Here is a 57,671-nt window from a genome sequence, read left to right on the forward strand (position 1 = left end):
GCCGCCAAGGCCACCTTGGCCTTGAACGCCGCCCCAAACACCCGCCGCTTCCGCGTCATGCCGGCACACTCCTGATTCGGTCGTTCCCGCTCCCGGAAACCACACCTTATCAGCGCGCCCAGTTTTTGGGGTCCACCTCAGGAAGTCGTACTCAGACGCGCTAACGATTCGGACTCGGCGTAGTTAATGTCAATAATCTTTGTACCGTTTTGGGATAGGATGACATTTCCGCAGTGCAAATCGCCATGAGCAACACCTTGGGCATGGATTGCCTCTAAACCGTTGAGAAGTTCATTGCACAGCTTTAGTGCTTCCGCAAACGAAAATCTTGCACCAGCTAAGCGAACGTCGAGGCGATCACCGTCGAGCCATTCCATAACGACGCAGTCGGCCAGTGCGCCAGTGTCGGGGTCCGTGAGTTGCGTGACGTAATGGACTGTGACCACATTCGGGTGACTGATTTTGGCGAGCGATTTGGCGTGCGCGATCGCATCCCTCGCGCCAAGCATCGATGGCTTGATGAACTTGATTGCGACGTCGCGATCGAGTTTTGATTGTCTTCCTCGCCACACCACACCGTATAAACCAGACTGTTCGCGCTTCAGAACTTCAATTTCGGGCGTAGATGCTTGGTCAGCCACAAATCACCCCTGGCTCAAATGGGCACAGTTTCGTGCCCCTCTTTTGGGAATGTATTTGTTTGCAGAATTGTCCGCAACTACGAACAATACGGGACAGTCTTACGCGCGGAGAGAACTTTCGATGTTCGCGCATCACGGCGCGCAGCATTTGCTCGCAAGTGACTCGATGAATTTGAGCCAACAAGAGCGCCGAGCAGATGATAGCGATTACTGACGATCAGCCGCCCGCTACGCCTGCGGCTTGGGCGTGGCCGCTTCTTCGTCGGTCACGGTCGGCACGACCCACACCTTGAGTTCGGTTTCGATCTCGTGACCGATGTGGACGTTCACCGTGTACAGGCCCAATTCCTTGAGCGGGCCCTTGAGGCGGATCTGATCGGCGGTGACGGTGAAGTCGTTCCGCTTGAGAGCGCCCACGATGTCGCTCGCGCCGACCGAGCCGTACAGGTGGCCTTCGTCGTTCGCGTTGGCCTCGATCGTGATGCTCTGCTGAGCCAGCAGATCGGCCAGTTGCCGCAGACCGGCCAGCCGGGCGTTCTGAATCTCTTGCAGGCGGGCCCGATGCTTCTCGACCATCCGCTTGTGGTGGTCGGTGGCGATCGTCGCCAGTCCCTGCGGCAGGAGATAGTTCTTGGCATAGCCCGGCTTCACCTCGACCACGTCGCCTTGCTTGCCGAGATGGTCCACAGCCTGAATCAACAGTAGCTCGATGCCGCCGTGCTGCCCGCGCGGCAAGCGGCCGCGTGTCTTCGGCTTCTTGGGCTTCGGGGCAGACTTGGCGTTGGGTGCGGCAGGAGCGGAAGCTTTAGCGGCCATTGGTCGATCTCACTCGCGAGTAAACGCTGTCAGGAAGCCATCAGGACTAGGGGCGAAAGGGACTCATCGTAGCTGATTTCGGGTCGTCAGGCCAGCGGGACAGGGGGCGAAAATCGCTGCACAACGGCGATTTTCTACCGATCTCGACCTTCGGTCCGCGCTTCGTCGCTTGGCCGTCCGGGGAGCTCATCCGGCCGCAGAACCAGCGTTACCGGCGGGCGTGGATCTGGCCAGCCGGTCGGCCGGTTTGGTTGGCCGGAATCGCGACGATTTCCGCTTCCGAACAGATCGCCGGGAATCCCGATGAGAAGCTCGATCAAGGCGGCCATATTCTCAAGTAGCGACATCGGCCATTCCTCTCGGAACGCACAACGATCGCAGCGGCAGCCTAGAACGGAATATCGTCGTTCTGCTTCGAGCCACCGCCGCCGCGCCCTTCGGACCCGCCGTAGACGTCGGCCGGGGGCCCGTATTCCGATTCATCGTATTGCGGGCCACCCCCGCCCCCGCCGCCACTGCGACCGGCGCTAGTTCCGCCGCGGCGTCCGCCACCGCCGCCACCTTCGCCACTACCGCGGCCGCCGAGCATTTGCATCCGTTCGCCGACCACGCGCAGCTTCGATCGCTTCTGCCCGTCGGTTTCCCAGGTATCGAGCTTCAGCCGGCCTTCGATCAGCACCGGCGAGCCCTTGGTCAGATATTCGCTGGCCACCTCCGCGGTGCGGGCCCACAAGGTGACGTCGACGAACGTGGTTTCTTCGATCCACTCGCCGTTGGCATTCTTGCGGCGATCGTTCACGGCCAGGCCGATTTCGGTGACGGGCGTATTCGTGGGCGTGTAGCGCAGCTCGGGATCGCGCGTCAGGTTCCCGACCAGGATCACACGGTTGAAGCTCGCCATCGGATCAAACCTCCGTATTGCAATCGTCGCGATCGCCTCTGGTCGGCGATCCTGCCACGCGAGTCATCCCGCGCTCGCGCGGATTACTCGGCGTTGCCCAAATCGGGCACTTCCAAATCATCGGTCTTGGCGGCCGCCGCAGGAGCGGGAGCGGGGCGACGGGCCTTGGCCGCGTCGGTCGCCGCTTGCGTGTGGGCCACCAGGGCATCGATGATGCGCGGATCGACCTTCAGCATCAGCTCGCGCAGGATGGTCTCGTTGATCTGGCAATCACGCCGCAGCGACTCGAGATGCTTACTGTCGAGACGGAAATACGTGAGCCAGTAGGTTCCCTTGCGCTGACCGTTGATGGGATAAGCCAGGCGGCGTTCTTCCCACAAACGGTTCGCCAGGATCGTGCCGTCGTATTTTTCCACCATGGCGGCGATCTGACCCGAGACGCCGGCCGGATCGCGGGCGTAACGGTTCGAGTCGAAGATGAAGAGCCCTTCGTATGCGTTCTCGGCCAAGGATATTCTCCTGAAACTTAAGGCAGTTTTTCGCGTTAAGCTGGCGCGCCAGCGGCACCCGCTTTTGTGTTTCGTGGTCGGTTATCGTCAAATCGCGCCGCGCCGGCCGGTAAGAACCCGCTTCGGTTTAATTGTACTGGTTCATGCACTCCTGGATGCCGCGGCGCACCCAAGTTTCGACCCCTTCGGCACCTCGCACGATCGCCTCGTCGATCACCGACTGATCCTGCTTGCTGAAACGGGCCAGGACATAGTCCGCGGCGTTCCATCCGGGAGGGGCCTCGTCGATGCCGATCCGCAGCCGCGGCACGTCTTCGGTGCCCAGCACGCGAATCACGTCGGCCAGCCCCTTCTGTCCTCCGGCCGACCCCTGCGGACGAAATCGCAATTTGCCCAGCGGCAAATGGAGATCATCGCACACGATCAACACGTCGTCATTGTTCAGTTTATAAAAATCGCGGGCGGCCAGCACGCTCATGCCGCTGCGGTTCATGTACGTATGCGGCCACAACAGCAAGGTGCGCTCGACACTGATCGCGATGTCGGCCAGTTCCCCTTGGAATGCGGCTTTCGTCCCCTGGCTGCCGGCGCGGCGGGCCAGTTCCGCCAGCACCATGTAGCCCACGTTGTGCCGGGTACCTTCGTACTTGCGCCCCGGATTTCCCAGCCCAACGACCAATTTCATGCTCAGTACATATGCGTCGAATCGCGACAGCCGGCCGACGACGCGGCAAGTTACTCTTCGGTCGCGCTTTCCTCTTCTTCCGCCTTCCGTCCGATGATTTCCGGCTCGGCTGCTTCGCCGGCTTCGCCCTCTTCGGTCTCTTCCTTGGCCAGCGCACAATGGACGATGACCGTCTCGGGGTCGGTCAGCAGCTTGACCCCCTGCGGCAATTCGATGTTGCTGGCGTGCAGCGATTCGTCGAGTTTCAGCTCGCCGACACGCAGTTCCAGCTTCTCGGGAATGGCGATGGCCAGACACTCGATCTCGACCGTGTGGTGCGATTGCTCGAGGTGGCCCCCCTCTTTCACGCCCGGCGCTTCGCCGCGGAGGATGACCGGCACCTCGATCTGCAAACGCTCGTCCGCCGAGACGCGGGTCAGGTCGATGTGCAGGATATGCGTCCCGAACGGGTCCCATTGCAACTCGCGAATGAACGCCTTTTCCTTCACCGCGCCTTCCAGGTCGACGACGCGGGCACCATGCCGCAGCGCCGCGCTGAGCTGATCGGCGGCCACCTTCAGGCTGAGCGTCTGTTCGCCGTGCCCGTAGAGTACGGCCGGCACGCTGCCGGCGTTGCGCAGGCGGCGATTATTGCGTTTGCCGTGCGATTCACGCTTTTCAACCTTCAATGCTTCGGACATCGATCCATTCCCTCGTGGCCCATCCGTCGTGGCGACGGCCTGCAATCCGCTGTGTTTCGTGGTCGCGACCGATCCTGGCCGCCTTCGTCTGCCCGCCTGGCAGAGGCCGTACGTGAACGGGCGGCCCAACAGAGCCCTCCCGGGACGGCGCGAATCTCGCCATTTTGGCGGAAATTGGCCGGAATGCAACCCCGCCTTGCGGCTTTGATGCCGCATCGACGACGGGCCAGGTGACTGAGGGGGGATCCGTCGGACCACGACCGCTGGCGTATCCCGGTTTTGGCCAAGATCCCAGGCTCGAGCCGACATTCAGTCGTTGATGAGCTCTCCCTTTTTGGCGATCGACGCCTCGATCACCTGGATGGCGGACTCGGCCACCGACTTGATTTGGTATTCGAGCGATTCATCCGCGTTGTTCAGAGGGGGTTCGAGAGGGGATGAAGCAAAGGTTTTGAGAATCGGCAGAGTCGCCGCGGCTCGGGCGTCGAAGAACTGCAGGTAAAAGGCCGCCTCGCGTCTGGCCCGAAGATCATTTCCTTCAAGCACTTCGATCATTGTTCGCACGGTGGTCTCGGCATCGCCGTCAATCGCCCAAAGGGCCCAGGCGGCCACGGCGCGTACTTCGCCCACCGGATCGTCCAGGAGAGTTCGCAATCGCGGGACAGCGTCGGCCAGCTTCCGCTCGCCGACGCATCCAACGGCCCATTTACGGAACTGGCTATCGCGCTCGTCGAGGCCCGCGAGAAAGATTCTCTCGGCCGCCGGGTGCCGCTGGTTCGACTTGCGGACGATTTCCTGAAGTGCAATCAACACGGCGTAGCGTATGCCAGTGTCAGAATCGTTTGACTGCTCGGCAATCGCATCGATGGATGGGACCGCGTCGGCCCCCATTCGTCCCAGGGCGCCCAGGGCAGAGATTCGTTCCGTCCGCTGCACCTCGGGAACAATGTGACTAATAAGCGCCGTCCGCGACTGCTCCGTGACAGGTCGGAATCGGGCCAAGGCTTCGGCCGACTTGTGCCGCCACCCTCTAGGTGAGCGGCGATCCTTCAGGATTCGGATCAACTCAGCTTCCGCTTCGGCACGGTCGGGCAAACGTGCAAGATTCGCATAGATCACGTCGCTCCATGACCAGGTGACAATCACGCGCGATCGCGGCATTTCGGAATCGAGAAGATACTGCACCGCTGCCACGGGGTTTGATGGCGGAACAATGACATTTTGGATGTGTACCTCGACTTCGGCCCCTGCCAACGCGACGCGATGCTTCAGCAGCAGCGGAGGTTTTTCTTCGCGCTCCTGCCGCGCGTTAGGACGGTCGACGCTTTCGACGCGGATCAGGCAAGGACCCTCGGGCACTGGACCAGCGGTGAAATTTCCCTCGCCATCGACGATGGCGGCATCGTAGGTGCGATATTCGAACTCGTCGCCCGTCTCGGCTCCCACTTCGATCGTGGCGATAAGAAGATCCGCATCGCGCGGATCGAGCGCCTTAGCATCTCGCTCCATGTGGCCGACAATGCGGGTTCCCACGGGGCTGCCGATCCGCACCCTTTGGATTTCGCCGTCGGCGGCCGAGACGCTGAATTCCGCGAGCGTGACGTGCGCGCTATACGAAAGCAGCCCGTTTTGCAGTTGCTTTACAGCGTTGACGAGGAATCGGCCCGGCGGAAACCGTCCTTGTGCTCGGCGCGACTCGTCGAGGTTTATCTCGATCGTGGATCGCAAGTGCAGTTGATGATCGATCTCGCCAACGGGCGAGACGTAGAGCCGCGACCCGACAAGATCGATGTCGCGCGCCAGTTCGAAGTTCACCACCTGGCGCTCGGGCAACCGTAACATCAATTCCGTACGGTTCGCGGGAAGTTCGATGCCCCACGTTTCGCCGCCGACGGCGAACATGAGCCGGGACGCCAGCGGGTCGCCGCGCAAGCGAAAGCGCCCTTCACGGTCGCTGACCGCCAGATTGCTGAGATACAGGTCCTCGACGTAACGATCGGATCGCGAGAGCAGCAGATGCGAATCAGCCAGCGGCATTCCCTGGTGGTCGGCCAGGCGACCAGTGATCGTCTTCGTCGCCCAGCTCTCGGGCGCTTCACGCGAGAGGACGTGATTTGTGCCCCAAGGGGTCAGGAGCGGCTCGAAGGGTTTGAGGTCAACGGGGCCCGCATCAACATCACCGCGGGCCAAGGGCGCCGCCGAGGTAGCAGTGATGAGGAGGAACGCGACGATCGCTATTCGCCGTTGCATGGCCGTCTCCACGTCCGCAGGCAACCGCACGACCCTTCACGCGTCACACAAACAGCCGGCTCACCGATTCGTTACGGTGGATGCGCTTGATCGCCTCACCCAAGAGGGGCGCCACCGTCAGCACGTTGATCTTCGCGGGTCCTTTCTCGGGCGGCGGCGCCGCCAGGGGAATCGTATCGGTGATGATCAGGCTTTCGATCGGCGACGCTTGCAGCCGCTCGATCGCCCCGCCGCACAGCACGCCGTGCGTGGCCGCTACGAAGATTTTCTTGGCCCCGGCGTCGTGCAGCTTCTGGGCGGCGCCGCAAATGCTGCCGGCGGTACTGATCATGTCGTCGAACATCAGGGCCACTTTGCCGGCCACCGGCCCGCCGATGATGTTTTCCTGGCGTGTTTTTTCGGCGCTGCTGCGCCGCTTGTCGACGATGGCCAGCCGGCCTCCCAGGCGCTTGGCATGGCCCAGGGCCCGCTTGATGCTCCCTTCGTCGGGGCTGACGACGACCATGTCGTCTTCGTCGATCCCCATCTTCAAGAAGTAATCGTTCAGCACCGGCGCCGCGTACAAGTGATCGACCGGAACGTCGAAGAACCCTTGAATCTGCGCGGCGTGCAGATCCATCGTCAGCACGCGATCGGCCCCGGCCCGCGTGATCAGGTTGGCCACCAGCTTGGCCGTGATCGGCACGCGCCCCTCGTCCTTGCGGTCCTGCCGGGCATAGCCGTAATAGGGCATGACGGCCGTCACGCGCTCGGCACTGGCGCGCTTGCAACTCTCGATCATGATCAAGAGTTCCATCAGGTTGTCGTTCACCGGCGGGCAGGTGGGCTGCACCAGAAAGACGTCTCGGCCGCGGACGTCTTCGTCGATTTTGCAGGAAATCTCGCCGTCCGGGAAATTCCCCATCGAAATCGCCCCGATCGGCAGGCCCAAGTACTCGCAAATACGTCGGGCGAGCGCTGGATTCGCGCGACCGCTGAAGATCTTCAAGCCGTTCATGGTATCGCCACCTTCCCGCGCGCTCTCGCCCTGTGACTGAAAAGCAGGCGAGACGCCTGCACCACAACCCGCGGCAGAAATCCGCCCCGCTCGGCAGAACTCTGCCCACCCTCACCCTTAAAGTATACGGCCCCGACGGTTCGCCAAGTGGTTTACTGCTTCTCTTGTTACTGCTTATCCAGCCCGTCGCGAATCGACTGTTCGACGATGTGCAGTTCATCCATCGTGTTCACGCCCAGGGCCTCGATCGGCTTCAAGACCGGGAGGGCCAGCACCAGCTTGCCGTCCCGCTTCATCAGGCCCGGGCAATCCGTGATGTAATACTCCCCCTGGGCATTATCGGGACGCAGCTCTTCGAGGGCCGCCAGCAGGGCGCGGCTGTCAAAGACGTAGCAGCTCATGTTCACTTCGGTCAGCTGACGCTGCTCGGGAGTGGCGTCTTTTTCTTCGACAATGGCGAGAAATTCGCCGGCGGCGTCGCGCACGATGCGTCCCAGCCCGTGCGGATTTTGCTTGTGAATCGTGCCGATGATGCACGCCGGCCTGCGCCGCTCGTATTCGGCCAGCAGCTTGCCGAGCGATTCGGCCTGCAATAGCGGCGCATCGCCGGTGACCACGGCCACCGGACCATCATGCTGCGCCAGCAGCGCGCGGCACATCATCACGGCGTGGCCGGTGCCGTTTTGTTGTTCTTGCAAGACGAAGGTCAGGTTCGGCCGACCGCTGAGGGCCTTTTTCACATCCTCGGCGCGGTAGCCGACGACGACAGCCACCTGGTCGAAACCCACCTGCGCCAGGGAATCGAGTACGTATTCGATCATGGGCCGGCCAAGGATTTCGATCAGCACCTTGGGAAGCTCGCTTTTCATGCGAGTTCCCTTGCCGGCAGCCAGCACGACGGCAATTTTGCGGGTCATAGGCTTCCTGGAATACGATGCTGACAGGGAGGGAATACGTTGCGACCGTCCAATCTTGGCATGAAACGCGCGGGGCCGCCAGTCATCGCTCCGGTAGCCGTTGGCGCATCGCACCTGTGGCGCGACAGCTGGTTCACAAAGGGCCAGTGTCCGGTGCGTTTGACAGCCGAGCCGGCACTTCTAAAATAGGACTTTTCTAAATTGGGGGGAGTGTTTCTCGTGAGCAGGACGGTCGCCGCAAATGGCATGTCCGGCAGCAAACCCTTAGACCGCGCGATCGAAAAGGCCGACGTCCTGATCGAGGCCTTGGAGTGGATTCGCAAGTTCCGCGGTAAGGTCGTCGTCATCAAGGTCGGCGGCAGCGTGATGGAAGACCCCAACGCGCTGCGACATCTGTTGCTCGACATCGTCTTCATGTCCACGGTCGATGTGCGCCCCGTGGTGGTCCACGGTGGCGGCGCCGCAATCAGCCGCGCCATGGACGCGGCCGGTCTGGAGACACGGTTCATTCAGGGCCGCCGCTATACCGACGAAAAAGCTCGCGACATCGTCGAACAAGTGCTGGCCTACGAAACCAACGAGCACGTCGTCAAACGGATCGAAGAACTCGGCGGCCGCGCGGCGCCCTTGAATTTTCGGACCACGAACGTCCTGTTTGGAGAAAAGTTGACCCTCGACGGGCCAGCGGGCGAAGAGATCGATCTGGGCTTTGTCGGGCACGTGACGCGCGTCGATCACGCCACGATCGCCAACCTCTGTTATGCGGGCACCGTGCCTGTGATTCCGTCAATGTGCCTGGACGCCGACGGCGAAAAACTGAATGTGAACGCCGATACCGCGGCCACGGCCGTCGCTCAGGCCTTGGGGGCGGAGAAGCTCGTCTTTCTGAGCGACGTCAACGGCGTCCGCCGCGACAAGAATGATCCCAAGAGTCTGATTGTCTCGCTCACGGCCGAAGAGGCGCAAAAGCTGATCGACTCCGGAGCGATCGAATCAGGCATGATCCCCAAGGTGCAGGCCTGCCTGGAAACGCTCGACCGTGGCGTCCGCAAGATTCACATAATCGATGGCCGCCTGCGTCACTCCCTATTGATGGAAGTTTACACCAGCCGCGGCGTGGGCACGGAAATCGTCAAGTCGCGATAGCCGCTTCGGCCCTCGCGCCAAGCCAGCCATTCGCCGGTCGAAAAAAATCGCGAACCAGTGACGTCGCTTTTGGTGTCTGTTCATTTTTGCCCGCAAAATCATTCATTTCGAAACGCCCGCCCTCTGTCGACTTAGAGGAGACGAAACGTGGCCACAGCCAGCGCGACTTCGGCCGAGATCATCGAGCTGTTCAAACGCTACGTGGTGCCCAACTACACCCGCTACCCGATCTGCCTGGTGCGCGGCGAAGGGAGTTACGTGTGGGACGCCGAGGGGACGCGTTACCTCGATTTCTTTCCCGGCTGGGGCTGCAACTTGCTGGGGCATTGCCCCGAGCCTGTCGTCAAGGCCGTGCAGGAACAAGTCGCCACGCTGATCCACGTGCCCAACACCTGGTACACCGAAGCGCAGGGTCAATGGGCCAAGGCCCTTTCGGAACGCAGCTTTGGCGGGCAGGCCTTCTTCTGTAATTCCGGCGCCGAGGCGAACGAGGCCGCCATCAAGCTGGCACGGCTGCACACGCCGCGCGAGCGATACAAGATCATCACGTTCGAAGGGAGCTTCCACGGCCGCACGTTGGGCGCCACGGCCGCCACGGCGCAGCCGAAGTATCACGAAGGACTCGGTCCGCTGATGGCCGGCTTCAACTACGTTCCTTTCGGCGATCTGGATGCCGTGGCCCGCAAGATCGATGGCGAAACGGCCGCCATCATGGTCGAGCCGGTGCAAGGCGAAGGAGGGATCAACCTGCCGCCGGCCGGATTCTTGCAAGGCCTTCGCAAACTGTGCGACGAGCATGGCCTGCTCTTGATCTTCGACGAAGTGCAGGCGGGCTTCGGACGCACCGGCAAGTGGTTCGCTTATCAGAACTTTGGGGTCACGCCCGACATCATGACCTTGGCCAAAGCCTTGTGCGGCGGGATCGCGGGCGCGGCGCTATTGACCACGCCCGAGATCGCCCCCAGCCTTCGGCCGGGCATGCACGCCGCGACGTTTGGCGGCAACCCGATCGCGGCGCGGGCCGGCATCGCGGCCATCGAAATGATCGAGCAGGAGAATCTGCTCGAGCACGGCCTGGCGATCAGCAAGATCTTTCGCGAGCGGCTCGAGGCGTTGCGCGGCGCATGCGACATCGTGCGCGACGTGCGCGTGCTGGGCATGATGATCGGCGTGGAACTATCGATCGATGGCACGGCTGTCGTCAAAGCCTGCCTGGAAAAAAATCTGTTGATCAATTGCACCCATGGCACGGTGATCCGGCTGCTGCCGGCCCTGAACCTTTCGGCCGAGCAGGCGCAGCAAGGCTGCGAAATCCTGGCCGAGGCGATCAAGGCCCAAGCCCGATAACGATCGACGAGCAGCAAGGGGAAGTGCGGCACAGATGAGACATTTGCTTACGCTGGCGGATCTGAAAAGTGGCGAGATCGAGCGGATCTTCGCCATCACCGAAGACCTGAAGACCAAGTATCAGAACGGTCTGCGCGAGGCACTATTGCCGGGGCGCGTCATGGCGCTCTTGTTCGAGAAGCCCTCGCTGCGCACGCGCGTCAGCTTCGAGGCGGGCATCATCAACCTGGGCGGACACAGTCTGTTCCTGGGGGACGACGTCGGCTGGGGCTCGCGCGAATCGATTTCTGATTTCGGCCGCGTCCTCTCGGAATATGCCGATGTGGTCGTGGTTCGCACCAAAAGCCATGACAAGCTGGTCGAATTGGCCAAGTTCTGCAAATGTTCGGTGATCAACGGTCTCACGGATCTCGACCATCCCTGCCAGGCGTTGGCCGATTTGTACACACTGCGAGAACTTGTGGGCTCGTTGGCCGGAGAAACGCTGGCCTTCATTGGCGACTGCAACAACGTGGCCCGCAGCCTGGCGATGGGGTGCGGCAAGACGGGCATGCGGTTCGCCATTGCGGCGCCGAAGGAATACCAGTTCGACGCGGCATTTCTCAAGTCGCTCAAGCACGAGGTTCCGGACCTCGACTTGCTCATCACCACCGACCCGCATGAGGCGGTCAAAGACGCCGCCGCGGTGTACACCGACGTGTGGACCAGCATGGGGCAGGAAGCAGAGTCGGCCGTCCGCCGGAAAGCTTTCGCCAGCTACCAGGTGAACGCGGCCTTGATGAAGCGCGCCCCGAGCGACGCGTACTTCATGCACTGCCTGCCCGCGCATCGCGGCGAAGAAGTCACCGACGAAGTGATCGACGGCCCGGCAAGCATCGTGGTGGCGCAAGCGGCCAATCGGCTGCACGCGCAAAAGGGCATCCTGGCCTGGCTACTAGGTGCACAAGGCCAGCCGCGCGAGTAGCGACGTGGTTCGAGGAATACTAAAGCGCATCGCCTTGCATTTCAGTTCGTTGAGCTGACCATCGAATTTCCTCGAAAGCAAGCCCCTTTGCCAAACTAACGGGGAAAGCCGAAATGATGAGCCCGCGCCCAGTTCATCCTTGGCAACCGCCGAGGAGCGAATATGCAGTGCTGTGGCATGGATGCACCGAAACAGATAAGGACAACATCGAAGCAAACGGCATTCAACTGCAGTCCTGCCGCGGCTGGACCGACTTCGGACAAGGCTTCTACACGATGACGCGAAAGTCTCAGGCAATAAAGTGGGCCTGGATCGTCTACTATCGTTGGCGGAGCAAAAACAACCCCCAGCAACAGAATCGGCCCGTCATCCTCAGGTTCCGCCTTCGCCGCTATTCGACTGCGAAGCCACGCTCCCCTTTCGATCGTGGATTGGATGGTTTGCGTTCATTGCATTTCGTGCGCGGCGACTTCGATAACGAAGACTATTGGAGTTTCGTGCAGCATTGCCGACAAAGTCCCCGAGGCGGACCGCCACGAAACCATCTTTGTCCGCACGACTGGTACGAAATGGTCGCAGGACCAGTCGCAGCACGATGGGACGATCGTGCAGTTCTTCCTGATGCAGATCAGTTCAGCTTCCATCCGGGAGGGATAGACTTGCTAAACGCTCGCATTAAGCACGGTATGGGTGCTGGCAAAACGCGCGGGAATCAGGCATCCTATAGTTGGGAGCCCTTGGTGTAACGGGTGGAGGATGCACATGTTACCGCACGCCGGGATCGTAGCGTTCTGGCAGTCCGTCGAAAAGGCACTGGTCGAGAGACATAAACTCGACAACGATCGCGCACGTGCGGCGATTCACGATTTCGTTGTTGCGCTCGAAGGCCACGACGCAGAGGAGATGATCTACCACGAAGACCCCGACGAAGTCGCCGACATCGTCGCGGGAGGCTACGTCGCTGGATTTCGCGATCCGAAGGGAAGTTCGCCGGCGGCGTAAGCAAAAGCTGCTCCTGCCGATTTGCGGCCTCCTCGCGATTCGCAGCAGTGAATTGTTGTTGTAATGCGACTTATTGCGTCCGGCGTTTCAAATGGGCTTTGATGAATCTGCCGAAGGCCCCGGAAAACTCGCAACTTTGCGGAATCGGTGACGGCCCATTGTTCATCCCGGACTCAATAACTCAACCGTGTATTTTCTTCAACACGTTTCAGGGTCGGTATAACATGCCCAACGATCATGCCGTTTCGCGCCGCAGTTTTCTGGCCGCTACTGGTACCGCCACCGCCGCCGTGGCCTGGACCGCGCAGAGCTACGCCAAGGTGATCGGCGCGAACGATCGCATTCGCATCGGATTCATCGGCGCGGGCGGCATGGGCGGAGCCCACCTCGGCGCGATCAATCATCTGAAAGGGCCCGACAATGTCGAGGCCGTGGCCGTGGCCGATTGCTGGCTATCGCGTGCCCAGAAGGGTGCCTCGACGGTCGGCGCGCCGCAGTCGATGCAGGACTATCGCAAGCTGCTGGATATCAAGGAAATCGATTACGTCACGATCGCCACGCCCGAGCATTGGCACAGCCGGATGACGGTCGACGCCTTGGACGCCGGCAAGGCCGTGTACTGCGAAAAGCCGATGACGCACTCGATTCCCGAGGCGCAGGAGGTGCTCAAGAAGCAAAAAGCCACGGGCCTGGCCGTACAAGTCGGCGTGCAGGCCATGGCCGACGACAGCTACTCCTCGGCCGCCAAGGCCATTGAGGAAGGCGTACTCGGTCAGGTCGTGCAGGCCCAGATCGAGTACGTGCGCCGCTACGACAAGCAAGGTCCGTGGCGCGATCCCGATATCAACGATGGCACGCCGCAGCCGAATGATCTGGATTGGAACGCCTGGCTCGGCAAAGCGCCCAAGTGTTCTTGGAACCCGCATCATTATTTCGAGTGGCGCTGCTACTCGGCCTACTCCGGCGGTATCTGCACCGACCTGTTCATCCACCGCATCACGCGAATCATGAAGGCGTGCAACCTCACCTATCCGCGCCGCGTGGTCGGCATGGGCGGAATCTGGCAATGGCCCGACGGCCGCGACCTGCCCGACAATTTCGAAATGATCTGCGAATACCCGCGCGGCATGACCGTGTACGTGCTGGGAACGATGAGCAACCGGGTGCCGGTCGATCATTTGATCCGCGGCTATCGCGCGACGATGTTCTTTACGCCCACCGGTTGGGTCGTGAAGGACAAGGACGGCAAGGTCCTGGCGACCCACACCAAGACGGGCGGCGAAGACATCGTGCCGCACCACTCGAACCTGCACCGCCATTTGCGCACCGGCGAGCCTTTGAACTGCCCTGTCGAGCTGGGCATGGCCGGCGTCGTGGCCGTGAACATGGCCAACGAATCGTGGCGCACGAGCCGGGTGATGGGCTGGGATACCGTGAACGAAAAGATGGTGCCGGCCGACACGCTCCCACTGAGCCACTCGCCTGATCCAGGCGCCACGGCGGGCTGAAAAAGCCATGCGGCGGCGCGCGGGTTGCGCTTTCGCCTAATGCGGAGTCATTTGGTTGCAGACGGCGAAATAGATCACGCCGGCCAAGATGATCGCGCCGCCGAGCGCGGCCCCTATCGCGATCACGAACCAGGTCGAACCCATCCATTTTTCGAACGCACCGCCGCCGCGGCGCTTCTTCGGCACCGCCAGCGGCGTGCCTTGATCGAGCGGCGCCAGCTCTCCGGCCGGCCCTTTCAGCGTGGCGCCGGCCAATAGATCGTCGAGCGTGTCCCCCGCGCTCGTCGAAGGGGGCGCACCGAGCACCTCATCCAGAATCGACGATGGTCGCCCGGCGACGGCGGTCGCCGCGGCCGGTTGTGCAGGCCGCGCGCCCGGCGCGCTTGCCGGCTTCTTGGCCGTGGCCGCGATCGGCTGCTGCGGCGCCGGCGTACGGGTGCCGTGATGCGAAGGAGCTTTGCTCGGCGCCGCCGGCTTGCTCCCCGGAGACGACGTCTTTTGCGGTGCGTGCTCGCCGGGCTTTGCGGCGCCGGGGAGCGGCGCGAGCTTGGGACTCGAGCCGGGCTTGGCCGTAGCGGGCTGACTCGGGGGCTGCGCGGCCTTTACCGGCGCCGTGGCGTCAGCAGGCTTGTCCGTACCGGTGGCCGCGGCAGGCGCCGGCGACTTCGTGGGGGCTTTCTTGGTGTCGTCCTCGAGCGGAGCGAGTGTCAGTTCGTCCTCGTCGATGACTGTCGGTGCCGGCGGCGTTTGCCCGACGGCCCGCCGTGCTAGATCTCCCAACCGCGCCCACGAACCGCTCGACGTCGGCCCCTTCGGCGGAGTATCGGTCGCCGCTAGCCCGCCGTGACCGCCGTGACCTGCCAGCCAGCGCGTGAGTGCTTCGACCACTTCGTCGGCCCGCTGATAGCGCTGCTCGCGCCGCTTGGAGGTCATCTTGTAAAAGATGTTGACCAGATCCTCGGGCACGTCGGGGCGCTGTTTGCGGATACTCTCGGGCTGCTGCGTCTGGTGCATCAAGAGCCGCTGCGTACACGTCCCTTCGGGGAAGGGAGGATGCCCGGTGAGCGCGAAGTACAGCGTGCAGCCCAGGCTGTAGATATCCGCGCGGCCGTCGACGGTGTGGCTGTCGATGGCCTGCTCGGGCGCCAAATAGTCGACCGTGCCCAACACCTTCTCGTCGTGCGCGATGGTGAGCGAGGCCTGGTCGTCGTTCGAGATCTGGGCCAGCCCCATGTCGAGAATCTTGGCGATTCCTTTGACTTCGATGAGAATGTTGGCCGGCTTGATATCGCGGTGAATCAATCCCACCTGATGCGCATGTGCCAGGCCGGACGCAGCCTGCCGGATATACTCGGCGGCAAGTGTAGGCGACAGCGGTCCATCGGCCGCGACGAGCACCTGCAGGTCACGCCCTTCGACGTATTCCATCACCAGATAGTGGGTGCCCTCGTGTTGATCGACGTCGTAGGCGCGAACGATGTTAGGATCGTCAAGCGCGGCGGCGGCGCGCGCTTCGCGATGGAAGCGTGCCAGATACGACGTGTCGTTGACTTTGGCGGCGGGCAGCACCTTGATCGCGCGGCGCACGCGCATCACGACATGCTCGGCGAGATACACGCTGCTCATCCCACCGGTACCCAGGTGGCCCAACAGCTTGTAGTTGCCGAGGAAGAAACCCTTATGGCGGCCTTCGAGCAGCTTGTCGCTTTGCCACTTGGTGAGTAATCCGCGGTCGACCAGGAAGGCGCAGAGCGCGTGCGCATCAGCGGCCGATCGATCCGCCGCTTGCCGTTCGAACTCTGCCAGCGCGGCCTCGAGCTGACTTTGCTCGATCAATCCGCTACGGCGCACCAGGTCAACAAACGTATCGGTACTCATGCTCCAGTCAGTCGTTAACCCTAACTGGACTCAACCGTCGACAGCCCCGCGCCGTCGATCGATCGAACCACGCAATATCCGGGAATGGCCGCACATTGATCGTCGGCCGTGCGCAGTGGTCAGCACATTGCCGGAATGTTAGCGAATCGCGCCAAATCAAAACAGTCTTTGGACGCCAAAAAACAGCCGAAATCAATCATTCGAGATGAGAAGCCGCCTCCCTATCATCTTAAGCAATCATCGTGCCAGTACCAAGAAAAAACCCGGCCACATGACGTTACAGAGGGAGCATTCTGAACGCCACTTCAGGCGCGGGCAAAGACGCACGCCGCCCTGTTTCGCGCGCTAAGCACTGCCCCCTTCGCCTCCCTCGGCACAGTCATTTGAACAGCCAGAGTGAAACATCTCGCGAGCCGCGCGGCCCCACCGACTCAGCGACCAAACGTCCGTCGGTGCGAGCCTACTCTCCCCTCGAATTGGCGGATCAGGCATAATCGCGACGGTCCCAAGAGCCAGCGGTCGGATGACCGCGCTCGGGCCGCCGGCAGCGACCAAAAATTTGTTGCCGTAACTGTTTGAGGCGATCGTTAGCGCTATTATCATCGTGGGAAGGAGTAGGGCGACGGTGCGAATGGGCGACATCGTGAAAACTCCCCACATTTCCTTTCGGCAGTTCTGCCTGTGGCAAGCGTAACGAAACTCCGCGATGACCTGGCTGCATTGCGGATTGACCGGTCGAACCGCTCGCGATCCTCGAGCATTGGGCCGTGGCTTGTTCTAACGGTAGTCCTGCTTTTAGTGGCGACGACCGGCGCGGCCTACTTCCTGCTCAACCAGCGGCTGGCGGGCGTCATCGCTGTGAAGGTCGACACCGTGCGGCTCGTGTCGCCGGCGCAGATGAACACGGTGCTGACCGCCACAGGTTATTTGGAATCCCGACAGCAGGCCGCCGTGGGTGCGAAATCGGCCGGCCGCGTCGCCCGCGTCCTCGTCGAAGAAGGCGACAAGGTCCGCGCGGGCGATCTGCTCGCGGAGCTCGAACATTCGGACCTCGATGCCATCCTGGCTTCGAAGCAAGCGCAGGTGAAATACGCGGAAGCCGTGGCAGCCGAAGGTCAGCGCACCGCATCGCAAAAAGAGCGAGACTTCGCTCGCGAGCGCGCACTCTTCGATCGCAAGGCCGGCACCCAGGCGGCGCTAGAAGGCGCCGAGACCGATTTCCATACGGCGTCAGCTCGCGCGGCGGCCATGGCAGCCAATGTCGCCGTGGCTGAAGCGCAAGTGCGCGAAGCCCAGGAGGCGATCGCCAACCTGAAGGTCTACGCCCCCTTTGCCGGCACCGTCGTGACGAAGGATGCCGAGGTGGGCGAAACGATCATGCCCGGCGGTATGGGGCTGGCCTCGGGGCGCGGCTCGGTGGCGACACTCGCCAATCTTGAGCAACTGGAAGTCGACACCGACGTAAAGGAAGACTACCTCGGACAATTGGAAAAGGGTCAGCCGGCCGAGGTGTCGGTCGATGCCGTGCCCAACCGTCGCTACCAGGGGCGCCTGCGCGAGATCATTCCCATGGGCGACCGCACGCGCGGCATCGTGAAGGTGAAGGTCGCGATCGTCGACCCTGACGAGCATCTGTTTCCTGACCTGAGCGCCACGGTACACTTTCAGCCGGCCCGGTCCGAGCGCGCGGCCGACGCCGATCAGAAGCGCATGTACTTGCCAATTTCGGCCGTAGTCACCAAGGACAGCCGCGACTTCGTCTGGCGGCTGGAAAAAGATCACGTGGTGCAGGCCCATGTCACCACCAGTGGCGAACCCAAGGACGATCTGATCCGCGTCGAAGGCAGCGTCAAGGGAGGAGATCGCATCGTCGTCGATCCGCCCGCCGAGCTAATCAATGGCGCGCGGGTGCGAATACTCGAATAGTTTCTGTTGCGAGCGGGAGAGGCGTCGCAGGTCTCGACGGGGAGCGAGCGGCGGCGCTATGCAAAACATCAGGCTCCTCACCGACGTCTCTGTTTCGGAGGCGGCGCCGATTCTCTCGGAGGTTACTCATGACCCCTGGCGCTGAGCGGGCAGTGGTCGAGCTGCGCGGTATCTCGAAGGAATACATGCGCGACAAGATTCACGTCCCCGTGCTTACCAATACGAACCTCGATATCCCCAAGGGCGAATTCGTCGCGGTGATGGGCCCCTCGGGATCGGGCAAGTCGACGCTTCTTAACCTGTGCGCGGGGCTCGATCGTCCCACGACAGGCACGATCACCGTGGCCGGCACCGAGCTGAACCAACTCTCGGAAAGCAAGCTCACGCGCTGGCGCTCGCAGCACCTGGGCTTCATCTTCCAGCTTTACAATCTGATGCCCGTACTTACTGCGTTTGAGAATGTCGAGCTGCCGCTGTTGCTGACGTCCCTCTCGCGCCGGCAGCGCGCCGAGCACGTGCAAACGGCCCTGCGCATCGTCGGACTGTCGGAACGTATGGACCATTATCCGCGGCAGCTTTCCGGCGGGCAGGAGCAGCGCGTGGCCATTGCCCGAGCGCTGGTCAACGATCCGGTGCTGCTGTTGGCGGACGAACCGACGGGCAACCTCGATGCCGCGGCGGCGCAGGAGATTCTCGACCTGCTGCAACAACTGAACGAAGAGTTCGAGAAGACGATCGTCATGGTCACGCACGACCCGAGGGCGGCGCGCCGCGCCCACCGCATGCTGCACCTGGAAAAGGGAACGTTCGTCGAAACCGAGCTCGACGCGCTGGAGGCCGCCGGATGAAGTTCCTCCCTTACATCTTGCGGAACGTGATGCGCAACAAGCTGCGCAGCGTATTCACGGGCCTGTCGATCGCCGTCAGCCTGTTCCTGGTCACGGTGATGTATGCGTACGTGAACATGCAAGACGAAACCGCCGTCGAATCGCTCAAGTATGCGCGGATCGTGGTCACGGCCAAGCAGGGGCTCACCTTTCCCGTCCCCATCGCGCATGTCGATAAGGTCAGCTCGATACCGGGCGTGAAAACCGTGGTGCCGCTGGCCTGGTTCGGCGGCAAGTACAAGGATGACAAAATCCCGTTCGCGCAATTCGCCACCGATCCGGAACACGTCTTCGAAGTCTTCTCCGAGTTTACCGTTCCGCCCGAGCAGTTGAGCGCCTGGCAAAAGGATCGCACGGGCTGCGTGGTGGGTGAGAAAATCGCTCGCAAGCGCGGTTGGAAAGTCGGCGACAAGATCGTGCTCAAGGGGGACATCTACCCGGTGAATCTTGAGCTGTCGATCGACGGCATCTATACCGGCCCGGCCAGCTCCGACCAGGAGATGCTGTGGTACCACTACAAGTACCTGGACGAACTGCTGAAGCAGGCCCGCTCGCAGATGGCGGGCAACGCCGGCACGATGTTCATCAAGGCGCAATCGCCCGAGGGCCTGGCCGACTTGATGCCACAGATCAACGCCCGGTTCGCCAACTCGGAAAGCCCGGTGCGGGCCATGACCGAACAAGCTTTCCGGCAGATGTTCACCGAAATGCTGGGGAACGTGCGGGCGTACATTCGCAACGTCGCTCTGGCGGTCGTGATTTCGCTCGTATGCGTGGCGGGCAACGCCATGGCCATGTCGCTGCGCGAGCGCACGCGCGAAGTCGCGGTGCTCAAAGCGATCGGCTTCTCGCGCGCGATCGTGCTGTTCCTGGTGCTGGTCGAGGCCGTGGTGATCGCGGTCGGCGGCGGGCTGGTCGGCGTGATGACCGCGCGGCTCTTGTTCTCGTTCAGCGACGTCACGCTCAGCGGCATCCCCGGCTTCAACGCCTTTTACGTTCCGTGGTCCACCGTCACCTTCGGCCTGCTCTTGGCGGCCGGCGTGGGGCTGGCCAGCGGCATCGTGCCCGCCTGGCGCGCGGCACAAATTTCGGTCGTGGATGGTTTACGCAGAGTCGTTTAGCAGGAACAAATCGTGGTTCCCATCAAGTACAACATTCGCAGCTTACGCGCCCGCTGGGTTAGTTCGTTGATGACCGTGCTAGGCACCGGGCTCGTCGTATGGGCTTCGATTCTCGCCTTCGGGCTGGCCGACGGGTTGGATCACACGCTGGAAGTTTCGGGCGAGCCCTTGGATCTGGTCGTGATGCGCAAGGGAGCCACGGCCGAGACGAACAGCATCGTCAACGAATCGGCCGCGCGCGAGCTGGAGACGCTCGAAGGCATCGCCTCGAACGCCGCGGGCGACAAGCTCTGCTCGCCCGAGCTGGTCGTCGTCGTCAACACGGCCCGCCGCGGCGACAGCGGCAACGGCAACATGATCGTGCGTGGCGTGACGCCCGTCGCCAAGGAATTGCGCAACAACTTCCGCCTGGTGGCCGGACGAGAAAACAAGCCGGGACTGCGCGAAGCGATCACCAGCCGGCAAATGGCCAATCGGTTCCAAGGCGCCGGACTCGACGAAGATCTGGATGTCTTCGGCAACACGTTCAAAATCGTGGGCCTGTTCGAATCGGGCCACGGGGCCACCGAGTCGGAGATATGGACCGACCTTGAAGTGCTCGGGCAAACCACGCGCCGCGAAGGGGTGCGCTCCTCGATGCAAATCCGTGCCAACAGCGCCGACGACGCGCACCGCTTGCTCGATCGCATCGCCAGCGACGAGCAGTTCGGCCTGGCAGCCCTGGCCGAGCCTGACTATTTCGCCGATCAGGCCAAATCGGGGATGGCCATCAAGATCGTCGGCCGGTTGATCGCCATCATTCTCACCGTCGGCGCCATGTTCGCCGTTGCCAACACGATGTACGCTGCCGTGGCTTCCCGGGCCCGCGAAATCGGCACGCTGCGCGCCCTGGGCTTCAACCGCCGCACGGTCCTGTTTTCGTTCTTGATCGAATCGCTGGCCCTGTGCTTGCTCGGCGGGCTAGCCGGCTGCCTGGGGGCGCTACCGCTCAACGGGCTCTCGACGGGCACAGCCAACTGGGCCACGTTCAGCGAGCTGACTTTCGCCTTCCGCTTTGGCCCGGCGGTCTTGCTGCAAGCCGTGATCCTGGCCGCGCTGATGGGAACCGTCGGCGGCCTGTTCCCGGCGATACGCGCCACGCGGATGAAAATCGTCGACGCGCTGCGCGAAATCTGAAGCAACGCCGCTTTTGCCCATTTGCGAACGCCGCAGTTGTCCGGGCAGAAGAACGAACGTCGTCACTTCTTGTGCAAGAACGCGCGACCTTGCCGCGCGGCTTCGCTGTCGGGCTGGTCGTCGATGATCTTTTGGATGGCGGTGCGGGCTTTTTCGCGCACGGCCGGTTTTGGCGACCTGGCCAGCTCGCGCTGTTTCTCGAGTTGCTTCATCGCCGTGACTTCCTTGCGTAGCGCCGGATCCTTACCCAGGTCGCGCCGCGCGGCGGCGGCCTTGTCGCCCGCAGGGTATCCGGCATACGTCTCGGCCGCCGCCGTGTAGCGCTGGTAAGCCCGTAACTTGTTTCCTTCCTCGGCGCTTTTCGCCGCGGCTTCCAGGTCGCGACCACTACGCTGTTCGACGAACGCCGACAGTTTTTGCCCCGCGGCTTTCAATTCGGGCTTGCGCGAGCTGAGCGCCTTGGCGATCGCCGGCCGCGCGTCGGTGAATTGACAGAACTCCAGGCTCCGCCAGGCGGGCATCAAATCGTCCGGGATATCCGCCGGATCGACATTCCATTTCGCGCCGCTCAAAGCCCGATCGACCGTCGCCTCGATGTCGGCCCACGAACCGTGTCGCAGGTCGCCGTCGGGCGTCAGATAAGCGACCTGCATCACGTTCTGCAAGCTGATCTCGAGAATGTCGGCCTTGTTTTCGAACGAGCGATCCTGGTCGACGATAATGGGCCAGGTCAGATTCACGCTTCGCGCGTAGGCTTCCACGTCCTGCTTGGTCGATCCGGAGTTCACCGCCACGAACAGAATCGGCTCCTTCTCGTACGCCCGGGCTTTCTCCATGATCGACGGCCAGCGCGCTCGGCAACTGGGGCACGTCTCTTCGAAGAAATAGAGAAACACCGCTTTGCCGCGCAGCGATTCGGCCGAGATCGGATCGCTATTGACCCACACCGGCGGGAACTCGACTTCCTTCGCCGAGGTTTCGCCCGCCACTTCCTGCCCTGAAACGAGCGCGCCGCGCGCAACCATGATGGACAACACCGCTAATAAGGTGTAGCGCATGGCGTACAATCGCTTGGCACAAACCATGACACTGCCCCGTTCCGGAAGGGTTGCGCTGGCCGTCGAAGGGAACCGATACCGCTGGTGGTATCGAGCCGCCAGTTTACCGCGCCGCTGCATGGGCCAACAAAGGCCTGTCGCGCGGATTTCCGGACACACGCTTTACTGGACCGTCCGCCGCACGGGGGGTAGAATACGCCGGGACCAAACATTCGAATTTCAAGCCGGCACTTTGGCCCGTGGAGCGGAGTTTCGCCGAGTGCGCCTGCCCGCTCGCGACGACTGTCGGTTTTCGCACCGCATCCTAATCGTCCACATGTGAGGAGAACGGATCATGTTGCGTCTTTGCGGTCTGTCGAGCGTCGTCGTTTTGGTCTTCGCCGGTGCTCTTTGTGCCGCGGACATCAAGGGTGACTATATGGAGATGCGGACGTGCGACGTTTACACCGGCCCGTGCTTTGCCAACTCGCAAGTTGGTCTGACCGGCCAGCAGGCGATCATGGCTTGGAGCATCGAGAGCGGCAGCTACCAGGATGTCGATCTCAGCGGGAAGAAGGTCGTCATGACCGTGCGTGCGAAAGACACGTTGGGCTTCGGCAGCGGCGTCGTGATTCATCCTGATCCGATTCGCTCGGTGATCCTGGTCGACGCTTCGGCAACGCCCGAGCAGCAGCAGGCGCTAGCGGCCTTTGCCCGCGACCGCGCCGGACGGGTGGCGGGAGACGTCGTGCGGATCGCGGCGCAGCCGATTGACCTGTCGATCGATCACGTCGACATGGTGGCCCGGCTGCAGGCTGGCAAAGAAATCCAGGTCGAGACGCGCAAGCTGGGCAAGACCGATTGCGTCTGCTCGAACGAGAAAACGTTCTATCCGCCGCTCACGAATATCGACAATGCGGCGCCGGCTTACACGATCGACGCGTCGTTTACCGGCCGTGGCCTGAACGCGCAATGGTCCGCGCCGCTGACCCGCAGCGCCTATCTGGGAACGTTCTAGCGCAGGCCGACGGCCCATCATCGAGGGAACCCGCGACGGCACGGCGGCGCGCAGCGGCCATGCCGCCACGTCCGAAGCTGCAGCTCCACGTTTGCTGACCTATAATTCTTCGCGTGTTCGTGACCTCGTTTTTCTTCCAAAGCCATCCTGTTGCCGTGGAGACCAGCCTGTGACGAAGCTTTCCGGATTTTTGGCGGCACTGGGCGTTTGCTTGCTGCTGGGTGTGTCACGTGCGGCCGACGACTACAAGGTCGCCGCGGCCACGCAGAGCGTTCCCGAGGAAGTCGCGGCGGACATCGCCAAGTTGATGACGCCCGAGTCGTACAAGGTCACCAATGGCAAGCGCACGACCTGCGAGCTATGGCTGCGGAGCGCGGTGCCGGTGCAGGCGGACTTTGCCCCCTCGGACACGGTTCTGTATCCATTCGAGGTCGGTCAGTTGGTCGGCGTGGTGCGCTTCGCGCGCAAGACCACCGATTTCCGCAACCAGGAGATCGCCGCCGGCGTCTACACGCTGCGTTACGGCCTGCAACCGGTCGATGGCAACCACGTCGGCACGTCCGAAACGCGCGATTTCCTGTTGTTATTGCCGGCCGGCGAGGACAAGGATCCCGCCAAGCTCGAAATGGAAAACCTGTACAAACTCAGCCGCGACGCCGCGGAAACGACGCATCCGGCCATCATGCCGCTACGGGCCGTTTCGCCTGACTTGGATAAGGCCCCGGCCATGGTGCATGACGAAGCGGCCGAGTTATGGAGCGTGGTCGTCAAAGGTACGACCACCACCGGCAACGAAGACGATCAGAAAGAGAGCAAGCTGATCCAATTGGTCGTCGTCGGACACGCCGCCGAGTAAGAGCGACGCCCGCTCGAGGGGGCGAAGAGGTAACATGCGAGCGTTGTTTCAGCACCGATTGTGGCCGGCCCTCCTGCTCGCAGCCGGCCTGGGCACGTTGTGCCTGTCCGCGACGTCGGGCGAAGAGTTGGCCGTCGACAAATCGTCGAATACGGATCCGGCGGCTAGCAAAGACTTCACGGTCGAGACGCTGCACGGTCGGCTCGTGTGGCTCGGCGAGGCGCTAGCGCGCTTATACAAGATCGAATCCGACGCCGACGCGGCAGAAACGTCGATCGTCTTGGAAACCACCGACGGTCGCCTGGTGCCGCTGGTGAAGGATTTCCGCAGTCGCGGCTTCTGGCTCGATCCCCGCTTGCGCGGCATCGACGTCGAAATGGAAGTGCGACGTTTTGACAAGTCGCCGGCCGTGCAAGTGGTGCGCTGGTACGCGATCCGGCAAGGCCGAAAGTACGAATTGGATTACTGGTGCGATATATGCGCCATTCCCATGTACGAACTGAAGACGTGCGATTGCTGTCAGGGGGAGATTCGATTGCGCGAGCGACCGGTCGAAAAGTAATAACTGTAACAACCGCACCATAATCTCTACCGGGGGGGACGCTGGTCAATTTCTCCTTGTGGGGGGCGCAAGCGCAAGATATATACGTACGTAGGGATTCATAACGATCGGCGAACGTTTGACAGGCCTTTCTCGGTCGATTCTGTCACGCTCGCGTGCGGCGTATTTCACGAGCCGAAAGGCCATTTCAAGGTTCTTCGTTTGTGGCGCATAGCCGCTGCAAGGCGGGCATCGAGGCACACTACCCATGGATCATGGCGAAACGATCGAAATTGCGATGGTCGGCGATCTGACCGACTCGGAAAACGAGCTCAGCAGCCGGCTGCTCGAGGTTCCCCCCGGCGGCACCTGCACTCTGTTCATCGATTCGCCCGGCGGCAGCCCGTACTCGGGCTTGGCGCTGATGTCGTTGATTCTGCTGCGTGGCATTCGCGCGACCGGCATCGTAACCGGCGAATGTTCATCGGCGGCACTCTGGCCCTTTGCCGCATGCCAGCGTCGCATCGTGACGCCTTACAGCGTGCTCTTGTTCCATCCCATGAAATGGCAAAGTGAAGAGCACGTGGGCCTGGCCGAGGCCGCCGAATGGGCACGGCACTTCGGGCAGTTAGAGACCGACATGGATCAGGTTCTGGCCACCTTGTTCAACGTTTCGGACGAGGAAATGGCTCGTTGGATCCGCCCTGGGCGCTACATTGCCGGGCGCGAACTGGCGGCAGCTGGCATGGCCGAGCTGGCAGACCTCAAGGCGCTCGCGCTTTTCGCGAGGAATGGCGCCGTTCGCGGGCGCAAGCGGGCCAAGGCCGATCGCTAGCACACAGCGAACACGAGCAGCGGGTTCTCAGACGCCGCTAGCTGCGTACTCCGTCGCGCGAAAGTGCGCTTGTGACCCATGACAAAATGCCGCGCGGATTAGCGCTTGGTAAGGTCTGTGTCGGCGTAAGTCTTGTTCCCACAATGCTGGCATAGCGATAAATGCCATTGTGTGTGGCGTGCCCTCCCGTTAGTATCCCGCGCCTTTTACCTTTCCAGCGAACCTACGCCCCCAGTCTTTGCAACCTCGCGCTCGCTGCTGCGCCGTGGTAGGCGATCGAGCATGCGCTTGGTTCGAGAGGAGCGCCGCTATGCGGTTGCGCGCGTCCGGGCCCGCAAACCGGGGAATTCGTCCGACGCGCGCCTGGCGGGCGCTTGCGGGGCGAGCCTCCACGGTAAGCGTGGCCTCCTGCGCCGGTACGTCTTCGACGTGGCTGGCGTACGCGCTATTGGCTAGTTTCGCCTGGTTTGCCCTGTCGCGCGCGCACGCATTAGCTGCTGATCCCGTATCACAACCAGGTTCGGCACCGGGGATTGCCGGCGGACAAACTCCGTCGCAGCAGCACCAGGTTCAAGCTCAGTTTCAGGCGCCGCAGACAGCGTCACCGCCGGCGCTGCCTGCACCAGCACCAGGAACGCCGCAGCCCTGGTCGCCGCCGATATTGCCTGGCGGCGTACCGCAGCAGATCCTCGAGGGTGGCCGGCAATTCGATCCGTCGATCATGCCCGCCGCGGCCACGAGTCCGGCTGCGGGTGTCAGCGCTCTTGTACCGATCAGCGGCGCATTGGCAGGCGCTTCACTCAAACCGTTTAATTCCGACACTGTAACAACGCCGCAGCAGCAGCCGGTCCAGCCGCAGCAGCCGCCGCTGGCTTCAGCGACCCCCGCCTCGTACGTCGCACAGGTCCCCGGACAATCGCCGGCGGGAGTTAACCCTGACGACGCTCCGTCACCGGGTCTCGGTCTAACAACGACCGACATCTTGCAACGACTGCAAGCCGCCGAAGCCGAGTTGGCGGCGCTCCGCGAGCAGATGGTGCCGCGCGATCAGCGCCTGGCATCCTTGGAGGACGCCGCCAAGAAAGCCGAGGCCGCCGCCGTGGTGCCCTTGCCACTGATCCGGCTTAGCGGTTTTTTTCAATACGACACCGGCTGGTTCAGCCAGGATATCAACAGCAAGGACGTGCTGGGCAATATCCAAAACGGCACCGGCTTCCGCCGCACCCGTTTGCAAGGGCTAGGCCAGCTCACCGAGTTCACCACCTTCAGCATCGAAATGGACTTCGCTTTCCCCGGCCGTCCCAGCTTCATGGACGTATGGGGTGAGCAAGCCAATTTGCCAATCGTCGGTCACGCCCGCATCGGCCAGTATCGCCAACCGGTAACGATGGACTCGTGGACCAACATCAAGCACCTGGAATTCCTCGAACGATCCGCGCCGTTCATCGCCATGGATCCCTTCCGCCGCGTCGGCATCATGGGCTGGGACAACAGCGATGATGAGCGCACGATGTGGGCTTACAGCTTGTTCGGCACCGGCTTCACGTTCTGGAACGGCGGCTCGAGTCAGGTGTACAGCACCGAAGGCAACGACAACCGCTTCGGCACGCAGCTGGGGGATAGTGGCGGAATTTCCTTCGCGACGCGCGCCACGCATCTGCTCTATTACGATCCAAATCCGAATCCCTTGGCCCGAGACCGCTATTTGCTGCACGTCGGCGGCGGTTACCTGTTCGGCGAACTCGGCGGCGAAGGGACCACCGGAACCAATGCGAAAGCGTACGAAGCGCGCACCATCCCAGAATTCTTCGTCGGCGATCAGGCGGGCGGATTCTTGACCGCGGCCGGCACGCCGAACGTGGTCGACACGGGCCGCTTCCTGGCCACTCATTACCAGATGATGCACGCCGAGCTTGCGGGAAGCTGGGGGCCGGCTCACTTTCAAGCAGAGTACATGGCGACCTTCGTCCAACAACTGGGCGGAGGAAACGTCTTTCTCGACGGCGGCTATATCCAGGGGGGTTATTTCCTCACAGGCGAAAACACCGGCTACAACAAGATGCTCGGCGCGCTCGACTACAACGTGATACCGCATACCCGGTTCTTTGGCATCGGTCGCAAGAAGGGGCTATGTGGTTGGGGCGCTTGGGAGATGGCGGCCCGCTGGTCATGGCTCGATTTGAGCTCGACGCAAATCCGCTCGAGCAACTACGTGGCCGGGCAAACGACGTTTCCCACCTCGGCGCCGCCGCCGCAGATTAATCCGGGCGTGCTCAACGAGCCGACCGTCGCCCTGAACTGGTGGTGGAACGAGTATATGCGGGTGCAGTTCAACTACATTCACTCGATGGTGCAAACCAACACCAGCGGCTTCTACTCGACGGACATCTTCGCCCTGCGATTCCAAACGGAGTTCTAACAGCCTGTTGAAGAACTCAACGGGCTGCGACATCGCAGGGATGCGATGGCAAAATATCGACGTAAGTCGTTATTTTGCGCGCCGTGCGAAGCTTTGCTTCGCACTTGGCGAGGTTGAAAAAAGCCACGAGGGCTTTTTTCAACAGGCTGCTAAGCCCGCGGCGATTCACACGCCGACTTCGCCGGCCCAACTGCACCAACACTCGAAGGTGTGCCATGCTTTTTCGCCGGAGGCGCTCTAAGCATGTCGAATCACGAAGGCGCGCGACTAGTTGCGCGTAAACATGCGCTCGGCGGGGCCGCGCGCGGAGTGTTCGGCCGCCGGGATTTGCGCTTGCTCCGCCGCCGTGGCCCGGCTCGAAGGAAGCGGCGTCTCGCCGCCGATCACCTGCTCGATGCCGGTTTCCTTGACCATGGCGATGGCATCGGCAGCGCTTGCGGACTCAGGATAGTTGCACTTCTTGGCGCAGTGACCACAGCGGCAGCAGACTTCCTCGACGACGCATTTGTAGACGGGCACTTTCTTCTTCTCCTTGTTGATCACGAGCACGGTGCGCGTCTTGACGCAGCCGCAGGTGGGCTTCCAGATGGTGTGGTCCTTGCAACAAATGCCCGCACACGTGCAGGGTCCCTTGCAGCGGATGCTCGGGCCGGGCAGACAAAAGTCTTCGCATTCGCAGGAGTACACGTTCTTGGTTTCTTCTTTCATTTCACAAATCAGCCGGCAGACTTTTTTCGTGCAAGGCTGGCAGCCGCATCCGCCGCAGCAAGGAGCTCCGGCATGAATGGCCGAGGACCAGGCAAAAAAAGCCACCGCCACACCAGGAAGCAGAAATCGTTTCATGACCTCACACCTTTGAACGTTTGCCGAGCGCGACAGGTGAATACCCGCGCAAATCGCTTTGAGAGGCGCTGGGCCAGTAACCGGATCACGGCGTCCGCACGGAAGAGACGCGGCGCAACGCTGGATCGCCCCTCTGTGCTTCACCTATCGGCGGCATCACCGTTGCCACTGCTGTAATCCTCATGCGCCCTAACCCTTCTCGCGCAACTCGCCGCGCTTAACGCGCGATCGGGGGTAGGGCATATCAGGTTCGCTAGCAACGCCCATGCTAGCGCAAGAAGGGAAACCGCCGGCCCGCCGAAGGATTCGCAGGAACTGTAATGCCGGCCGCAGGCCCGTTGCGTGGGGCCACTGGCTCGATCGACACGTCGTCGATCCACGCCTCGCCCAGGCCCGTCAGGGCGAACGTCAGCGTAAACGTCCGCGCTGCGTCGGCGATGCGGTAAGCCGTGAACTCCTTCCACTCAGGCGCCGCCGTGACGCGCGAGGCCAGCGCCTCACCTCCCAGAGAATCGAGGATCAACAGCCCGTCAGGGCTTCCCTTGATGGGCGTCGGCACCAGCACGCGCCCGTGTATGCGCAAGACGGTTCCCGGCTCGACGTTGATCGGAGGACTCGTGATCCAGCCCGGCGGTGTTTCCAGTTGATCGGGTGGAGCCTCCGGATCGAGCGCCGTGGCGGCCAGGCGCAGGCTGTGTTTTCCCTCGAAGAATTTATCCTTCGACAGCTCGGCTTCCTCGCGCACGCCTTCGGGCGGGTGTTGATAGTGTTTCCAGCCGGCGTTGATCGCCCGCCCCAGATCCTCGAAGTCTCCTTCCGGCAGTTGATTGGCCATGCGCCGGGCCGTTTCGACATTCGTGATCAGGCCGAAATGTTGCGGAAGCGTCGCGAACTGAACCGCAAAGGGACTGCTCACGGGCGACAGCTTGGCCACGGCCGTGGTCCAATAGTCGCGCTCCATGGCGCGCAAGTTCCGCAATGCGAATTGCGCATGGCGAAAGGCCTCGGTCACGTTGTTCGACGCCAGCAAGCCCTCGGCCGCTTGCAATTCGGTATCGGCCGTCTTGAGCAGTTGGTCGCCGCGCGTCAGCATTTTTGACTTGATCTGATTCGTGAGCCGGGGCCGGATCTCACTATCGATTTGTAGTTTGGTCCGCGTCATCTCGACCGTCAGCCGCGCAGCACGATCTCCTGCTGCCGCCGTGCGCCGTGTGGTCTCGCCCAGCATGTCCTGAGCGAGAAGAATCAACGACGTAATCCCGAAGTCATCGACCGAGACGAGCAATCCGCCCGTGACCCGTTCTTTGCGCAACAACCGCATGCCGCCTGGCCACACTTCGTACGCGCTCATGGTCTCGGGCACGCCGGGCACGACGAACGATATCTCGGCCGTGGCCGTGGTCTGCCCGGGTACGTACTGGGCTCCTTTTCCTGACCAGACGGGCAGCACCATGTAGGCGCCGCCCGTTTGCAACACCGCAGCCTGAATCTCGCGATCGGTGCTCGTAACGGAGGTCGTCAACGTTCCGCCGGCGATCCAGGGCTCGATTAATTCCAATTCATGGTTCAAGAGTTGGAGCTGCGACGCGCGCCAGCGCGTGTCTGCATCCTGGCCGGTTAGCGGCGCGTGCGACGCGAACAACAGTGCCCGCGCTCCCGAGCCCAGTGCCGTGTACGCCACGAGCCTGGTCTGTTCGGTGCCGACCAGAATGCCGACCGGCCGGTTGCCCGATAACGCATTGACCTGGCCCGTGAGGCTGGGCGCCGGCTCGGTCGGCACTGTGCTCCAGATGGGCGTGCCATGCCGGGCGAAGCGGGGCCGCTCGCGCAGCCACTTGCGGTAATCGCTCAGTTCGAAACTCGTCGACGGCGTGAAACGATCGAGGACAAGAATATCGGCCCGGCCCGGCGCGCTGTACGCGCGCAATTCAGCGCTCGCTCCGCAAATGATCGGCCGGCCGAGTTTATCGGCGCGGCGCACCTGCTCTGCCCAGCGTTTGACGGCGTCCAGTTCGCGCCCGGTAAGGCCTTCGCCCAAGTCCCAGGCCAGCACGCAATCGAACTCTGGCGCGATGTCGGTCAGCGGCGCCGCGTCGGCGGCCGGCACATCCAGCCCGGCCGGCATCGGCGGCGGACAGACCAGCCACAGGCCGGTACGCGCGGCCTCGGCCAGCAGGGGGGCCGGCGGCAGCGTGCGCAGGCGAACCGCATTGAATCCGCGCTCTTTGAGAAACGCCAGCGGCTCGCCCTGATATTCGATGACCCGCGGAAAAAACGGCCGGCCGCCAAGCGTCAATACCGAGCCGTTCAGCTTCACCCCCGCGCGCCGCGCCACCGGCGCTCCGCGCGGAATGGCTTCTTGTTGCGGCGGTGGGGCCTGTAACGAAACGGGAGTCGAGGTGGCGGCAGGCGCCTGCATGGCAGGAGGCGCCGCTTCGCCGACAAAGCCAGTGATCTCGAGATCGTCGATCCACAAAAGCGTCTGGCCCGCGCCGGTGTACAAGTTCAGCACCAGTCGGTCCACGAAAGCTTCCCGGGTATCGACGTCCTGTTTCAGTTCGGCACGCAAGACGCGTGCTTGGGACGCCATCAGGGTCGGCAGGTCATCGATGCGCAACTGTTCCCAGGCGGCGGTCTGCGTGTAGCTCGTGCCGGCCACTAGCACGGAATTCGGCTGGTTGGTCGTGGGATTTATGCTACGTGGAAAGACCACGCGCGCGCGCAACTGTATCCCAGGCCGATCCGACCGCACCCACAAACTGGGCTTCAATTCGGAAATGACACGAGCCGGCGCCAGGTCGTGCACTAAATGCACGTACGTCCCCCCCGCGCCCGAGACGATCGCAAAAAACTCGCACCCCGACCCGCCATGGACCCCTTCGCTCGTGCGTTCATGGCTGGTGATGCGATAACCGGGGCTGCCGCGACCTTCGCGCCAGGTGGGCTCGGGACCGTCGAAGTCTTGCCGCACCAGGACCTGGGCGCGCAGCGTCACCGTCGGCGCCAGAAACGACGCCCCCAGCACGCACAGAGTTGCGAGCGCGCGGCACACGCGGCCCATGGGACGATCCATCGGCCCACAGCCCTCGGATGGCGACCCCCGCTGGCATGGCAAAAACACCACACCGGCGCGAGAATCTTGGATTCTCCTTAAACCCGCGTTCTATCAGGGTTTGCGAACTCTCTCCAGATCACTTGGTTGCATTCGGGCAACGTATCTATTTTCGGCAAAATTCGCGCCTCAGGCGGAAGTTCAAATCTCACAAGGGATTACGCTGGCAATGCCTGCCCCGTGGTGTGACTGGCACGCGTGCTGCTTTACGAGGCCTACGAAACCTAGGCACACCTCGACAGGGAACGGGCATCCATGAGTTACGTCCCACACGCTCCGGCACCCGCGGCGACCGACCTTCCGCAGGACCTCGCCAATCTGCGCTCGCAGATCGAGAGCCTGCCCCTGGAAATCCGCGAGCAATTGGCTCCGGCCCTGTCGCGGGTCATCGAAAGCACCCAGCGCCGCCGCCGCATCCTGGCGATGGTCCAAGACGCCCTTGGCCAATTACGCCTGGATATGAAGTACCTGATGTTCGACCTCGAAGCCACGCGTCGCGAGCGCGACGACTACCGCCATCGCTTGGAACAGAGTTAGTACGTCCGAAGATTGCTGTTCGTGTCGCCCGTCCTGCCCCGGGTCACTCCTCGCTCACCTATCCTGCCTTCTCCTCATTCCGTGCTGGAAGCACTCGGGTACCATACTCCCACGGGCCCGAGTGCTTCTTTTTTACCAGCCCCGAACTCCGTCGCGATCGTTGCGAGCATCGACAGGCCAGCGTACGATTGAGGGCGTCAGGGAACAGTCCGCGCCCGCTTCTGTCGCACGCGGATTTTCGGTATCCGCGCGCCACAGGGAACGAGGGAGCCATTGAGGCCATGGCCGAACAGACCGCTGAATCCATTGCTCAGCGCGCGTTCGACCTGAACTTGTTGTCCGATCGCCAGTTACAAGAAATCTGGGGCGAGTTCGGACGCCGCAACGTTACGGTCGACGAGTTTGTCCAGTTGCTGCTGCGGCGGGAGCTGATGACGAACTTTCAGCTCGAGCGCCTCCTGAAGGGCGAGCGGGGAGGCTATTTCTACGGCGATTACAAAGTGCTGTATATCGTCGCCGGCGGCAGCTTCGCGCGCGTCTATCGCGCGGTTCACAAAGATACGGGCAAAGTCGTGGCGCTGAAGGTCTTGCGCCGCCGCTTCAGCGACATCGCGGCGCAAACCGAACAGTTCTATCGCGAAGGCCTGATGGGCGTCTCGCTGCGGCACCCGAATATCGTGCCGATCTACGAGGCCGTCTCCAAAGGCAACCAGCATTACCTGGTGATGGAATTCGTCGAAGGGGGCAACTTGCGCGACTTCATGAAAGTGCGCAAGAAATTCTCCCCCATCGAAGCCACGAAGGTCGCCGTCGACATCGCCGCCGGCCTCGACTATGCGTATCAGCGCGGCATCTCGCACCGCGATTTGAAGCTGACCAACGTGCTGCTCTCCAGCCGCGGCCAGGCCAAGCTGGTCGACTTCGGCCTGGCCGGTGCCGATGAAAAAATCGCCGACGAATCGATCACCGGGGAAGGAATCAACGCGCGAACCATCGATTATGCCGGGCTGGAACGCGCCACCGGCGTGCGCAAGGATGATGCGCGCAGCGACATCTACTTCATCGGCTGCATTTACTATCACATGCTCTCCGGTCAGCCGGCCTTGCAAGAAACGCGCGATCGCATCCAGCGCTTGAGCAAGTCGCGGTTTACCAGCGTGGTGCCGATCCACCAAGCTTGCCCCGGCATCCCACGCGTGGTGGCAACCGTGGTCAATAAAGCGATGAGCCTCGAACCGGAAAAGCGCTACCAGACTCCCGGCATGATGCACGCCGACCTCAGGCAGGCGGCCGATCGGCTGGCGGCCGGCGAGACCGAGGCCTTCAGCGGCGTCGAAGACACCGGCGCCCTTGACGCGCCGCTGACGCCCGAAGAGCAGATCAAACGCCAGCGCGAGGCTGCCCGCTATCTGCCCGACAGCCAGCGCCGGGCGCTGTTGGTGGTCGAGTCCAACTCGCAATTGCAGGACTTGTTTCGCGACGCCCTGAAGCGTTACGGCTATCGAGTCCTGGTGATCAGCGACCCGAAGCGCGGTGTGGCCCGCGCCGAGGACACCAACAACGCGATCGACGGCGTGGTGCTCAGCACGGGGCACCTGGGCGATGCCGCCGTCGATGCCTTGATCGAACTGGCCGGCGGCGAACAGACCAGCAAGGTGCCTGTCGTGGTGCTGCTGGACGACAAGCGCAAGGCGTGGCGCGCGCAGATCGAGCCGCACTTGTGCGAGCACCGCGTGATCGTGTCGCTGCCGATCAAGCTGCGCGAATTTCGCGACGTGCTGTTTCGCCTGGTGCCGCCCGTGGCGACGGCCGAGACTTAGCAGCCTGTTGAATCTCTCAACAGACTGCTAGCCCTTGTCCTTCCCAGGCAGCTCGATTCCCATAGCGGCCAGCAGGATCTGCATATCCTGCCAGCAATCTTTTTTCGCCGCCGGATTGCGCAGCAAGTAGGCCGGGTGATAGGTACACAGCACGCGGATGCCGTTGTAATCGTGAAATCGGCCGCGCAGCCGGCCGATCGATTCAGGTGTCCGAAGCAGGTTTTGCGCCGCCACCGCCCCCAAGCAGCAAATGTATTCCGGTTGCAGGACCTGCAGTTGACGATCGAGAAAGCCGCGACAGCTATCGGCTTCCTGCGGCGCTGGGTTGCGATTGCCGGGCGGCCGGCACTTGAGCGTGTTGAGAATGTACACGTCTTCGCGGCGCATCGTGCAGGCTTCGATAATCTTGTTCAGCAATTGACCCGCGCGACCTACGAAAGGCTCCCCCTGCCGATCTTCGTCCGCGCCGGGCGCCTCGCCCATGAATACCAGGCGAGGCCGCGGGTTGCCCACGCCGAAAACGGTTTGCGTGCGGGTCGTGGCCAGCTCCGTACACAGCGTGCAGGCCGCCACCTCGCGACGGATCACGTCGAGCGCCGCTGATCGCTCGTGGGGAGCTTCATCGACCGTCCCCTTTGGTGTTCGCGGCGCCACGGCATCGGACACGGTTCGAGGTGCGGATGACACCGGTGAAGGCGGGGCGTAACGAGGACCTACCTCGGCAGGCGGTGCCTGGGAAGAAGCTACGGCGGTGATACTTCCTGGCGCGGTGCGTCGCGCCTTGGGTAAATGGGTCACCCCGGCCCGCGACAGCGATTCCAGTGTTTGCACAAGTGCTTGTCCCCGTACACGACGGCGATCGCCCGAACCTTCCGACATCCATGCCTCCCGTTGAACGAATTGTGACCAGCGCCGAGCAACGTGCGACCGGGAACCTGACACCGGGCAGCCTGAAATTGGCGCCCGAGCGAACTTTCCCGGCCATTCGCCGCCGCCGTTGCCGTGGTTATCATAGAGGCTTCGCACGCCGCAGGCCAAACGGGCCACCCATCCGGCGGCACGCAGCCTTTTTTTCGCTTCACACGCTCCCGCGCTCATGGGTATCCCGCAGGTCGTTATCGTCGGACGCCCCAACGTGGGCAAGTCGAGCCTTTTCAATTGGCTCGTCGGCAAGCGGCTGGCCATTGTCGACAACATGGCCGGCGTCACGCGCGACCGCATGAGCTTCCTGATGTGCGTCGAAAACCGCTACTTCGAGCTGGTCGATACCGGCGGGATGGGCGTCGAGGACGCCGACAATCTCACGGCCGACATCGAGCAACAGATCGAGACGGCGCTCGAATCAGCCAGCGTGGTTCTCTTCGTCGTCGACTCGCGGACGGGGGTCGCGCCGCTGGATCAAGAGGTCTCCAAACGGCTGCGCTACGTCGACGTGCCGATTTTGTGCGTGGCCAATAAGACCGACGCCCCCAGCATGGACAACCTGGCCGACGAGTTTTATCGCCTCGGTCGCGGCAAAATCATCGCCGTGAGCGCCAAGGAGAATCGCGGCCGGCAGGAATTGCTCGACGCCATCGTCGAACGCTTGCCTGAGGAAAGCTCGCTGGCGCCGCCGCCGGAAGAAGCGATCATGAAGGTGGCCATCGTCGGCCGCCGCAACACCGGCAAGAGCACCTTCGTGAATTCGCTGGCGCAGGCCGAACGGATGATCGTCAGCGAGGTGCCCGGCACCACGCGCGACAGCGTGGACGTGCGCTTCGAGCTCGATGGCAAGGCTTTCATCGCCATCGATACGCCCGGACTGCGCCGCCGCAAGAGCATCACGACCGACATCGATTTCTACAGTACCCACCGGGCGCAGCGCAGCATTCGTCGCGCGGACATGGTGTTCTTGTTCTTCGACGCCACGCAACCGATCAGCAAGGTCGACAAGCAACTCGGCGACTACATCAGCGAGAATTACAAGCCGTGCGTGTTCGTGGTGAACAAGTGGGACCTGCTGGTGGGCAGCATGCCCACCGAAAAATGGGTAACCTATTTGCGCGACACATTCCGTATCATGTGGCACGTGCCGATCGCCTTCATCACGGGCCAGACGGGCAAGAACGTCAAGGCACTGTTGAACCACGGCCAGGCGTTGTTCAAGCAGTCGCAGGAGCGCGTCTCGACGGCCGAGCTGAACAAGCTGGTGCGTGCGGCCGTGGAGGCGAATCCTCCGCCGCTGGCACAGCAGCGCCGACCAAAGATCTATTACGGCACACAAGTGGGCATTCAGCCGCCGACGATCGTGCTGTTCTGCAATGAGCCTCGCCTGTTCAAGACCCCCTATCGCCGTTACCTGCTGGGTGTGTTCCGCGATCACCTGCCGTTCGCCGAAGTGCCGATCAAGCTCTATTTGCGCCGCAGCGAAGAAGGGAGCGGCGAAGGCAGCAGCGGCGCGGACGAGGAATTCGACGCCAGTGCCGCGCAGGAAGATTGAACGGCCGCAGCTCGCGTCGCGGTGTCTCTCGAAAACCCTAGTCGTCGCCGAAGTTGATGTTCGCCGGCTTGGGATCGACGTAATAGATGCCCAGAGCTTGTAGAGCGGCCAGCACGCGCAATACTTCCGGCCAGCGACGTCCGAACAGCTCGCGCCCTTCGGCGTGCATGGTTTGTCGAAGCGGTTCGTCGGACCAATAAGGGGGCGGATGGTCGAAATAGACCTTTCCAAAGTCCAATACATACGGCGGCTGTACGATGGTCATTTCGACGGCCATAATCGAGTCGTCGAAATCGACGAGCCGCGGGACAGCTAGCCCGCGTATCTCGTGGATTCCTGCATTACCGAGCCTGCGGTAGCAGGCCAACTCGTTATCGTATCCTTTGCAATGTTCGAACAGTTTGAGCGCGGACGCGCGCGACGTCGCCCAAACAGTGCCATCGGTTCCGTGCCCTAGCTTCCCTTTTTCCTCGAGCTCGATTCGTTTAGACTTGGCATAGTGATGTGCCCGCGCCAACGGATCATGGCTTTCTGACATGGCAACCTACGCCGGATATTCTGCAGAAGTCTCGTTACGCCTGATTGTTAACGGGCAAACACTGGTCCTTTCTCAAGTCGGCCCGGCGGATTTTGTGGTGCGCGCGCCGTGCGACTCGATCGCGGAAAGCTGTGACGCGGAGCTTGTCATATCGGTCGACGGCAACGTGAAGGCCCGGCATGTCTTTCTGCCGCAGGGTGTGCAGGCTGGCCTCGTCCCGTACATTTGAGCAGACGACGGCATGGCGTCACAACGCCATGTTCCGACTGCGGTGAGGCCGGGTTACCCTCCAGCAAAGGATTCTGCCTTGATCGTCGGCGTGCCCAAGGAAATCAAACGCGACGAATATCGCGTGGCGCTGTTGCCCGTCGGCGTCGAAGAGTTAACCCGCGCCAACCATCAGGTGCTGGTCGAAAAGGGCGCGGGCCTGGGCTCGGGCATCCCTGACGATCGCTATGTCGAACAAGGCGCCACGATGATCGACGGCCCGGCGGAGCTGTTCGCCGCGGCCGACATGATCATGAAGGTGAAGGAGCCGCTACCGGCCGAATGGCCGTTGTTGCGGCGCGGTCAGATTGTCTTCACCTATTTTCATTTCGCCGCGGATCGCAAATTGACCGAAGCGGTGCTGGCCAGCGGATGCACCGCCGTGGCGTACGAAACGCTGCGCGACGATGCAGGCCGGCTGCCACTTTTGACGCCGATGAGCGAAGTCGCCGGCCGCATGAGCATTCAAGAGGGGGCCAAATACCTCGAACGCCCGCAAATGGGACGAGGCATTCTGCTCGGCGGCGTGCCTGGCGTGGCGCCGGCCAATATCACGATACTCGGCGGCGGCGTCGTCGGGGCGAACGCCGCCAAGGTGGCCGCAGGATTCGGCGCGAATATCGGCCTCTTGGACATCAACATGGAGCGGTTGCGATATCTCGACGACATCATGCCCGCCAACGTCGACTGTTTGTTCAGCGATCGCCACACGATTCGCGACCAACTGTCGCGTGCCGACCTGGTGATCGGCGCCGTGCTGATTCCCGGCGCCCGCGCCCCCATGCTCATCGAAGAGAACGATCTAAAACTAATGCAACCGGGCAGTGTGATCATCGATGTGGCGATCGATCAGGGAGGTTGCGTCGGTACCAGCCGACCAACGACGCATAGCGAGCCGACGTTCGTCGTCGAGGGCGTCGTCCATTATTGCGTCACCAACATGCCAGGCGCCGTCGGCCGCACGAGCACCTATGCCCTGTGCAACGTCACGCTTCCGTGGGCCCTGCTGATCGCGCGGCATGGCATCAGCGAGGCGGCACACCGCTTCGCGCCGATCGCCCGGGCCATCAATATCACCGACGGCGTGGTCACCAACCGCGCCGTGGCCGACACGTTTGGGTTCGAGTTGGATCTGCGCTACGACCGCTGAGAGGAATGGAGTTCCCATGCCGGTGCATGAACAACATGCCGCGCTCGCGACGCTGCACTGGATCGGCGAGACCGACGGTCATTTGAAGCTGATCGACCAGACGCTGCTGCCCCTTGAGCTTTGCGAAATCGACTGCCGTGACGTCGAGACCGTGTTCGAGGCGATTCGTTCGCTGCGAGTACGCGGCGCGCCGGCGATAGGTGTTGCCGCGGCGTACGGAATGGTCATTGGCGCGCAACAGGCCGCCGCCGGCCATGCAGACCAGTTCTTCGAAGCCTTGAACTTTGCCGCCGAGCGCCTGGCCACCAGCCGGCCGACGGCGGTGAATCTGTTCTGGGCCATCGAACGTATGCGCCGCGTGGCGGATGACGCGCGCATTGAATCCCTCTCGCCGGCTGACACGATGGCGCGCTTGCTGGCCGAAGCCCGCGCGATTCACGAAGAGGATCGGGCCATGTGCCGGGCCATCGGCCGCTTCGGCCAGGAACTGCTCGAAGACGGTCAGGGCGTGCTCACGCACTGCAACGCCGGCGGTCTGGCCACGAGCGACTACGGCACGGCGCTCGCGTTATTCTTCGCTGCGCAGGAAGCAGGCAAACGCTTGCACGTGTACGCTGATGAGACGCGCCCGCTCCTGCAAGGGGCCCGTCTGACGGCGTGGGAGCTGCACAACCGCGGCATCGCCGTCACTTTGATCTGCGATTCGATGGCCGCTCAAGTCATGCGCGAAGGACGCGTGCAGGCGGTCGTGACCGGCGCGGACCGGATCGCCGCCAACGGCGATACGGCAAACAAGATCGGCACCTACGGCGTGGCGCTTTTGGCCGCGGCACACGATATTCCGTTCTATGTCGCGGCACCGACCAACACCTTCGACCTGTCACTGTCCGAAGGGAGCCAGATTCCGATCGAAGAGCGCAGCGCGATTGAAATCACCCACGGCTTCGGCCGGCAGACCGCGCCCGAGGGGGTGAAGGTCTATAACCCGGCGTTCGACGTGACCCCGGCGCGGCTCATCAAAGCCATCGTCTGCGAGCGCGGCGTGATCGAACCAGTGACGCGCGAAACCATTGCGTCGATCGTCGGGTAAACATCGTGGTCGGTTCGTCGCGTTCAATCCCATTCGGGTGCAACTGGCGGTTCGCCGACCAGCGCCGGACTAAGCCGAGGTATCAAGCCGCTTGCCACCGCGGTGCCTCCGGCCAACAATGTAAGGCCACTCTGCTCCCGGCGGCCGCCGTCGCCACAACGTTGTTCGTCTGCAAGGATGGTCCGCGTGCTGGTCGAAACCCGAGCGCTCTCGAAAATCTACGGCCCCAAGACGGCGCTGGACCATTGCGACCTGGATATCCCGCAGGGCGAGGTTCTGGGCCTCCTCGGGCCCAATGGCGCCGGCAAGACGACGCTATTGCGCCTGCTGATGGGCTATCTGCGGCCAAGCGCGGGCCGGGCCACGATCGACGGTCTTGATTGCTACCGCGACAGCGTGGCCGTGCATCATCGCGTGGCGTATCTGCCGGGCGACGCGCGACTATTCGGCCAGATGCGCGGCCGTGACGTGCTGCGGTTCTTTTGCGAAGTGCGGCGCGAATCGAATCTCAGCCGAGCGGTTGCCTTCGCCGAACGCTTGGAGCTCGACCTGTCAGGCCAGGTCTCTTCGTTCTCGACGGGCATGCGGCAGAAGCTGGCGTTGGCTGCCGTGCTGGCCGCGGATACGCCGCTGTTGATCCTCGACGAACCGACAGCCAATCTCGACCCCACCGTGCGCAGCGACGTCGTGGCGATTGTTCGCGAATCGCAACAAGCCGGACGGACCGTGATTTTTTCCTCGCACGTGCTCGATGAAGTCGAAGATGCCTGCAGCCGCGTTTGCATCTTGCGCAAAGGGAAAGTGGTACACACACAAGTGATGAGCGAGCTGAGACAGCAGCATCGCATCACGGCGCGGCTGACGGCCGCCTTGCCCCCCGTGCCCGCGCGATTGGCCGGCGAGATTCAGGTGTTTTACGATGGGCCGGACGCGGTGCGCATCGAAACGCCCGGCGAGCTTTCGCCGCTGCTGGGATGGTTGGCGACGCTGCCGCTGGCCGAGGTGCGGATCGAGCCGTTCCGCTTGCGCTCAATCTACGACCGCTTTCACGGGGCCGAGGTGCAGTGATGTTCAACAAGGCCCTGTGGCGCAAAGCGATCGGCGATGCGCGGCTGTTGCTTTTGTTTCTGACGGCTCTTTTGTTTGGATTCAACTGGCTGTTCGTGTACTTGTCGAGCTTGATTGAGTTGGGGCCGTTGGCCGTTTTCCTGCAGACGCTGCCGCCGGCGTTCGAAAAGCTGGGGGGAGTTCCTTTTGCTAGCGTGGCCACGCCCGTCGGTCGCATCTCGGCGGCCTATGTCGATCCGGTCGTATTGTTTGCGACCACGATCTGGGCCGTAGGGCGTGGATCGGACGCGGTCAGCGGCGAAATTGGGCGCGGCACGATGGAGATGCTGATCGCGCAGCCGGTGCGCCGCTTATCGGTCCTAGCGACACAGGCGCTCGTCACCACGCTCGGCTCGGCCGTCCTGGCCACGGCAGTGCTGGTGGGAACCGGCATGGGTTTGGCCACGGTGTCGCTCGGAGAGCCCGTCGACTGGCATGCGTTCGTGCCCGGCGCCGTGAACCTGTTCGCCATGATGTTCTTCCTGTCGGGCGTGAGCACGGTGTTGTCATCTGCGGATAATTACCGCTGGCGCACGATCGGCCTGGTCGGCGGTTTCTACGTCGTACAGTTGGTATTCAAGGTCATTGGCCGCCTGGTGGACGGGTTTTCGTGGCTGATGTACTGCACGTTCGCCACGGCGTGCGAGCCCCAGGCATTGGTGATCGATTTCGACCAGGCATGGTCCCAATCGCTTCGTTATGACGGGGTGCTGATCGGCATCGGTCTGGCCTGTTATGCCGTGGCCGCGGCGATCTTCTGTCACCGCGATTTACCAGCGCCGCTATAACACGCTGTCACGCCGGCATTTAGGTCGGACGACTCGGATAGCGTCAAACGGCGATTCTGGGCATAATAGGGACTGGAACACCTTGGGGCTGTGCCAGGGACGGTCACAGAATTGCCAATCGAGGGAGTTATCATCATGCGTTCGCTCTTTCCCGCCGCGGGCCTTCTAGCACTGCTGATCCTTGCGGCCACGGGCGCTGCCCAAGACGCCAAGGAAGATGGGCAGGAAGACCTCGATCGCGCCATCGAGGCCAAGCTCTCCGCTCACAGCATTCGCGAATTGAATTCGGTCATCAGCCTCTCGGAAAGCGCTCTCGACAAGGGACTGAGCGAAAAGAACCAGGCCTTTGCCAGGCAACTGCTGGCCGCGGCACTGGTCGAACGCGGCTCGGCCATTTGCGAAATGATCTTCGGCCGCGGCGCGCCTCCGCCGCAATGGCCGCAGATGCGGCAAATCGGGCTGGCCGATCTGGAGCGGGCCCTGCAGTATGATCCGGCCCTGGCCGACGCCCACTTGCTGGTCGCGCGGCTGCAGACACTGCCCGGCGGCGACCGCAAGCGCGCCATGACCGCGATTAACGAGCTCGTAAAGCTCACCGCCGACGAACCGGAAAAGCAATCCGAGGCCCTGGTGCTGCGCAGCAGCTTGCAGGAATCACCGCAGGATGGGCTCGCCGATCTGGACAACGCCGTCAAATTGTCGCCCAAGAACGCCAAAACGTTGCGCACGCGCGGCGCTATGAAAGTGGCGCTCAAGGACACCGAGGGCGCGGTTGCGGACTTCAACGCTGCTTTGGAGCTCGAGCCCGAGGACGCTTCAACCTATGAGGCCAAGGGGCTCACGCTGGCCACCGAGGAAAAGTGGGACGAGGCGCGCGAAGCGCTCGATCACGCCTTGAAACTCTCGCCCGGCTCGGCCGAAATCCTGCTGCAGCGCGGACGGATTAACGTGATGTCAGGCAAGAACGAAGCCGGCCTGGCGGACTTCAGCGAAATCCTCCGCACTGATCCCGACAATGTCCCCGCCCTGCTGCTGCGGGCCGAGGCCGCCATCCCCGATCATCTGGACGAGGCTCTGGAAGACCTCAACCGGGCGCTCGATCTGCGGCCCGGCCTGGTGCCGGCACTTCGTCAGCGGGCATCGCTCTTGGCCCACGCCAAGAAATTCACAGCGGCCGTGAGTGACCTTGAACTTGCCCGCAAGCTCGAGCCCGACGATCAGGCGTCGTCGCTGCAACTCGCTGCGGTACACGTCGTCGAAGGCAAAACCGATGATGCCCTGCGCATCTACGATGAAATCATTGAAGCCGATCCGAAGAATTGGATGGCCTACCGCGGCCGCGGCGATCTGTATCTCACCACCGGCAAGCATCGCGAAGCGATCGCCGACCTGGAAAAAGCGCTCGGCTTGAACGCTGACGACAGTGGCATCCTTAACAATCTCGCCTGGGTCCTGGCCACCAGTCCGGAAGAATCGCTGCGCGACGGCAAGCGCGCGATCGAACTGGCGAAGCGTGCCTGCGACGTCACCGAGTACAAGCAGCCGCACATTCTCAGCACGCTGGCCGCCGGCTACGCCGAGCTGGGAGATTTCACCACGGCGGTCGAATGGTCGAAGAAGGCCCTGGAACTCGGCGACGAGACGCAAAAATCGGAATTGGCCAAGGAATTGGAAAGCTACCAGGCATCCAAACCGTGGCGCGAGCTGCAGACGGCCGCCACTGACCAGTCGAATCCGGCCGATGGCACGCGACGCTAAAGACGGATCACGCGCGGCAGTAGTTCCAACCGCGTCCGCGCCTGTCCTTTGGCCATTGCCGGATACGCCGTAACCGCAATCCCCAATCGTGAATCGCGACGACGCCTACGCGCTGGTCTGTCAGTACACGGCCAGCGACAGCCTGCGCAAGCACATGCTGGCCGTCGAAGCCGCGATGCGGGCCTATGCTCGACGCTTTGGCGAAGACGAGGAAACGTGGGGCATCGTCGGGCTGTTGCACGACTTCGATTACGAGCGCTGGCCCAATGCCCCTGATCATCCGCTGGAAGGGGCCAAGATCCTGGCCGGCCTGGGCTATCCGGAGCACGTGATCTATGCAATTAAGTCGCATGCCGACTATCTGACAGACTGTCCGCGCCAGTCACGACTTGATAAGGCGCTTTACGCTTGTGACGAGCTGGCTGGCTTTGTCGTGGCGGTGGCCATGGTCCGGCCCGAACGCCTGGCCGGCATGCAGGCCTCGAGCGTGCGCAAGAAGTTGAAAGCAAAGGGTTTTGCGGCGGCCGTCAATCGCGACGATATCCACCGCGGCGCCGCGGACCTGGGGGTAGATCTCGACGAGCATATGGAATTTGTGATTGGAGCGTTGCAAGGCATTGCCGGAGAGCTTGGCCTGGCCAGTCCCGCTGGCGTATAGTTCACGGCCGGCGAAGCCATATCCAGGCGGGGCATACGCCGACACATGATTATCGGCCTCACTTCCGTGGCCGTGCTCTTCTCGCTCAGGGCACGGGTGCCGGATCGTCGAACGTCGAACCGTAAGACGAAATGAACCGTGGGAATGGTCTCCCGCGGTTTAACCCATCCACGCGATCTCAAGAATCTTTAGCGAGAACTTCCATGACGGATAGCCCCGATCCCGGCCTGTATGGGCTGACGACTCCTGCGCTTGTACTCAACGCCTCGCCGGCGCGTTTATATGAAGAGGCGATCCTGCACGATCGCGGCATTTTGGCGGCCTCCGGCGCGCTGATGACCCACTCGGGCTCGAAGACCGGCCGCAGTCCCAAGGACAAGCGCCTGGTCGAGCATCCCGACAGCGCGCAGAACGTCTGGTGGGGCGACATCAACATCCCGCTCGACGAGCACACGTTCCTCACCAACCTGCAACGCGCCGTCGACTATCTGGAAACGCGCCCCAAGATTTACGTCGTCGACGGCTTTGCCGGCTGGGATCCGCAACATCGTTTGAAGGTGCGCGTGATCTGTGCCCGGCCATATCACGCGCTGTTCATGCGCAACATGCTCATCCGCCCTACGCCGGAAGAACTGGCCGCGTTCGGCAAGCCCGATTACACGATCATCAACGCGGGCGAGTTTCCGGCGAATTTGCTCACCAAGCGAATGACCTCGCGCACCAGCGTCGACCTCAGCTTCGAGCGCGGCGAGGTCGTGATCCTTGGCACCGAATACGCCGGCGAGATGAAGAAGTGCGTCTTCACGATCATGAATTACCTGATGCCGCTGCGCGGCGTGTTTCCCATGCACTGCTCGGCCAACGAAGGAGCCGACGGCGACGTCACGCTCTTCTTCGGCCTGTCGGGTACGGGCAAAACGACTCTTTCGGCCGATCCGCGCCGCCGGCTCATCGGCGATGACGAGCACTGCTGGACCGATCGAGGCGTGTTCAACATCGAAGGGGGTTGCTACGCCAAGTGCATCGGACTGTCGGCCGCGGCCGAGCCGCAAATTTACGATGCCATCCGCTACGGATCGCTGTTGGAAAACGTCGTTTACGACGAACAAACCCGCGAGCCCGACTATAAAGACGATTCACTCACCGAGAACACACGCGCCTGCTATCCGATCGAATTCATTCCGAATGCGAAGATTCCGTGCGTGGGCGGACAACCGTCAAACGTGATCTTTCTGGCGTGCGATGCGTATGGCGTCTTGCCGCCGGTGAGCAAGCTCTCGACGGCGCAGGCGCGATACCATTTCCTCAGCGGTTACACGGCCAAAGTCGCCGGCACCGAAGTCGGCGTGAACGATCCGACCGTCACGTTTTCGGCCTGCTTCGGCGCGGCGTTCATGGTCTGGCATCCCACGAAATACGCCCGGCTGCTGGCCGAACGCCTGCAGGCTCACGACGCCCAGGCCTGGCTTGTGAACACGGGCTGGTCGGGCGGAGCCTTCGGTACTGGCTCGCGCATCAAGCTGGCGCACACCCGCGCTATCATCGACGCCATCCACTCGGGCGAATTGGCCAAGGCCGAGACGACTATCGAGCCGCAGTTCGGTCTCGAGATTCCGCGCCACTGTCCGGGCGTGCCCGATGCGATTCTGCAACCGAAGAACACCTGGAAATCGGCCGAGGATTATCAGCGCACGGCAAACAAATTGATTGCGCAGTTCCAGGCGAACTTCGCCAAGTACGCCGAATTCGCCGACGAAGAAGTGCGTAACGCCGGTCCGCGCGCCAGCCAGACGATCGCGGCTTCGTAGTCCAATTTCCGCTGCGCAAATCCAAAAAGTTTGGCCACAGAGTTCACAGAGGCCACTGAGAAAAGACGCGAAGAGCGCACGTCCGGCACCTGACTCTTCCTCACATACTCGGTGTTCTCTGAGACCTCTGTGGCAACGTATTCCTTTGGAATTGCTTTCTAATGCGCGCAAAAAAACAACCGAAAAGCGACTGTCGCCATCAGTCGCTCCTCGGTTGCAAACTCCGCCTGTCGTGCGATGCGTGACCCGCTGGACCAAAGCACTATAGGGCCGCGTGATCGGTTTCGCCGGTGCGGATACGCACCACTTCGCTCAGGTCGCTCACGAAAATCTTGCCGTCGCCAACCTGGCCAGTGCGGGCTTTGCTGACAATGGCGTCGACAACGGTATGAGCGTCCGCACTGGAAACGACGATCTCGATCTTCACCTTGGGGATGAAGTCGACGGCGTATTCCGCCCCGCGGTAGGTTTCCGTATGGCCCTTTTGCCGACCGAACCCGCGGACTTCCGAGACCGTCATGCCATGGACGCCTTTTTCCGTCAGCGCGTTCTTCACGTCTTCCAACTTGAAATGGCGAATAATGGCTTCGATCTTTTTCATGGCATCACTCTCTTTCATCTTTCGGATAGTTTATCGCCGTGAGGCCGCCTCACCCGGAACTTCCAGATGCCGACGCGTTTAAAAGCAAGGCGCGTGCCAACGTTCGGTCGGGAAACGGAGAGGCACGTCCGCGACGCCGCAAGTTGCAGGACGGCATGCACTTGGGTGATGGTTCGAATGTCGGTCGCACTCACGCGCCGCCGACCGCGATTTTCTGCGTGTGTGACAACCAGAGTCTGCTCGCAGCCGCCCTCAATCTTCGCAAGGCAAAGTCGCCACGGCGTTTGTAGCAAGTGTCCCACGCGGCAGAGCGCGTGTCACAATCGTGTGACACGAGAACGGGCCGCATTCGCCGGACTCCATCGGGCGCGATGAGCGGAAAACAACAGCGCGGCGGTATTCCTAGCAACGGGCCGCTCACCCGCGGAAGCTTCCGGCGTCGATGCCGTGATTTTTTAAGAGGCGATAGAGCGTTCCCCGCGGTAGCTGCGCTTCGAGCGCCGCGGACGTGACTTCGCCGCCGTGGCGGCGCAAGAGCTCGGTCAGGTACTGCCGCTCGAATTTGGCCATGTGTTCGTCGCGCACGCGGAAATAGCCGGCCGGTCCGTCGGCCGTTGACCGGTCTCCGCCGGCGGCCACGACCAGCGAGTCGGGCAGGTCCTCGAGCCCGATCATCGAGTCGGTCGAGAGCGCAAGCGCCCGGCGAATTACGTTCTGCAACTCGCGCACGTTTCCCGGCCAGGCGTAGTGCGACAGCACTTGATACGCCTCGGGGGTGATGCCCGAGACTGGCTTGTTCATTTCGCGGCTGTACTTCACGGCAAAATGCTCAGCCAACAGGCCCAGATCGTCTCCGCGGGCGGATAGCGGAGGCAAATCGATGCGGACGACGTTGATGCGGTAAAAAAGGTCCTTGCGGAAGCGTCCCTGAGCCACCATGGCATCGAGGTCGCGCGCCGTGGCGGCCACGACGCGTACGTCGACGTCCATTTCTTGTCGTCCGCCCACGCGGCGGATTTTGCGCTCTTGCAACGTGCGCAAGAGCTTGGCCTGCATCAACAGTGGCAGCTCACCGAGTTCGTCGAGGAAGAACGTGCCACCGTTGGCGAACTCCAAGAGGCCGATGGCCCTCTGGTCGGCGCCGGTGAACGCGCCTTTTTCGTGGCCAAAAAACTCCGATTCGAGCAAGTTTTCAGGAATCGCGCCGCAATCGACCGGCACGAACGGCCCTTCCGCGCGGCGGCTGCGGCGGTGAATGCTCCGTGCGACGAGCTCCTTGCCCGTGCCTGTGTCTCCTACGACCAGCACGTCGACGCCTGAGTCAGCCACCTGCTCGATGACTTCGTACACCTTGCGCATGGCCGGGCAGGTGCCGACGATATCGTCGAAGCTGTAGGGCTTTTCGATCTGCCGGCGCAGCAAGTTGCGTTCAGCATCCAGCCGGCGCTGCTCGAGCAGCCGCCCAAGCGATGCCGCCATGACTCCCTTTTCCAAGGGGAGTGGCAGAAACTCGGCGGCCCCCAGCCGCGCTGCCGAGTTCGCAGCGCCGTGTACGGCAGCGTCAGCAACGATAATCACCGGCAGCGAGGAATCGCGACGGCGCACGCGTTCGATCAGTGCCAGGGCCGCCGCTTCGGGTTGACGCAGGGCCACCACAAACGCGTCGAACCACCCATCGTTCAGACGCTGCTCGGCAGCGACCTCGTCCGCCACGAAGATCTGCTCGCAATCGTCGAGCCCAGCTAGCGCTTGCGCATAGCCTTCGCGCGCTGCGGAATCGGGATCGACGATCAATAGGCGGGCTTTCGACACCCCACGCTCCTCGAGAGGCAGGCAACCGCGCGGGTCCGCCTCACCCGCGCTTGCTAGCGACAATCGCTCAACGCTGTTTCAAAGTCTCGAGCGGGTGCCACTGGTGGCTCGCCCACCGGTGCAAAGTTCCGGGCCAAGCACTGGTCGACAAGCTACCAGTGGCACACCGGCGACGTGGCACGAGATTCTGAAACGGCGTCTAAAGCATCGGCCAGCCGCGGTGCGGCGTCAACGCCCTGGCGTCGGTGTTTTGCGTCTCGTTAGCCCCCGCTGCGAACAAAAACGACAAGATAGCAGGGGAAATAGGGGCTATGCGGGGGCGCGGCTTCGGGCAGATTCGAGGTCCCATACTCATGGGGCGCTGATTTTTGCCGTCAGGTGCAATTTCTTTCCCGCCCCCCACGTTGTTAACGTTGTAGTCATGGCCCACAGCACGCCGCACTCCGAGCGCCTCACCCACTGGGTGCACGAGCATGCCCGCTCGGTGCGCGGCTACCTGTTGGCGATGGTGCGCGACGGGCACGCGGCGGACGACCTGTTGCAAGAGGTTTTCTGCCGAGCCTGGCAGGCCCGCGACCGCTACGCCGAGCAAGGAGCGGCACGTGCCTATTTGTTGCGGATCGCCGACCGATTGGTCTGTGACCGTGGACGCACGGCGCAGCGCGAGCGCCCCATGACCGCCGAGCAGTGGGAACAATTCGAACCGGCCACAACCGACGGAGCCGCGTTGGCCACGGTATTGGGAGCCGAGAGCCGGCAGCAGTTGATCGAAGCGCTCGACACGCTATCGGACGCTCAGAAGCGCACGTTGCTGTTGCGCTATTATGGCGACCTGGAATTTCAAGAGATTGCGCGAATTATGGAGTGCCCAACCAACACGGTCCTGAGCCACGCCCGGCGAGGTCTGTTGGCGTTGCGCCGACTTTTGGTAGAAGAGTACGAATGAGCGAACCTGAAAACGATCCGCTGGAAGAAGCGCATCTGGCCGAGGCGTGGAATGCTTTTGCGCAACTGGCGCGAACGGCCGAGGCGCCGTTCGACGAAGCAGCTTTCGCGGCACGATTGACGACTCGACTTGCGCGACAGGCGGAGCGCGACCAGCGCCGCCGGCGGCTGTGGATCGGCACAAGCGCGCTCGCGACGGCGGCCTCGTTGCTCGTGATCGTGGCGCTGTATTCGTTCGTGTCGCGCCAACAGAACAACATGCCTCAGGCTTTACCCGATCAGGCGGCTCCGCGTGTCGCCGTGGCGCCAGCGCCAGATGCGCCGGCGGATCCAGTGGATGCCCGAGCCCCGGCTGTCGACGATACTCCGGCGCACGTCGTTTCGATTGCGCCGTGGGACGACGAACTGGCCGTCGAGACGGCGTCGCTGGCCGATGAATTGCAATCGGTCGAGCGGCAATGGGGCGAACGGCCTGACAGCATCGCACTTTTGCAATCGCAGATCGATCAATTCGAACAGGAAATGAAGAGTGGCGAACTCTAGGAGGTCTTTCGTATGAAAATGCGATCTTTCTTCGCGGTGGTGTTGTGTGCGGCGCTAGGGGCAAGCGGAGTCGCGCGGGCCGACGACACGGCAACCACAACCAAGGACGACGACAAACCAGTCACCACCGCTACCGACAAACCGGCCGCGGCAGCCGACGATGACGATGCCAAACCGGTAGAGGCGAAGCCAGCGGCCAAGCCCGCAGCGCCGGCGGCGCCTAAGCCCGCCGCGGCGCCGGTTGCCCCGCTAGGTGGCGGATTGCGCGCGAGGGGACCGCTACGTGCGAACCCGCAGCCCGGCGCACCGCGCCCAGCCGCCGACGCGCTACGTGCGGGGGTTCGGGCCGGCGTTCGCGCTGCGGTACAGGCGCCCAGCGAATTGCAACCTGGCGAACCGTTCACGGCTCCCGCCGATGGCGAAGCACCGGCAACGCGCCGACCGCCAGGTCCCGCAGGTGATCGTCCCTATGCTCCGCCGGGCGGATTCGGTCCCGGACCGGATGGCCCGCCGCCCCCGGATGGCCCGCAGCCGCCTCCGCCTCCGCGCGGCGCCGCGCCGCCTCCCCCACCGCACGGCCCACAGGCAGCTCCGCCGCCGCGTGTCGAGGGGGGACATTACGATCGGCTGCTGCGTGGGGGAGACCTCAATAACTACGACCGGCTCACGCGGCCCGTCCCGCAGCGCTATGGCACCAGCCCTGACGATCCCGAGATGCAGAAGCTCAACACGGAGGAAGCGCGTCTGGAAGCGCATGCGCGGGATACCGCGGTGCGCTACCGCACGACGACCGACGAAATCGAGCGCGATAAACTGCGCGGCGAACTGGAAGACTTCGTCCTGCAACAGTTCGAGGTTCGGCAGCAGCGGCGGCAACTCGAACTCGAGCGATTGGAACAGCAGCTCAAGCGGCTGCGCGAAGCGATTGACAAGCGCACCAGTTCGCGTGACACACTGATCAAACAGCGCATCGAGCAACTGGTCGGCGAGGAATCGGACCTGGGCTTCTGAGAAGGTTCCGGATCACCAAAGGCGCCACGCTCGTGCCATGCTTTTTCGCGTAAGCGAATAAGCATGTCCTTCGTCACACGTGCCGAGGCAGTAATTCTTCTGAGCACTACCCCGAAGCACAAACGAGGGTTTTGCGATGCACCATGCTTTTCGCCAGAAGGTGGTGGAGACAAGACCCTCGCTAGCGCTTCGGGCTGGTATGAATTGCGGTGAAATCCTTCTCAAGCATCGCTACGCTCGATACCGCATGCTTATCGACTGCGGCGAAAAGCATGGCACGCAAGATCACACTGCGCGGCCGGGAAACGGCGCGCTCGCTCTGATTACCGCGTCAGCGCCGGCTTGCGCGCGATGTTCGACGGCAAATTGATCGTTTCGTTTTCGCCCGTCGCGCTTTTGATCGCCTGCGGTACCGTGCCGGTCTGCGCGCTGTTGACGCCCAGCACGTTCCAGTCCTTCAGGTCGCTGCGGGCCAGCGCATAGCCGGAGTTGATCACAGCCTGGTGCGTTTTGACATCCATGGCCACGACGCAAATCTTGGCCGTGCCCATGGCCCGGGTGCGCGTGAACACCGAAAGCTTGGGAATGGAAATGGGCGACGGCATGGCGAGGGGAATTTCCGGCACGCCGACGAACCATTCGGTGTGATCGGTGCCCAGGCTGCCCGCGCCGACCTCGACCACAACTTCGGCGTCCTCGCGCTTCTCGACGAGCTTGCAATCCTGGTTCAAAAGACGCTGGTGCAACGAGACGATCACATAATTCTTGTCCACGCAGTCCAGGTACTGCGTATCGACGAAGACCTTGGCATGCGCGATCGGCGTCAGGTCGACTTTATCGAGCGCCTGGTCCGTCGCCGTCGAGAGCAACAACTGCTCGATGCCGGTGCGGGCCGTATCGGTCTGCTTCGTGGTGACGCAGCCGGCTAGCGTTATTAGCGCGACAGCAACGACGCAGAAGTAGCGACGCGTCTTCATGGCGCGGCCTCGGTAGGAATTCGAGGAAACAGGAGAACAATGGCGGGAGATGAGCAGGCGAGAAGCGGCGTGGGACGCGCGAAGCGCGTGCGGTCTTCTTCTGTATCGGCCGTAATCGCTGCAACGATTCAGCCGGATTTTCCGTGAGCGCGTGCGCGCGACGCTAGCAACGTCTTTCGCATAGGTTCGCGGTAGCTTCAGAGCACAATCCCGCCCAACACGAACATGGCCACCGAGAAATAAATCACCAGTCCCGTCACGTCGACCAGGGTCGCCACAAACGGGGCCGAGGAAGTCGCGGGATCAAAACCGAGCCGCTTGAGCAAAAACGGCAGCATCGAGCCCGACAGCGTGCCCCAGGTGACGACGCCGATCAGAGACAGGCACACGGTCAGCCCATAACGCGCCCAATGCGGCCCATACAGGTCCGAAACCCAACTCCACAGCGCGATGCGCGCAAAGCCGATCGTCCCCAGCAAAGAGCCGAGCATGACGCCCGAAGTCAGTTCGCGCCGGAACACGCGTCCCCAATCGCGTAAATGGACCTCGCCCAATGCGAGCGCGCGAACCAGCAGCGTAGCGGCTTGCGAACCGGAGTTGCCGCCGCTGGAAATGATCAGCGGCACGAACATCGCCAGGATCACCGCCTTGGCAATTTCCTCTTCGTAATAGGCCATGGCGGTGGCGGTCAGCAATTCGCCGAGAAACAACAGGACCAGCCATGACGCACGCTTGCGCACCATCACCAGTAGCGGCGTCGTTGCGTACGGTTCGTCGAGCGCTTCCAGGCCGCCCAGGCGTTGAATTTCGCGAGTGGCTTCCTTCTCGGCCACGTCCAGCACGTCGTCGATCGTCACGATCCCCATCAGGAATCCATGCGTATCCACGACCGGTAACGCGGTGCGATCGTACTTGCGAAATACATCGACCGCGTGGCGCTTGCTGTCGGTCACGACCAGGCTGACGAACCGTTCGTCGAGCAAGGACGATACGTGCTCGTGCAGCGGAGCCAGCAACACTTCACGAATCCGTATGTCGTCGATCAGCCGGTTTTGGTTGTCAGTGACATAGACAACATTGAGCGTCTCGCTGTCCTTGCCATGCACGCGCACATGGTCCAGCACGTGCTTCACGGTCCATTCCCGCTTCACGGCAATGTAGTCGGGCGTCATCAGCCGGCCGACCGTATCCTTGCCGTAGCTGAGCAAGGATTTCGTCACTTGCTGTTGTTCGGCCGAGAGCAGCGGCAGCAAACGGGTTGATGTCTCGTGCGGCAGTTCTTCGAACAGCGCCGTACGATCGTCCGGCGCCATGTCGTTGAGCACGGCCGCGGCCGCCGCGTCGTCGAGCGTGGCCAGTAATTGCTGCTGCGAGTCGCCGTCCAAGTATTCGAAAGCTTCGGCGGCCTGGTGGCTGCCCAGCACGCGAAAGACGCGTGAGCGCTCCTCCATGTCGAGCCGGCTCAAGACGGCCGCGACGTCGGCCGGTAGCCAGCCGTTGAGCACGTCCCGCAACGTTTCGAAATCCGCAGCTTCGATCAGTTCGCGAATTTCCGGGAAAGCGAGCTTGCCAAGCATGGCGCGGACCTTTCTCGAACGTGATTGACCATAGGGGCGCGCAGCAGAAACCGCGCGCTATTATGGGATTCTAATCACCCACGGCGCGAATGAGCTGACAAAGCTGCTCGCAGAGAAAAGTCCGGCCTAGCGGGCGACGTCGTCGCCGTCTCTCGCCTTAACTACCTTGACGTTCGTCGACAGGAAATAAGGCTGCGAGTCGGAGTCGAAGACCGCTTCGCCAAAGATGGCCGCGAAGCCGCTCTTGGGGGCGGGCAATTCGTAGCGGTACGCGTCGCCAACTTGCTCGGCCGGATGGCTGGTCCACTTCGACTGGCGGAAATCGCGCGTTTCGGCCGCGGCCGTCCACGCCGAGACTTTGCTGGGCCTGGTATCGGCCTTCACCGTGAGAATCACGTTCCCCTTATCGTTGTCCAGTTCCCAGCTGAGCTTGGCCAGCGGCTTACCGCCCGCCGCCTGGCGATGCAGCGCCGAGATGGTGCCGATAATGCGCGTGAAGTCGTTCAAGCCGTGGCCGTTATTGGGCACATACAGAATGTGCTTCTGCCCATTGAGTTCGCCCCAGTACAAGTTCAACGCTTCAAGAGGCCAGTAGGGATCGTTCGTCCCCAATAGGATCACCTTCGGCTGTTTGAGCAGGCTGCGATAGGAAAAGGGATCGACGATCTTTTCGAGCATCTGGCCCGCCTCGGTCGCGCCCTGCTGCTGGATACCGCGCTTGGTGTAATCCTGGATTTGTTCGGAGAACTCGCCGAAGCTCTCGATTTGCAGCTTCATCTGCGCGCTCATGTTCAGCGTGTCGATGACCATCGGCGCAAAGGCGTTCACGCGTGGATCGACCGATGCCGTCAGCCAGGTGGTCCAGCCGCGCTTCGAGGCGCCGGTGAGCGTGAAGTTCTTGATGTCGAGCGACCACTCCTTCTTGGCGAACTCCTGGACCGCGTCCATGCCGCGCACGGCGCTTTTCACCATCGGCAACAAGAGCGGCCACGTGGCGTCGCGCGTATTCAGGAATTGCTCGAAGGTGTAAGAGATCGCACCGTCCTCGGTCAGCCCGTCGAAGATCGGCTGATTCGGCACCTGTTTGAGCACGGCCACGGGCGACTTCACGCGCTCGGCCACTTGCGCAAGCAGCGTTACTTCTTGCGGCAGCTTGGCCGGCTTGTCGCCCGCGGGAGCTTGAGCCAGCTCGTCTTTCCAGGCGCCGCCGTCGATGAGCAGGATGCCTTGTGCCTCGCTCTTCACCTCGCTGGGCTTGATGACATACAACTGGTGCCGCCAGGTCGTATCCTTCCAATGCTGCGAGGTGAGGATCAGCTCGGCCCACGTCGCCTTGCCGAGCGTTCCGACCTGCCGCTTCTCCCAACGATAGCTGTCGTCAGCCTTTTTCACGTAGGTGTGCAGCGGACCGGCGTCGGGCGCGAAATTTGCCGTATTTTCGGCCGAAAAGCTGGGCCGGGCCGCCACCAGTAGGAGCGAAAAACAAATGGTAAGCTTTAAGCAGGTTTTCACGACCGTGGGTCCTTGAAATACTCAAAGAGGCTTCGCGCGCCGGGAAACCGTCTGACGCAAGAGCGAGGGCGCGCAGGAAGGATTTAAGCGAGGGAGCGAACCCGTTCATCTTAAATCGACACAGGGTAAAGGGGCAACCCGCCCCGCCGAGAGCCGAACCATGATTTCCTCGAAGAACTCCGCCACGCCCCCCTTTGTACGACATTTCGTCTCGCTGGGCTTGCTGATCCTGGCTGTTACTGCCCTGGGCTGCGGTCACGCGGCGCCCTCGAAGGCGAAGCCGACCGCCGACGAGATGAAGCAGATGCAAGCCATGGTCGAGACGCCGCCGGTGAATCCGCTCGCGCCATTATCCGAGCGAGCGGAGAACGCCTATCGTCCGTGGGGTATCAAAGAGACCGCGGTCGATGCGCTGGGGCGCATCGGTACACAAGCGGTCCCGACGTTGGTCAAGACGCTCGATGATCCGAACCCACGCGTCCGCGCCGAAGCGGCGCGAGCCTTGGCCCGCATCGGACCCGAGGCGACCGAGGCGGTGCCGGCTTTGATGGCGAGGCTGGACGATCCGGATGAAGACGTGCGCCAGGCCTCGGCCCGCGCGCTGGGTCAGGTCGGACCGGCCGCCGCGCCGGCGGTGCCCGCGCTCATCAGCCTGATCGATGCGGCGTCGAACAAGTCATCGATTGCGAACCCGCCAGCGCCGAATACGCATCGATAATCGGCGCGCGGCGTAGGGTGCTCTGTGAGCACCGTGCTCGAATCTGCGGCTATGCGGTGCATACAGTGCACCCTACCATCACCCGCACTTTCAGACGCCAATCCGCGTGGGCATGTCTGCTATTTGCCCTTTGCCGTGGGTAGAAAGTGGACGATGTAGCTCCTATCGTCCTCGAGCGCGATGCTCTTCGCCGCCATATCGACTTGATACTTTTTTCCATTGCCGATTCCCATTACCACCGTGAGACGCGTGATCGAGCCTCGCGACTTGGAAAAAATGACCGACACGTATGTACGACCCTCCTCCAACGGAAACGAGAAAAGGCCCTCGTCTTCATCTCTTAACGCAACGGCCAATCCACTATTTTCGTAGTCGATATGACGGTCGCGCAAGGCTTCCTTGACGTCAGCCATCTGCTGGCCGATCTCGATCCTCGCTCCTCGCTGAGTGTTCGACGCCTTATCGCATGCCGTGGCCGAACCGACAAGCGGGAAAGGCACGCAGCAAACGCTCGCGAGCAACAACAGCCGTTGCATGGTTGTTTGTCCTTTCGGATCGGTTCAACATGCACCCTCTGTAAGTCAGTAAATGCTCTGCGAGCGCCAAGCCCAGCGGCGGCTCATGGTGTGCACAGCGCACCCTACAGATTACCCATAATTCAAGCGCGGCGGGCTGGGACGTTGTACGGGCACGTCGAACAGTCGCGGCTCATCGCCGGCGAGCGATTCTTTGAGCCGCGCTTCGAGCTCGTCGGGATCGGTGATCCGCTGCGCTTTCACACCCAGGGCCTGCGCGAGGTTCACGAAATCGATTTCCGGCTCGGTCAGGTCCATGCCGATGAAATGCCCGGCCCGGGCGGCTGGCAAGCCGATCTGCTGCGCTCCGACTTTCAGAATCTGATATTGCGCGTTGTTGCAGATCACGAACGTCACGGGCAGCTTGTAGCGGGCCGCGGTCCACAGACCTTGAATGCCATACATCGACGCTCCTTCGCCCAAGAGCGCGAGCACCGGACGCTCGGGCCAGGCGAGTTGCACGCCCATGGCGCAACCCAGCCCCCACCCTAGCGCCCAGCCGCGATGGCCGAAGTACCCGGTCGTGTTCTTCAGCGCGCCAAAACGCTCCAAGTAAGTGCCGGTCGTGGTGACGGCTTCTTCGACGACGGCCACGTCGGGCGGAATGACGCGGGCCACGCTCGACATCAGCGTCAAAGGCGTGAGCGGTCGCTGGCTTCGTTGCGCCTTGGCCTCTTCGACGAGCGCCGCGCGAGCCCGGCTGTGCGTGTCGGCGATCGCCGCCGCGCGCTTTTTCGCGGCTTCGGTTTGCGCCGCGGTCATGCCGCCGCGCAAAATTTCATCCAGTTCGGTGAGGCCCACTTTCAGGTCGCCCATCAATCCCACCTCGACCGGATAGTTTTTGCCGATCTGCCACGGGTCCTGGTCGATGTGTACGATCTTTATGTGCTCGGGAATCGCGCGGGAGGGCTCGAAGTAGACGTACAGCCGCAGCAGGTCCATGCCGACGACGAGAATCACGTCGTGATCGGCCAGCCGGGCTCGCACTTCCGGCGACCAGATTGGCATGCCGGGGGCCGAAAGCGGATGATCGGCCGGAAAGCCCAGCCGGCCGTGCGTCGTGCCCGATTCGGACATCACCGGCGCGCCGATGCGCTCGGCGACGGCAACCAACTCGGCCACGGCGTCCGCCTCGGTCGTGCGGCTGCCGACCAGGATCGCCGGATTGCGCGCGGCGCCTAGTACCTGGGCCGCTTGCCTTAGAGCACCAAGGGGCGGCCGCACGCGCACGTCGAGCGGCTTGGCCTTCGTCAGGTCCAGCTCAGCGATCTCGCTCTGCAGGTCCATCGGCAGCGACAGGAACACCGGGCCCGTCGGTGGCGTGAGCGCGGCCTGCCCCGCGCGGCGAATCGCGGTCGGCAGGTCTTCGACGCGATGCACTTCGGCCG

51 protein-coding genes (1 of these 51 running past the window's edge) are annotated in these 57,671 nt (G+C 62.4%); 29 read left to right on the forward strand and 22 right to left on the reverse strand.

Annotated elements, in window-relative coordinates; genetic code table 11:
- Positions 1-137: 137 nt before the first annotated feature.
- The 9 genes from VHD36_07740 to VHD36_07780 form a co-directional block, all read right to left on the reverse strand.
- A complete protein-coding gene (locus tag VHD36_07740) occupies positions 138-641 on the reverse strand; it encodes a lipopolysaccharide core heptose(II) kinase RfaY (GenBank protein HVU87196.1) in 504 nt (167 codons plus the stop codon).
- Between the two features lie 228 nt (positions 642-869).
- Positions 870-1,457, reverse strand: coding sequence for a 50S ribosomal protein L9 (gene rplI / locus VHD36_07745; protein ID HVU87197.1), 588 nt, complete (start codon positions 1,455-1,457; stop codon positions 870-872).
- Between the two features lie 388 nt (positions 1,458-1,845).
- Positions 1,846-2,358, reverse strand: coding sequence for a single-stranded DNA-binding protein (gene ssb / locus VHD36_07750; GenBank protein HVU87198.1), 513 nt, complete (start codon positions 2,356-2,358; stop codon positions 1,846-1,848).
- 83 nt (positions 2,359-2,441) lie between these two features.
- Positions 2,442-2,867: a 30S ribosomal protein S6 gene (gene rpsF, locus VHD36_07755; GenBank protein HVU87199.1), complete on the reverse strand. Its 426-nt coding sequence runs from the start codon at positions 2,865-2,867 to the stop codon at positions 2,442-2,444.
- A gap of 127 nt (positions 2,868-2,994) precedes the next feature.
- Positions 2,995-3,552 carry an aminoacyl-tRNA hydrolase gene (gene pth / locus VHD36_07760; protein ID HVU87200.1) on the reverse strand — a complete coding sequence of 186 codons (558 nt, stop codon included), beginning with the start codon at positions 3,550-3,552 and terminating at the stop codon, positions 2,995-2,997.
- A 50-nt stretch (positions 3,553-3,602) separates the two neighbouring features.
- Positions 3,603-4,232 (reverse strand): 50S ribosomal protein L25, encoded by a 630-nt coding sequence (locus tag VHD36_07765; protein HVU87201.1) that lies wholly within the window; start codon positions 4,230-4,232, stop codon positions 3,603-3,605.
- A gap of 309 nt (positions 4,233-4,541) precedes the next feature.
- Entirely contained in the window at positions 4,542-6,482 is a 1,941-nt protein-coding gene (locus VHD36_07770; protein ID HVU87202.1) for a HEAT repeat domain-containing protein, read from the reverse strand.
- A gap of 43 nt (positions 6,483-6,525) precedes the next feature.
- Positions 6,526-7,479, reverse strand: a complete 954-nt coding sequence (locus tag VHD36_07775; GenBank protein HVU87203.1) for a ribose-phosphate pyrophosphokinase — start codon at positions 7,477-7,479, stop codon at positions 6,526-6,528.
- A gap of 167 nt (positions 7,480-7,646) precedes the next feature.
- Positions 7,647-8,396, reverse strand: coding sequence for an NTP transferase domain-containing protein (locus tag VHD36_07780; GenBank protein ID HVU87204.1), 750 nt, complete (start codon positions 8,394-8,396; stop codon positions 7,647-7,649).
- A 246-nt stretch (positions 8,397-8,642) separates the two neighbouring features.
- Here VHD36_07780 and argB point away from each other — a divergent pair, with 246 nt between their 5' ends.
- The 5 genes from argB to VHD36_07805 all read left to right on the forward strand — a co-directional run bounded on the left by argB (position 8,643) and on the right by VHD36_07805 (position 14,363).
- Entirely contained in the window at positions 8,643-9,542 is a 900-nt protein-coding gene (gene argB, locus VHD36_07785; GenBank protein HVU87205.1) for an acetylglutamate kinase, read from the forward strand.
- 147 nt (positions 9,543-9,689) lie between these two features.
- On the forward strand, positions 9,690-10,889 hold the full coding sequence (locus VHD36_07790; GenBank protein HVU87206.1) for an aspartate aminotransferase family protein: 1,200 nt from the start codon (positions 9,690-9,692) through the stop codon (positions 10,887-10,889).
- Positions 10,890-10,923: 34 nt separating this feature from the next.
- The gene (argF, locus tag VHD36_07795) at positions 10,924-11,853 is read left to right on the forward strand and encodes an ornithine carbamoyltransferase (GenBank protein ID HVU87207.1); all 930 of its coding nucleotides are present in this window, start codon (positions 10,924-10,926) and stop codon (positions 11,851-11,853) included.
- Between the two features lie 762 nt (positions 11,854-12,615).
- Positions 12,616-12,855 (forward strand): hypothetical protein, encoded by a 240-nt coding sequence (locus VHD36_07800; protein HVU87208.1) that lies wholly within the window; start codon positions 12,616-12,618, stop codon positions 12,853-12,855.
- A gap of 224 nt (positions 12,856-13,079) precedes the next feature.
- The gene (locus VHD36_07805; GenBank protein ID HVU87209.1) at positions 13,080-14,363 is read left to right on the forward strand and encodes a Gfo/Idh/MocA family oxidoreductase; all 1,284 of its coding nucleotides are present in this window, start codon (positions 13,080-13,082) and stop codon (positions 14,361-14,363) included.
- Between the two features lie 36 nt (positions 14,364-14,399).
- Here VHD36_07805 and VHD36_07810 read toward each other — a convergent pair whose 3' ends face one another.
- Entirely contained in the window at positions 14,400-16,241 is a 1,842-nt protein-coding gene (locus VHD36_07810; protein HVU87210.1) for a protein kinase, read from the reverse strand.
- Between the two features lie 798 nt (positions 16,242-17,039).
- On the opposite strand from VHD36_07810, the gene VHD36_07815 reads away from it, so the two are divergent.
- The 4 genes from VHD36_07815 to VHD36_07830 all read left to right on the forward strand — a co-directional run bounded on the left by VHD36_07815 (position 17,040) and on the right by VHD36_07830 (position 21,351).
- Positions 17,040-18,167 carry an efflux RND transporter periplasmic adaptor subunit gene (locus VHD36_07815; GenBank protein HVU87211.1) on the forward strand — a complete coding sequence of 376 codons (1,128 nt, stop codon included), beginning with the start codon at positions 17,040-17,042 and terminating at the stop codon, positions 18,165-18,167.
- 128 nt (positions 18,168-18,295) lie between these two features.
- Positions 18,296-19,015 (forward strand): ABC transporter ATP-binding protein, encoded by a 720-nt coding sequence (locus VHD36_07820; protein HVU87212.1) that lies wholly within the window; start codon positions 18,296-18,298, stop codon positions 19,013-19,015.
- Positions 19,012-20,175: an ABC transporter permease gene (locus VHD36_07825; protein ID HVU87213.1), complete on the forward strand. Its 1,164-nt coding sequence runs from the start codon at positions 19,012-19,014 to the stop codon at positions 20,173-20,175. Before VHD36_07820 ends, VHD36_07825 begins: the two co-directional genes overlap by 4 nt.
- Before the next feature lie 12 nt (positions 20,176-20,187).
- Positions 20,188-21,351 carry an ABC transporter permease gene (locus VHD36_07830; protein ID HVU87214.1) on the forward strand — a complete coding sequence of 388 codons (1,164 nt, stop codon included), beginning with the start codon at positions 20,188-20,190 and terminating at the stop codon, positions 21,349-21,351.
- 62 nt (positions 21,352-21,413) lie between these two features.
- Here the strand turns inward: VHD36_07830 and VHD36_07835 are convergent, their stop codons facing one another.
- On the reverse strand, positions 21,414-22,409 hold the full coding sequence (locus VHD36_07835) for a TlpA disulfide reductase family protein (GenBank protein HVU87215.1): 996 nt from the start codon (positions 22,407-22,409) through the stop codon (positions 21,414-21,416).
- Positions 22,410-22,743: 334 nt separating this feature from the next.
- Here VHD36_07835 and VHD36_07840 point away from each other — a divergent pair, with 334 nt between their 5' ends.
- The 5 genes from VHD36_07840 (at position 22,744) to VHD36_07860 (ending at position 28,057) form a co-directional block, all read left to right on the forward strand.
- Complete coding sequence (locus VHD36_07840; GenBank protein ID HVU87216.1) at positions 22,744-23,406, forward strand: DUF1326 domain-containing protein; 663 nt, start codon at positions 22,744-22,746, stop codon at positions 23,404-23,406.
- A 169-nt stretch (positions 23,407-23,575) separates the two neighbouring features.
- Positions 23,576-24,262, forward strand: coding sequence for a hypothetical protein (locus tag VHD36_07845; protein ID HVU87217.1), 687 nt, complete (start codon positions 23,576-23,578; stop codon positions 24,260-24,262).
- Positions 24,263-24,296: 34 nt separating this feature from the next.
- Positions 24,297-24,824, forward strand: a complete 528-nt coding sequence (locus tag VHD36_07850; protein ID HVU87218.1) for a hypothetical protein — start codon at positions 24,297-24,299, stop codon at positions 24,822-24,824.
- Positions 24,825-25,071: 247 nt separating this feature from the next.
- On the forward strand, positions 25,072-25,638 hold the full coding sequence (locus VHD36_07855; GenBank protein ID HVU87219.1) for a hypothetical protein: 567 nt from the start codon (positions 25,072-25,074) through the stop codon (positions 25,636-25,638).
- 448 nt (positions 25,639-26,086) lie between these two features.
- Entirely contained in the window at positions 26,087-28,057 is a 1,971-nt protein-coding gene (locus VHD36_07860) for a porin (protein HVU87220.1), read from the forward strand.
- Positions 28,058-28,324: 267 nt separating this feature from the next.
- Here the strand turns inward: VHD36_07860 and VHD36_07865 are convergent, their stop codons facing one another.
- Positions 28,325-28,765 carry a hypothetical protein gene (locus VHD36_07865; protein ID HVU87221.1) on the reverse strand — a complete coding sequence of 147 codons (441 nt, stop codon included), beginning with the start codon at positions 28,763-28,765 and terminating at the stop codon, positions 28,325-28,327.
- Between the two features lie 403 nt (positions 28,766-29,168).
- Entirely contained in the window at positions 29,169-31,973 is a 2,805-nt protein-coding gene (locus VHD36_07870) for a hypothetical protein (GenBank protein HVU87222.1), read from the reverse strand.
- Between the two features lie 294 nt (positions 31,974-32,267).
- Here VHD36_07870 and VHD36_07875 point away from each other — a divergent pair, with 294 nt between their 5' ends.
- Positions 32,268-32,549: a transcriptional regulator gene (locus tag VHD36_07875; protein ID HVU87223.1), complete on the forward strand. Its 282-nt coding sequence runs from the start codon at positions 32,268-32,270 to the stop codon at positions 32,547-32,549.
- Between the two features lie 281 nt (positions 32,550-32,830).
- Positions 32,831-34,369 (forward strand): serine/threonine-protein kinase, encoded by a 1,539-nt coding sequence (locus VHD36_07880; protein ID HVU87224.1) that lies wholly within the window; start codon positions 32,831-32,833, stop codon positions 34,367-34,369.
- A 27-nt stretch (positions 34,370-34,396) separates the two neighbouring features.
- On the opposite strand, the gene VHD36_07885 is transcribed toward VHD36_07880, so the two are convergent.
- Positions 34,397-35,023 (reverse strand): uracil-DNA glycosylase, encoded by a 627-nt coding sequence (locus VHD36_07885; GenBank protein HVU87225.1) that lies wholly within the window; start codon positions 35,021-35,023, stop codon positions 34,397-34,399.
- 442 nt (positions 35,024-35,465) lie between these two features.
- Between VHD36_07885 and der the strand changes: the two genes are divergently transcribed.
- Positions 35,466-36,848 carry a ribosome biogenesis GTPase Der gene (gene der / locus VHD36_07890; GenBank protein ID HVU87226.1) on the forward strand — a complete coding sequence of 461 codons (1,383 nt, stop codon included), beginning with the start codon at positions 35,466-35,468 and terminating at the stop codon, positions 36,846-36,848.
- 37 nt (positions 36,849-36,885) lie between these two features.
- On the opposite strand, the gene VHD36_07895 is transcribed toward der, so the two are convergent.
- Positions 36,886-37,386 carry a hypothetical protein gene (locus VHD36_07895; protein HVU87227.1) on the reverse strand — a complete coding sequence of 167 codons (501 nt, stop codon included), beginning with the start codon at positions 37,384-37,386 and terminating at the stop codon, positions 36,886-36,888.
- Between VHD36_07895 and VHD36_07900 the strand changes: the two genes are divergently transcribed.
- From VHD36_07900 to pckA, 8 genes are all read left to right on the forward strand, one after another.
- Positions 37,385-37,615: a hypothetical protein gene (locus VHD36_07900; GenBank protein ID HVU87228.1), complete on the forward strand. Its 231-nt coding sequence runs from the start codon at positions 37,385-37,387 to the stop codon at positions 37,613-37,615. The genes VHD36_07895 and VHD36_07900 overlap by 2 nt on opposite strands.
- Before the next feature lie 78 nt (positions 37,616-37,693).
- Complete coding sequence (ald, locus tag VHD36_07905) at positions 37,694-38,803, forward strand: alanine dehydrogenase (GenBank protein HVU87229.1); 1,110 nt, start codon at positions 37,694-37,696, stop codon at positions 38,801-38,803.
- Between the two features lie 16 nt (positions 38,804-38,819).
- Positions 38,820-39,893 carry an S-methyl-5-thioribose-1-phosphate isomerase gene (gene mtnA / locus VHD36_07910; GenBank protein HVU87230.1) on the forward strand — a complete coding sequence of 358 codons (1,074 nt, stop codon included), beginning with the start codon at positions 38,820-38,822 and terminating at the stop codon, positions 39,891-39,893.
- A 186-nt stretch (positions 39,894-40,079) separates the two neighbouring features.
- The gene (locus VHD36_07915) at positions 40,080-40,961 is read left to right on the forward strand and encodes an ATP-binding cassette domain-containing protein (protein HVU87231.1); all 882 of its coding nucleotides are present in this window, start codon (positions 40,080-40,082) and stop codon (positions 40,959-40,961) included.
- Positions 40,961-41,788: an ABC transporter permease subunit gene (locus VHD36_07920; protein HVU87232.1), complete on the forward strand. Its 828-nt coding sequence runs from the start codon at positions 40,961-40,963 to the stop codon at positions 41,786-41,788. The genes VHD36_07915 and VHD36_07920 overlap by 1 nt, the downstream gene beginning before the upstream one ends.
- A 135-nt stretch (positions 41,789-41,923) precedes the next feature.
- On the forward strand, positions 41,924-43,546 hold the full coding sequence (locus VHD36_07925) for a tetratricopeptide repeat protein (protein HVU87233.1): 1,623 nt from the start codon (positions 41,924-41,926) through the stop codon (positions 43,544-43,546).
- An 88-nt stretch (positions 43,547-43,634) separates the two neighbouring features.
- Positions 43,635-44,204, forward strand: a complete 570-nt coding sequence (locus VHD36_07930) for an HD domain-containing protein (protein ID HVU87234.1) — start codon at positions 43,635-43,637, stop codon at positions 44,202-44,204.
- A gap of 203 nt (positions 44,205-44,407) precedes the next feature.
- Complete coding sequence (gene pckA, locus VHD36_07935) at positions 44,408-46,012, forward strand: phosphoenolpyruvate carboxykinase (ATP) (GenBank protein HVU87235.1); 1,605 nt, start codon at positions 44,408-44,410, stop codon at positions 46,010-46,012.
- Between the two features lie 262 nt (positions 46,013-46,274).
- On the opposite strand, the gene VHD36_07940 is transcribed toward pckA, so the two are convergent.
- Positions 46,275-46,613 (reverse strand): P-II family nitrogen regulator, encoded by a 339-nt coding sequence (locus VHD36_07940; GenBank protein ID HVU87236.1) that lies wholly within the window; start codon positions 46,611-46,613, stop codon positions 46,275-46,277.
- A 417-nt stretch (positions 46,614-47,030) separates the two neighbouring features.
- Positions 47,031-48,425: a sigma-54 dependent transcriptional regulator gene (locus tag VHD36_07945; protein ID HVU87237.1), complete on the reverse strand. Its 1,395-nt coding sequence runs from the start codon at positions 48,423-48,425 to the stop codon at positions 47,031-47,033.
- A 421-nt stretch (positions 48,426-48,846) separates the two neighbouring features.
- On the opposite strand from VHD36_07945, the gene VHD36_07950 reads away from it, so the two are divergent.
- From VHD36_07950 to VHD36_07960, 3 genes are read left to right on the forward strand one after another with little or no spacing between them, the layout of a single operon-like run.
- Positions 48,847-49,371: an RNA polymerase sigma factor gene (locus VHD36_07950; GenBank protein ID HVU87238.1), complete on the forward strand. Its 525-nt coding sequence runs from the start codon at positions 48,847-48,849 to the stop codon at positions 49,369-49,371.
- Positions 49,368-49,913 (forward strand): hypothetical protein, encoded by a 546-nt coding sequence (locus tag VHD36_07955; GenBank protein ID HVU87239.1) that lies wholly within the window; start codon positions 49,368-49,370, stop codon positions 49,911-49,913. Before VHD36_07950 ends, VHD36_07955 begins: the two co-directional genes overlap by 4 nt.
- A gap of 12 nt (positions 49,914-49,925) precedes the next feature.
- Complete coding sequence (locus VHD36_07960) at positions 49,926-50,924, forward strand: hypothetical protein (GenBank protein HVU87240.1); 999 nt, start codon at positions 49,926-49,928, stop codon at positions 50,922-50,924.
- Between the two features lie 323 nt (positions 50,925-51,247).
- On the opposite strand, the gene VHD36_07965 is transcribed toward VHD36_07960, so the two are convergent.
- The 3 genes from VHD36_07965 to VHD36_07975 form a co-directional block, all read right to left on the reverse strand.
- Complete coding sequence (locus VHD36_07965) at positions 51,248-51,901, reverse strand: DUF6655 family protein (protein HVU87241.1); 654 nt, start codon at positions 51,899-51,901, stop codon at positions 51,248-51,250.
- Positions 51,902-52,098: 197 nt separating this feature from the next.
- Positions 52,099-53,478 carry a magnesium transporter gene (gene mgtE, locus VHD36_07970; GenBank protein HVU87242.1) on the reverse strand — a complete coding sequence of 460 codons (1,380 nt, stop codon included), beginning with the start codon at positions 53,476-53,478 and terminating at the stop codon, positions 52,099-52,101.
- 126 nt (positions 53,479-53,604) lie between these two features.
- The gene (locus VHD36_07975) at positions 53,605-54,990 is read right to left on the reverse strand and encodes a PhoPQ-activated protein PqaA family protein (protein HVU87243.1); all 1,386 of its coding nucleotides are present in this window, start codon (positions 54,988-54,990) and stop codon (positions 53,605-53,607) included.
- A gap of 160 nt (positions 54,991-55,150) precedes the next feature.
- Here VHD36_07975 and VHD36_07980 point away from each other — a divergent pair, with 160 nt between their 5' ends.
- Positions 55,151-55,708 (forward strand): HEAT repeat domain-containing protein, encoded by a 558-nt coding sequence (locus VHD36_07980; protein HVU87244.1) that lies wholly within the window; start codon positions 55,151-55,153, stop codon positions 55,706-55,708.
- A gap of 119 nt (positions 55,709-55,827) precedes the next feature.
- On the opposite strand, the gene VHD36_07985 is transcribed toward VHD36_07980, so the two are convergent.
- The gene (locus VHD36_07985; protein ID HVU87245.1) at positions 55,828-56,244 is read right to left on the reverse strand and encodes a hypothetical protein; all 417 of its coding nucleotides are present in this window, start codon (positions 56,242-56,244) and stop codon (positions 55,828-55,830) included.
- 111 nt (positions 56,245-56,355) lie between these two features.
- A protein-coding gene (locus VHD36_07990) for a thiamine pyrophosphate-dependent enzyme (protein HVU87246.1) crosses the window boundary here: on the reverse strand, positions 56,356-57,671 show its 3' portion. The gene runs 421 nt beyond the window's last position; only the last 1,316 of its 1,737 coding nucleotides appear in the window; the start codon falls outside the window, past its right edge; it ends in the stop codon at positions 56,356-56,358.

The sequence above is a fragment of the Pirellulales bacterium genome (genome assembly GCA_035546535.1).
In the GTDB taxonomy this organism is placed as follows: Bacteria; Planctomycetota; Planctomycetia; order Pirellulales; family JACPPG01; genus JACPPG01.

Coding starts and splice junctions, on each gene's coding strand:
- VHD36_07835 (HVU87215.1), bottom strand. CDS start 22,409: ATGCGCTACACCTTATTAGCGGTGTTGTCCATCATGGTTGCGCGCGGC.
- VHD36_07940 (HVU87236.1), bottom strand. CDS start 46,613: ATGAAAAAGATCGAAGCCATTATTCGCCATTTCAAGTTGGAAGACGTG.
- VHD36_07920 (HVU87232.1), top strand. CDS start 40,961: ATGTTCAACAAGGCCCTGTGGCGCAAAGCGATCGGCGATGCGCGGCTG.
- pckA (HVU87235.1), top strand. CDS start 44,408: ATGACGGATAGCCCCGATCCCGGCCTGTATGGGCTGACGACTCCTGCG.
- mgtE (HVU87242.1), bottom strand. CDS start 53,478: ATGCTTGGCAAGCTCGCTTTCCCGGAAATTCGCGAACTGATCGAAGCT.
- VHD36_07980 (HVU87244.1), top strand. CDS start 55,151: ATGATTTCCTCGAAGAACTCCGCCACGCCCCCCTTTGTACGACATTTC.
- VHD36_07820 (HVU87212.1), top strand. CDS start 18,296: ATGACCCCTGGCGCTGAGCGGGCAGTGGTCGAGCTGCGCGGTATCTCG.
- VHD36_07960 (HVU87240.1), top strand. CDS start 49,926: ATGAAAATGCGATCTTTCTTCGCGGTGGTGTTGTGTGCGGCGCTAGGG.
- pth (HVU87200.1), bottom strand. CDS start 3,552: ATGAAATTGGTCGTTGGGCTGGGAAATCCGGGGCGCAAGTACGAAGGT.
- VHD36_07765 (HVU87201.1), bottom strand. CDS start 4,232: ATGTCCGAAGCATTGAAGGTTGAAAAGCGTGAATCGCACGGCAAACGC.
- rplI (HVU87197.1), bottom strand. CDS start 1,457: ATGGCCGCTAAAGCTTCCGCTCCTGCCGCACCCAACGCCAAGTCTGCC.
- VHD36_07850 (HVU87218.1), top strand. CDS start 24,297: ATGCGAGCGTTGTTTCAGCACCGATTGTGGCCGGCCCTCCTGCTCGCA.
- VHD36_07865 (HVU87221.1), bottom strand. CDS start 28,765: ATGAAAGAAGAAACCAAGAACGTGTACTCCTGCGAATGCGAAGACTTT.
- VHD36_07775 (HVU87203.1), bottom strand. CDS start 7,479: ATGAACGGCTTGAAGATCTTCAGCGGTCGCGCGAATCCAGCGCTCGCC.
- VHD36_07950 (HVU87238.1), top strand. CDS start 48,847: ATGGCCCACAGCACGCCGCACTCCGAGCGCCTCACCCACTGGGTGCAC.
- VHD36_07925 (HVU87233.1), top strand. CDS start 41,924: ATGCGTTCGCTCTTTCCCGCCGCGGGCCTTCTAGCACTGCTGATCCTT.
- VHD36_07855 (HVU87219.1), top strand. CDS start 25,072: ATGGATCATGGCGAAACGATCGAAATTGCGATGGTCGGCGATCTGACC.
- argF (HVU87207.1), top strand. CDS start 10,924: ATGAGACATTTGCTTACGCTGGCGGATCTGAAAAGTGGCGAGATCGAG.
- VHD36_07895 (HVU87227.1), bottom strand. CDS start 37,386: ATGTCAGAAAGCCATGATCCGTTGGCGCGGGCACATCACTATGCCAAG.
- der (HVU87226.1), top strand. CDS start 35,466: ATGGGTATCCCGCAGGTCGTTATCGTCGGACGCCCCAACGTGGGCAAG.
- mtnA (HVU87230.1), top strand. CDS start 38,820: ATGCCGGTGCATGAACAACATGCCGCGCTCGCGACGCTGCACTGGATC.
- VHD36_07770 (HVU87202.1), bottom strand. CDS start 6,482: ATGCAACGGCGAATAGCGATCGTCGCGTTCCTCCTCATCACTGCTACC.
- VHD36_07800 (HVU87208.1), top strand. CDS start 12,616: ATGTTACCGCACGCCGGGATCGTAGCGTTCTGGCAGTCCGTCGAAAAG.
- VHD36_07985 (HVU87245.1), bottom strand. CDS start 56,244: ATGCAACGGCTGTTGTTGCTCGCGAGCGTTTGCTGCGTGCCTTTCCCG.
- VHD36_07810 (HVU87210.1), bottom strand. CDS start 16,241: ATGAGTACCGATACGTTTGTTGACCTGGTGCGCCGTAGCGGATTGATC.
- VHD36_07900 (HVU87228.1), top strand. CDS start 37,385: ATGGCAACCTACGCCGGATATTCTGCAGAAGTCTCGTTACGCCTGATT.
- VHD36_07780 (HVU87204.1), bottom strand. CDS start 8,396: ATGACCCGCAAAATTGCCGTCGTGCTGGCTGCCGGCAAGGGAACTCGC.
- VHD36_07870 (HVU87222.1), bottom strand. CDS start 31,973: ATGGATCGTCCCATGGGCCGCGTGTGCCGCGCGCTCGCAACTCTGTGC.
- VHD36_07825 (HVU87213.1), top strand. CDS start 19,012: ATGAAGTTCCTCCCTTACATCTTGCGGAACGTGATGCGCAACAAGCTG.
- argB (HVU87205.1), top strand. CDS start 8,643: ATGTCCGGCAGCAAACCCTTAGACCGCGCGATCGAAAAGGCCGACGTC.
- VHD36_07805 (HVU87209.1), top strand. CDS start 13,080: ATGCCCAACGATCATGCCGTTTCGCGCCGCAGTTTTCTGGCCGCTACT.
- ssb (HVU87198.1), bottom strand. CDS start 2,358: ATGGCGAGCTTCAACCGTGTGATCCTGGTCGGGAACCTGACGCGCGAT.
- VHD36_07955 (HVU87239.1), top strand. CDS start 49,368: ATGAGCGAACCTGAAAACGATCCGCTGGAAGAAGCGCATCTGGCCGAG.
- VHD36_07875 (HVU87223.1), top strand. CDS start 32,268: ATGAGTTACGTCCCACACGCTCCGGCACCCGCGGCGACCGACCTTCCG.
- VHD36_07965 (HVU87241.1), bottom strand. CDS start 51,901: ATGAAGACGCGTCGCTACTTCTGCGTCGTTGCTGTCGCGCTAATAACG.
- VHD36_07840 (HVU87216.1), top strand. CDS start 22,744: ATGTTGCGTCTTTGCGGTCTGTCGAGCGTCGTCGTTTTGGTCTTCGCC.
- VHD36_07880 (HVU87224.1), top strand. CDS start 32,831: ATGGCCGAACAGACCGCTGAATCCATTGCTCAGCGCGCGTTCGACCTG.